Source organism: Streptomyces sp. NPDC046261, from assembly GCF_040646235.1.
Lineage (GTDB): Bacteria > Actinomycetota > Actinomycetes > Streptomycetales > Streptomycetaceae > Streptomyces.
The window spans coordinates 253,589-309,560 of record NZ_JBEYZU010000007.1; the positions used below are offsets into that span (position 1 = coordinate 253,589).

Annotated in this window: 51 protein-coding genes (2 of these 51 cut by a window edge); 23 read left to right on the plus strand and 28 right to left on the minus strand. The window is 73.5% G+C overall.

The window, feature by feature from the left end; all coding sequences use genetic code 11:
* Both ABZ956_RS16295 and ABZ956_RS16300 read right to left on the minus strand, forming a co-directional pair.
* On the minus strand, positions 1–227 hold the 5' portion of the coding sequence (locus ABZ956_RS16295; RefSeq protein WP_361893086.1) for a nuclear transport factor 2 family protein. Its footprint begins 268 nt before the window's first position; 227 of the gene's 495 nt are visible here — the first part of the coding sequence; it begins with the start codon at positions 225–227; its stop codon lies off the left edge, out of view.
* Positions 228–299: 72 nt separating this feature from the next.
* Positions 300–1,577, minus strand: a complete 1,278-nt coding sequence (locus tag ABZ956_RS16300; RefSeq protein WP_361893089.1) for an alpha/beta hydrolase — start codon at positions 1,575–1,577, stop codon at positions 300–302.
* 183 nt (positions 1,578–1,760) lie between these two features.
* Between ABZ956_RS16300 and ABZ956_RS16305 the strand changes: the two genes are divergently transcribed.
* Together ABZ956_RS16305 and ABZ956_RS16310 are read left to right on the plus strand one after the other, a co-directional pair.
* The gene (locus tag ABZ956_RS16305; RefSeq protein ID WP_361893273.1) at positions 1,761–2,774 is read left to right on the plus strand and encodes a winged helix-turn-helix domain-containing protein; all 1,014 of its coding nucleotides are present in this window, start codon (positions 1,761–1,763) and stop codon (positions 2,772–2,774) included.
* 121 nt (positions 2,775–2,895) lie between these two features.
* The gene (locus tag ABZ956_RS16310; protein ID WP_361893092.1) at positions 2,896–4,305 is read left to right on the plus strand and encodes an amino acid permease; all 1,410 of its coding nucleotides are present in this window, start codon (positions 2,896–2,898) and stop codon (positions 4,303–4,305) included.
* An 84-nt stretch (positions 4,306–4,389) separates the two neighbouring features.
* On the opposite strand, the gene ABZ956_RS16315 is transcribed toward ABZ956_RS16310, so the two are convergent.
* Both ABZ956_RS16315 and ABZ956_RS16320 read right to left on the minus strand, forming a co-directional pair.
* The gene (locus ABZ956_RS16315; RefSeq protein WP_361893095.1) at positions 4,390–4,641 is read right to left on the minus strand and encodes a hypothetical protein; all 252 of its coding nucleotides are present in this window, start codon (positions 4,639–4,641) and stop codon (positions 4,390–4,392) included.
* 230 nt (positions 4,642–4,871) lie between these two features.
* A complete protein-coding gene (locus ABZ956_RS16320) occupies positions 4,872–5,525 on the minus strand; it encodes a CatB-related O-acetyltransferase (protein WP_361893097.1) in 654 nt (217 codons plus the stop codon).
* Positions 5,526–5,831: 306 nt separating this feature from the next.
* On the opposite strand from ABZ956_RS16320, the gene ABZ956_RS16325 reads away from it, so the two are divergent.
* Positions 5,832–7,010: an abortive phage infection protein gene (locus tag ABZ956_RS16325; protein WP_361893100.1), complete on the plus strand. Its 1,179-nt coding sequence runs from the start codon at positions 5,832–5,834 to the stop codon at positions 7,008–7,010.
* Positions 7,011–7,334: 324 nt separating this feature from the next.
* Here ABZ956_RS16325 and ABZ956_RS16330 read toward each other — a convergent pair whose 3' ends face one another.
* Positions 7,335–8,258, minus strand: a complete 924-nt coding sequence (locus ABZ956_RS16330; RefSeq protein ID WP_361893103.1) for a MurR/RpiR family transcriptional regulator — start codon at positions 8,256–8,258, stop codon at positions 7,335–7,337.
* Between the two features lie 75 nt (positions 8,259–8,333).
* Positions 8,334–9,080, minus strand: a complete 747-nt coding sequence (locus ABZ956_RS16335; protein WP_361893106.1) for a helix-turn-helix transcriptional regulator — start codon at positions 9,078–9,080, stop codon at positions 8,334–8,336.
* A 54-nt stretch (positions 9,081–9,134) separates the two neighbouring features.
* On the opposite strand from ABZ956_RS16335, the gene ABZ956_RS16340 reads away from it, so the two are divergent.
* Positions 9,135–10,358: an MFS transporter gene (locus ABZ956_RS16340; RefSeq protein ID WP_361893108.1), complete on the plus strand. Its 1,224-nt coding sequence runs from the start codon at positions 9,135–9,137 to the stop codon at positions 10,356–10,358.
* A 42-nt stretch (positions 10,359–10,400) separates the two neighbouring features.
* Here the strand turns inward: ABZ956_RS16340 and ABZ956_RS16345 are convergent, their stop codons facing one another.
* A complete protein-coding gene (locus ABZ956_RS16345) occupies positions 10,401–11,396 on the minus strand; it encodes an AsnC family transcriptional regulator (protein ID WP_361893111.1) in 996 nt (331 codons plus the stop codon).
* A 121-nt stretch (positions 11,397–11,517) separates the two neighbouring features.
* Here ABZ956_RS16345 and ABZ956_RS16350 point away from each other — a divergent pair, with 121 nt between their 5' ends.
* Positions 11,518–13,071 (plus strand): MFS transporter, encoded by a 1,554-nt coding sequence (locus tag ABZ956_RS16350; RefSeq protein ID WP_361893114.1) that lies wholly within the window; start codon positions 11,518–11,520, stop codon positions 13,069–13,071.
* A 163-nt stretch (positions 13,072–13,234) separates the two neighbouring features.
* Positions 13,235–14,296 carry a methyltransferase gene (locus ABZ956_RS16355; protein WP_361893117.1) on the plus strand — a complete coding sequence of 354 codons (1,062 nt, stop codon included), beginning with the start codon at positions 13,235–13,237 and terminating at the stop codon, positions 14,294–14,296.
* A gap of 175 nt (positions 14,297–14,471) precedes the next feature.
* Here ABZ956_RS16355 and ABZ956_RS16360 read toward each other — a convergent pair whose 3' ends face one another.
* The 5 genes from ABZ956_RS16360 to ABZ956_RS16380 form a co-directional block, all read right to left on the minus strand.
* Positions 14,472–14,840, minus strand: coding sequence for a chaplin family protein (locus tag ABZ956_RS16360; protein ID WP_361893120.1), 369 nt, complete (start codon positions 14,838–14,840; stop codon positions 14,472–14,474).
* A 181-nt stretch (positions 14,841–15,021) separates the two neighbouring features.
* Positions 15,022–15,387 (minus strand): chaplin family protein, encoded by a 366-nt coding sequence (locus ABZ956_RS16365; protein ID WP_361893123.1) that lies wholly within the window; start codon positions 15,385–15,387, stop codon positions 15,022–15,024.
* Positions 15,388–15,506: 119 nt separating this feature from the next.
* Positions 15,507–16,175, minus strand: coding sequence for a dioxygenase (locus ABZ956_RS16370; RefSeq protein ID WP_361893126.1), 669 nt, complete (start codon positions 16,173–16,175; stop codon positions 15,507–15,509).
* Positions 16,176–16,212: 37 nt separating this feature from the next.
* Positions 16,213–17,199, minus strand: a complete 987-nt coding sequence (locus ABZ956_RS16375; protein ID WP_361893129.1) for a helix-turn-helix transcriptional regulator — start codon at positions 17,197–17,199, stop codon at positions 16,213–16,215.
* A gap of 90 nt (positions 17,200–17,289) precedes the next feature.
* A complete protein-coding gene (locus ABZ956_RS16380; RefSeq protein ID WP_361893132.1) occupies positions 17,290–17,976 on the minus strand; it encodes an alpha/beta fold hydrolase in 687 nt (228 codons plus the stop codon).
* 245 nt (positions 17,977–18,221) lie between these two features.
* Between ABZ956_RS16380 and ABZ956_RS16385 the strand changes: the two genes are divergently transcribed.
* A complete protein-coding gene (locus tag ABZ956_RS16385) occupies positions 18,222–19,829 on the plus strand; it encodes a helix-turn-helix transcriptional regulator (RefSeq protein ID WP_361893135.1) in 1,608 nt (535 codons plus the stop codon).
* Between the two features lie 21 nt (positions 19,830–19,850).
* The gene (locus tag ABZ956_RS16390; RefSeq protein ID WP_361893139.1) at positions 19,851–21,065 is read left to right on the plus strand and encodes a helix-turn-helix domain-containing protein; all 1,215 of its coding nucleotides are present in this window, start codon (positions 19,851–19,853) and stop codon (positions 21,063–21,065) included.
* Positions 21,066–21,108: 43 nt separating this feature from the next.
* On the opposite strand, the gene ABZ956_RS16395 is transcribed toward ABZ956_RS16390, so the two are convergent.
* Positions 21,109–21,435 carry a CU044_2847 family protein gene (locus ABZ956_RS16395; RefSeq protein WP_361893142.1) on the minus strand — a complete coding sequence of 109 codons (327 nt, stop codon included), beginning with the start codon at positions 21,433–21,435 and terminating at the stop codon, positions 21,109–21,111.
* Positions 21,436–21,465: 30 nt separating this feature from the next.
* Positions 21,466–24,303: a CHAT domain-containing protein gene (locus tag ABZ956_RS16400; RefSeq protein ID WP_361893145.1), complete on the minus strand. Its 2,838-nt coding sequence runs from the start codon at positions 24,301–24,303 to the stop codon at positions 21,466–21,468.
* A gap of 238 nt (positions 24,304–24,541) precedes the next feature.
* On the opposite strand from ABZ956_RS16400, the gene ABZ956_RS16405 reads away from it, so the two are divergent.
* Entirely contained in the window at positions 24,542–24,778 is a 237-nt protein-coding gene (locus ABZ956_RS16405; protein ID WP_361893148.1) for a DUF5133 domain-containing protein, read from the plus strand.
* Positions 24,779–24,831: 53 nt separating this feature from the next.
* On the opposite strand, the gene sigJ is transcribed toward ABZ956_RS16405, so the two are convergent.
* Together sigJ and ABZ956_RS16415 are read right to left on the minus strand one after the other, a co-directional pair.
* A complete protein-coding gene (gene sigJ / locus ABZ956_RS16410; protein WP_361893151.1) occupies positions 24,832–25,710 on the minus strand; it encodes an RNA polymerase sigma factor SigJ in 879 nt (292 codons plus the stop codon).
* A gap of 29 nt (positions 25,711–25,739) precedes the next feature.
* Positions 25,740–26,678 carry a nitroreductase/quinone reductase family protein gene (locus ABZ956_RS16415; protein WP_361893153.1) on the minus strand — a complete coding sequence of 313 codons (939 nt, stop codon included), beginning with the start codon at positions 26,676–26,678 and terminating at the stop codon, positions 25,740–25,742.
* 523 nt (positions 26,679–27,201) lie between these two features.
* Between ABZ956_RS16415 and ABZ956_RS16420 the strand changes: the two genes are divergently transcribed.
* Positions 27,202–28,530 (plus strand): diacylglycerol kinase family protein, encoded by a 1,329-nt coding sequence (locus ABZ956_RS16420; RefSeq protein ID WP_361893156.1) that lies wholly within the window; start codon positions 27,202–27,204, stop codon positions 28,528–28,530.
* 111 nt (positions 28,531–28,641) lie between these two features.
* Here ABZ956_RS16420 and ABZ956_RS16425 read toward each other — a convergent pair whose 3' ends face one another.
* Positions 28,642–29,754: an FAD-dependent monooxygenase gene (locus ABZ956_RS16425; protein ID WP_361893159.1), complete on the minus strand. Its 1,113-nt coding sequence runs from the start codon at positions 29,752–29,754 to the stop codon at positions 28,642–28,644.
* Between the two features lie 158 nt (positions 29,755–29,912).
* Between ABZ956_RS16425 and ABZ956_RS16430 the strand changes: the two genes are divergently transcribed.
* A complete protein-coding gene (locus ABZ956_RS16430) occupies positions 29,913–30,863 on the plus strand; it encodes a TetR/AcrR family transcriptional regulator C-terminal domain-containing protein (protein WP_361893161.1) in 951 nt (316 codons plus the stop codon).
* Between the two features lie 19 nt (positions 30,864–30,882).
* Here ABZ956_RS16430 and ABZ956_RS16435 read toward each other — a convergent pair whose 3' ends face one another.
* The 4 genes from ABZ956_RS16435 to ABZ956_RS16450 all read right to left on the minus strand — a co-directional run bounded on the left by ABZ956_RS16435 (position 30,883) and on the right by ABZ956_RS16450 (position 33,039).
* On the minus strand, positions 30,883–31,740 hold the full coding sequence (locus tag ABZ956_RS16435; protein WP_361893163.1) for a GNAT family N-acetyltransferase: 858 nt from the start codon (positions 31,738–31,740) through the stop codon (positions 30,883–30,885).
* A gap of 81 nt (positions 31,741–31,821) precedes the next feature.
* Positions 31,822–32,175 (minus strand): MmcQ/YjbR family DNA-binding protein, encoded by a 354-nt coding sequence (locus ABZ956_RS16440; protein ID WP_361893275.1) that lies wholly within the window; start codon positions 32,173–32,175, stop codon positions 31,822–31,824.
* A 12-nt stretch (positions 32,176–32,187) separates the two neighbouring features.
* Complete coding sequence (locus ABZ956_RS16445) at positions 32,188–32,700, minus strand: metallophosphoesterase (protein WP_361893278.1); 513 nt, start codon at positions 32,698–32,700, stop codon at positions 32,188–32,190.
* Between the two features lie 216 nt (positions 32,701–32,916).
* On the minus strand, positions 32,917–33,039 hold the full coding sequence (locus tag ABZ956_RS16450; protein WP_361893166.1) for a hypothetical protein: 123 nt from the start codon (positions 33,037–33,039) through the stop codon (positions 32,917–32,919).
* Positions 33,040–33,335: 296 nt separating this feature from the next.
* Here ABZ956_RS16450 and ABZ956_RS16455 point away from each other — a divergent pair, with 296 nt between their 5' ends.
* Together ABZ956_RS16455 and ABZ956_RS16460 are read left to right on the plus strand one after the other, a co-directional pair.
* Positions 33,336–33,809, plus strand: a complete 474-nt coding sequence (locus tag ABZ956_RS16455; RefSeq protein ID WP_361893169.1) for a hypothetical protein — start codon at positions 33,336–33,338, stop codon at positions 33,807–33,809.
* Between the two features lie 580 nt (positions 33,810–34,389).
* A complete protein-coding gene (locus ABZ956_RS16460; RefSeq protein WP_361893172.1) occupies positions 34,390–35,223 on the plus strand; it encodes a maleylpyruvate isomerase family mycothiol-dependent enzyme in 834 nt (277 codons plus the stop codon).
* Positions 35,224–35,234: 11 nt separating this feature from the next.
* On the opposite strand, the gene ABZ956_RS16465 is transcribed toward ABZ956_RS16460, so the two are convergent.
* The 3 genes from ABZ956_RS16465 to ABZ956_RS16475 form a co-directional block, all read right to left on the minus strand.
* On the minus strand, positions 35,235–37,577 hold the full coding sequence (locus ABZ956_RS16465) for an Orn/Lys/Arg decarboxylase N-terminal domain-containing protein (RefSeq protein WP_361893175.1): 2,343 nt from the start codon (positions 37,575–37,577) through the stop codon (positions 35,235–35,237).
* Positions 37,578–37,830: 253 nt separating this feature from the next.
* Positions 37,831–38,196 carry a hypothetical protein gene (locus ABZ956_RS16470; RefSeq protein ID WP_361893178.1) on the minus strand — a complete coding sequence of 122 codons (366 nt, stop codon included), beginning with the start codon at positions 38,194–38,196 and terminating at the stop codon, positions 37,831–37,833.
* 95 nt (positions 38,197–38,291) lie between these two features.
* Positions 38,292–38,990 (minus strand): hypothetical protein, encoded by a 699-nt coding sequence (locus ABZ956_RS16475; protein WP_361893181.1) that lies wholly within the window; start codon positions 38,988–38,990, stop codon positions 38,292–38,294.
* 348 nt (positions 38,991–39,338) lie between these two features.
* On the opposite strand from ABZ956_RS16475, the gene ABZ956_RS16480 reads away from it, so the two are divergent.
* Both ABZ956_RS16480 and ABZ956_RS16485 read left to right on the plus strand, forming a co-directional pair.
* Positions 39,339–40,082 carry a DUF4142 domain-containing protein gene (locus ABZ956_RS16480; protein WP_361893183.1) on the plus strand — a complete coding sequence of 248 codons (744 nt, stop codon included), beginning with the start codon at positions 39,339–39,341 and terminating at the stop codon, positions 40,080–40,082.
* Between the two features lie 4 nt (positions 40,083–40,086).
* Positions 40,087–41,481 carry a DUF1996 domain-containing protein gene (locus tag ABZ956_RS16485; protein WP_361893185.1) on the plus strand — a complete coding sequence of 465 codons (1,395 nt, stop codon included), beginning with the start codon at positions 40,087–40,089 and terminating at the stop codon, positions 41,479–41,481.
* A 132-nt stretch (positions 41,482–41,613) separates the two neighbouring features.
* On the opposite strand, the gene ABZ956_RS16490 is transcribed toward ABZ956_RS16485, so the two are convergent.
* On the minus strand, positions 41,614–42,708 hold the full coding sequence (locus ABZ956_RS16490; RefSeq protein ID WP_361893188.1) for a helix-turn-helix domain-containing protein: 1,095 nt from the start codon (positions 42,706–42,708) through the stop codon (positions 41,614–41,616).
* A 330-nt stretch (positions 42,709–43,038) separates the two neighbouring features.
* Between ABZ956_RS16490 and ABZ956_RS16495 the strand changes: the two genes are divergently transcribed.
* The 4 genes from ABZ956_RS16495 (at position 43,039) to ABZ956_RS16510 (ending at position 47,699) form a co-directional block, all read left to right on the plus strand.
* Positions 43,039–43,812: a hypothetical protein gene (locus ABZ956_RS16495; protein ID WP_361893191.1), complete on the plus strand. Its 774-nt coding sequence runs from the start codon at positions 43,039–43,041 to the stop codon at positions 43,810–43,812.
* Entirely contained in the window at positions 43,809–45,317 is a 1,509-nt protein-coding gene (locus ABZ956_RS16500) for an NADH-ubiquinone oxidoreductase-F iron-sulfur binding region domain-containing protein (protein ID WP_361893194.1), read from the plus strand. Before ABZ956_RS16495 ends, ABZ956_RS16500 begins: the two co-directional genes overlap by 4 nt.
* A gap of 117 nt (positions 45,318–45,434) precedes the next feature.
* Complete coding sequence (locus ABZ956_RS16505; RefSeq protein WP_361893196.1) at positions 45,435–46,436, plus strand: SCO0930 family lipoprotein; 1,002 nt, start codon at positions 45,435–45,437, stop codon at positions 46,434–46,436.
* 126 nt (positions 46,437–46,562) lie between these two features.
* Positions 46,563–47,699, plus strand: coding sequence for an alpha/beta hydrolase (locus ABZ956_RS16510; RefSeq protein WP_361893199.1), 1,137 nt, complete (start codon positions 46,563–46,565; stop codon positions 47,697–47,699).
* A 153-nt stretch (positions 47,700–47,852) separates the two neighbouring features.
* On the opposite strand, the gene ABZ956_RS16515 is transcribed toward ABZ956_RS16510, so the two are convergent.
* Together ABZ956_RS16515 and ABZ956_RS16520 are read right to left on the minus strand one after the other, a co-directional pair.
* Positions 47,853–48,866, minus strand: a complete 1,014-nt coding sequence (locus ABZ956_RS16515) for a cytochrome d ubiquinol oxidase subunit II (protein WP_361893202.1) — start codon at positions 48,864–48,866, stop codon at positions 47,853–47,855.
* A 53-nt stretch (positions 48,867–48,919) separates the two neighbouring features.
* Positions 48,920–50,341, minus strand: coding sequence for a cytochrome ubiquinol oxidase subunit I (locus ABZ956_RS16520; protein ID WP_361893205.1), 1,422 nt, complete (start codon positions 50,339–50,341; stop codon positions 48,920–48,922).
* 171 nt (positions 50,342–50,512) lie between these two features.
* Between ABZ956_RS16520 and ABZ956_RS16525 the strand changes: the two genes are divergently transcribed.
* The 4 genes from ABZ956_RS16525 to ABZ956_RS16540 all read left to right on the plus strand — a co-directional run bounded on the left by ABZ956_RS16525 (position 50,513) and on the right by ABZ956_RS16540 (position 54,065).
* Positions 50,513–51,097 (plus strand): hypothetical protein, encoded by a 585-nt coding sequence (locus tag ABZ956_RS16525; protein ID WP_361893208.1) that lies wholly within the window; start codon positions 50,513–50,515, stop codon positions 51,095–51,097.
* 174 nt (positions 51,098–51,271) lie between these two features.
* Entirely contained in the window at positions 51,272–51,817 is a 546-nt protein-coding gene (locus ABZ956_RS16530) for a DUF4232 domain-containing protein (protein WP_361893210.1), read from the plus strand.
* A 130-nt stretch (positions 51,818–51,947) separates the two neighbouring features.
* On the plus strand, positions 51,948–53,528 hold the full coding sequence (locus tag ABZ956_RS16535; protein ID WP_361893213.1) for a GMC oxidoreductase: 1,581 nt from the start codon (positions 51,948–51,950) through the stop codon (positions 53,526–53,528).
* A 126-nt stretch (positions 53,529–53,654) separates the two neighbouring features.
* Positions 53,655–54,065 carry an SRPBCC family protein gene (locus ABZ956_RS16540; protein WP_361893216.1) on the plus strand — a complete coding sequence of 137 codons (411 nt, stop codon included), beginning with the start codon at positions 53,655–53,657 and terminating at the stop codon, positions 54,063–54,065.
* A gap of 5 nt (positions 54,066–54,070) precedes the next feature.
* Here ABZ956_RS16540 and ABZ956_RS16545 read toward each other — a convergent pair whose 3' ends face one another.
* Positions 54,071–55,972, minus strand: partial view of a hypothetical protein gene (locus tag ABZ956_RS16545; protein WP_361893219.1) — the 3' portion only. The gene runs 1,020 nt beyond the window's last position; only the last 1,902 of its 2,922 coding nucleotides appear in the window; the start codon falls outside the window, past its right edge; the stop codon is at positions 54,071–54,073.

Genomic DNA, 55,972 nt, shown 5'->3' on the forward strand with positions numbered 1-55,972 from the left:
AGGACGTCGGTGGTGATGTGCTGGGTGCGGGCGAACCGTCCGAGGGCCTCTTCGGTGTGCTCGCGCACGGCGTCGAGGCCCTCGGACGTCCCGATGGGGGTTTCCGCGCGCACGTCGTCGGTGACGTAGGCGCGGGCCCAGTCGCCCTCGAACCCGCGCTGGTCCAGGGCGCGGAAGAAGCGGCTGATGAGCGCGGTGATCTCGGTGTGATCCGGCTGTGTGGTCATGTCCTCACCCTCCTGCCTCAACCACACTTGAGGTCAAGCGCGGACGGGGCATGACGCCCGGCCGGACGTCCGTCAGTGCGACGGCAGGTGCCGGGTGAAGAACGAGAGCAGGCAGTGCCGCACCCACGGCACCGACGTCGCCGGGGCGACCGTGCCGACCAGCTTGTCCCGGCCGGCGGCGGTCATCAGGCCGGCGGCCTGCAACTGGGGGACCGTGGCGGCGTGGTCGGTGAACACCCAGTGCCTGGCGTCGGCGAGCTGCCGCCGGCCGGTGTGCCCTTTGCCGTGCGCGAGCATGGCGGACCAGGAACGTTCCAGCTGCCGCTTCTCGCTGAAACCGTCGGTTCCCAGCAGGAGCAGCGGCCGGTCCACGCCGTAGCGGGCCACGGGGAACAGCTCTCCTTCCGTGCCGGGCGTCTGCGGCGGGTGGTCGAGGAAGCCCTCCATGGTGACCGCCGCGCGGATGCGGCGGTCCTCGTACAGTGCCTGGGCCGCGGTCGTACCGCCGGCCGAGTGGCCGTAGACGCCCACCCGGCGCATGTCCAGCGCGCGCCCGAGGCCCTCGGGCAACGCCCGTCCGCAGGCGTCGGGGTTCCCTCCGCTCGCCAGTACCGCGAGCTGGTCCAGGACGAACCGGGTGTCGGCGATCCGGGTGGCGATGACGGTGCGGAAGAGGTCCGGATCCGTGCGGGGGTCTCCTCGGAGCACGGTGTCGCGGACCTTGTTCCGGTGGTTCGCCTTGTCCGGGAAGTCGACCTCACTGGCGTCCCCGGGGTGGTCGATGGTCACCACGACATAGCCCCGGCCGGCCAGTTCCTCCGCGATGCCGGTGCCCAGGGTGCGCGGGTCGCCGCCTCCCGGGCTGTACAGGAGCACGGGCCGCCGGACGGGCCGGGCGGGAGCGTCCGCGTACGAGTGGGTCATGGTGGCCGCCCATCGCACGCCCGTCCTCGGCAGCTCGGGGTGTATCGCTGGGGCCGTCTCCTGGTACGAGGCCGCCGCGTCCGCGGTCATCCACGGTGCGAGCCGGTGGCCGCCGACGGCGCGGGCCGGGTAGAAGACGGTGACCATCACTTCCCGGACGGGGATGGCACGGTCCCACGGGTCGCGCCGGGAACGGTCGACCAGGTACAGCGTGGTGACCCCGGTCCGGTGCGGTCCGGTCGGCGCGGGCAGGCGCACGACGACATCGCCTGCGGCCGCCCGCCGGTCCTGGGCCCGCGCGATGCCGCCACCGCCGCCGGCGCTCGCCAGCAGCAGCGCACCGGCCAGTGCGGCCGACTTGGTGACGGTTCGCCGGTCCATCGCGGGCGTCGCACCGTCCCGGCCGGGAGCCTGTGTGCGGAACATGGCTCTTCCCCTTCCTGTTCCTGTCTTGGCGACGCCCTGTCTTTGTGACGTCGGTCCTTGCCCCTGCCGTCACTTCTCTGGGGAAATGACGGGGCGTGACATGAATGCTGGAGTGCGGCGGGAGCACGGGCGATCCTTCAGGCCCTGACCGAAAGGCTTGCGCGGCGTGGTGGAGGTGGTGTGGTGATACGGGTCCGCTTCACGGCCACCGACTTCGCCCGCGTCCGGTTCGCACCCCGGCCGGCCCCGTTGCAGGAGCTGAACGTCGCCCTGATGAGGATGTGCCTGCCCGGCGACGACGTCCTCGCGGGCCGCTGGAGGCGCCGGCAGTGGCGTTCCCTGCCGCTCGCCGTCGGGCCGTTGCGGGACCTGGTGCCCGCCGAGCGGGCCCCGCTCTTCATCGACGAGTTCAGCGACACGCTCGAGGACGGGCTGGACAGCGTCCGCTCCACGCCCGCGGACCTGGTCCGCTCCGAACTCGAGCGGGTGTACGCCGGTCACCCGGCGCCGGCTCCGCCGTGGATCCGCCATCTGCACCGCGGTGACGCCGATGCCTGGCGCCTCCTGCGCCGCGCGCAGCACGCGGCCTTCGACTCGGTGCTGGGCCCGGTGTGGCCCCTGGTGCAGGATCTGCACCGGTCGGAGTTCACCCGTCACGCCCTGACCGTGGCCGAGCACGGCGTCGGCGCGGCGCTCACCGCTGTCGTTCCGGGCACCCGGCTGCACGAGGGCGTCTGGGAGTGGGAGGGGCCCGGCGAGCGGGACATCGAGCCGGGCGGTCACGGGGTGGTGCTCGTGCCCACCTTCCACTGGCGCGGCCGCCCCCTCCTCGCCCACCTGCCCGGTCGCCCCCTGTACGTGACGTATCCGGCCGGTCCGGGTCTTCCGCTCCCGCCGCCGGGGCCGGCCGGCACGGACGACGCGCTGGCGGGGGTGCTCGGCCGGACCCGCCTCGCCACGCTGCTCCTGCTCGCGGAGGAGCACACCACCGGCGACGTCGCCCGGCGGCTCGGCGTCAGCAACGCCACCGCCTCCGCCCACTGCGCCGCCCTGCGCGGCGCGGGCCTGATCACGTCGGTCCGCGCGGGCCGGGCGGTCCTGCACCGGCGTACGGCTCTGGGGAGCCTGCTGGTCCAGCACGGGTCCATGACCCCGGGGCGGCCCGGGGGCCCCGATCGCGGGGTCTCCGGCGCGTAGCGATCACACCGCGGTCACGTTGCGTGAACCAACTGTCCGGATATCGGACGAGTCGGCCGCGCCGTCGCCCGAATGCCCATACTCGAGGCTTCCCAATCTCGCATGATGGACAGGTACGACCATGAGCCGGACACTCCCGTCTCCTCCCCCGCTCACCGAGGACCCGCCGCGAGGGGGGTCCCCCCTCTCGAACGGGCTCAAGCAGCGGCACCTTTCGATGATCGCCCTGGGCGGTGTCATCGGCGCGGGCCTCTTCGTGGGCTCGGGCGCCGGCATCGCCGCGGCCGGCCCGTCCATCGTGCTCGCGTACGCCGCGTCCGGCCTGCTCGTGATGTTCGTGATGCGGATGCTCGGGGAGATGTCCGCGGCCAACCCGGCCTCCGGCTCCTTCTCCGTCCACGCCGACCGCGCGATCGGCCCGTGGGCCGGCTTCACCGCCGGCTGGATGTTCTGGACCCTGCTGGTCGTGGGCGTGGCGATCGAGGCGATCGGCGCGGCCCACATCATGCAGGGCTGGTTCCCGGGCACCCCCTCCTGGCTGTGGGTGCTGGCCTTCATGGCGCTGTTCTGCGCCACCAATCTCGGGGCGGTCTCGCACTTCGGCGAGTTCGAGTTCTGGTTCGCCGCTCTGAAGATCGGCGCGATCGCGCTCTTCCTGACCCTCGGCGCGCTGGCGATCCTGGGCGTCCTGCCCGGCAGCGACTCCCCCGGCACCGCGCACCTCCTCCACGACGGCGGTTTCCTGCCCAACGGCATGGACGGGCTGCTCGTGGGCCTCCTGGCCTCGCTCGCCGCGTACGGCGGGCTGGAGACGGTGACCATCGCGGCCGCCGAGTCCGAGGACCCGGTGCGCGGGGTGGCCAAGGCGGTGCGGACGACGATGTGGCGGATCGGCATCGTCTACGTCGGCTCGATGCTGGTGATCGTCGCGCTCATCCCGTGGGACGACAAGGCCGTCACGGACAGCGGCCCGTACGCCGCCGTGCTCGACCGCCTGGGCGTGCCCGCCGGCGGCCAGATTATGAACGTGGTGGTACTGATCGCCCTGCTGTCCGCGATGAACGCCAACATCTACGGCTCCTCGCGCATGGCCTACTCGCTGGTCTCGCGCGGTCAGGGTCCCAAGTTCCTGGCCAAGGTCTCGGGCGGAGTGCCGCGCCGCGCGGTGCTCGCTTCGTCCGCGTTCGGTTTCTTCGCCGTCCTGCTGTCGTACTGGTATCCCACCACCGTCTTCGCCTGGCTGCTGAACATGGTCGGCGGGGTCGTGCTCGTGGTGTGGGGCTTCATCGCCGCCTCGCAACTGCTGCTGCGCCGCAGGCTGGAGCGCGAGGCACCCGAGCAGCTGGTGGTGCGGATGTGGGGCTTCCCGTACCTGACCTGGGTGACGCTGGCCGGGGTGGCCGGGGCGCTGGTGCTCATGACCCTCGATACGGACACCCGGGTGCAGGTGTACTTCACCGGCGGCCTCGCCCTGGCGCTGGCCGTGATCGGCTACGTACGCGGGCGGACCGCCGCCGCCACGACCGGCTGAGCGCCTGCTCCGCGCGCCATCCACAGTCCCCCGCTTCACACAGGCCGGGCCCCGTAAGGAGAGAACGGGGCCCGGCCTTCGCCGTCAGGCCTGGGGCCGCTTGACCCATCCCTTCTTCACCAGCTCGTCGCAGTGCCACTTGGCGTAGGCAGGGCTCTCGCCGTGCTGCTTGGCGGCGCTGAGGCAGTCCTTGTAGGGGAAGGGCGGCTGGTCGGCGCGCAGGCCCGCCGGGGAGTGGGCTGCGGGGGCGGTACGGACGGCCGACGCCGACGCGCTCGTTCCACTGAAGGCGATGACCGCAAGGGCCACAGCAACCACGACATTCATCCGGCGCACAGCACTTCTCCCTCTCTCCGCTCCGGAACACCCGCTCCGGATGCACGGGCCGTTCGCGGGCCCGTCGCCTACCGGCCACCGCTGTTCGCGGTGGCCCACTCGCCACCACAACAACGAGCGCGGCCGCCGGGAGAAACGACCGTTTGCGACTAATGACCACTTATGGTCAATGGCTGCTTATGGCCAATGACTGACTTATGGGCAATGGCGGCTTACGGTCGATGACCGCTCTATGGCTGTCGGCTCGTGGGGGCGGCAGCCTCGAGGGCGTCGACGCTGCCGGACATGATGGTGCGCACGTGCTCGGTGATGTGTTCCGCCGGCCAGTCCCACCACGCGATCTCCAGCAGGCGGGCGATGTCGGCGTCGTCGTAACGGGTGCGGATGAGCCGGGCGGGGTTGCCGCCGACGATGCCGTAGTCGGGGACGTCGTCGACGACGACGGAGCCGGAGGCGATGACCGCACCGTGACCGATGCGCACCCCGGGCATCACCGTGGCGCGGTAGCCGAACCAGACGTCGTTGCCGATCACGGTGTCACCGCGTCCGGGCAGGCCGGTGATCAGGTCGAAGTGCTCGGCCCAGGAGCCGCCCATGATGGGAAACGGGAACGTCGACGGGCCGTCCATGCGGTGGTTGGCGCCGTTCATGATGAAGCGCACCCCGGTGCCCAGCGCACAGAACTTGCCGATGATCAGCTTCTCCGGCCCGTAGTGGTAGAGCACATTGCGGGTCTCGAAGGCGGTCGGCTCGTCGGGGTCGTCGTAGTAGGAGTACTCCCCCACCTCGATCAACGGCGAGGTCACCAGTGGTTTGAGCAGCACCACTCGCGGCTGCTCGGGCATGGGATGGATCGCTGTGGGGTCGGCGGGGACAGCATGCATGACAGATCACTTTCGGAATGCGCCGGTGTTGTGCTTGTGGATCACATGCTCGCATCCGCCACCCGGGCCGTTCGACGCCGCTTTCGGCAGTTGAGAACGCCTGATGTCCATGCCCTTTGGACTCAGGGCGAGTTGGCGGCGAACAGTTGTACAACGAAAGTCGCGGTCCGGGGCCAAGAGCCCATACCTGCGGCGCAGATGCCATAGACCATCGGCTGACGACCCGGCATGCCGCCGCTCGCGAGACTGGGAGCCGCCTCACGGGACGGTGGGGCGAAGTGGCGAACACAGGGACGGGGAGCCGTTGTGCACAGCGAGGGAATCAACCGGGCGCGGTTTCTGGCCGGAGCGGCGGCTGCCGGGGTCGGGGTGGCGGCCGGGGCGTTACTGACGGCCGGCCGGGCCGCGGCGGCCGGGAGGACGCCGGCGGCGCGGAGCGGGACAGGGGGCGGGCGGGGTGGGCGTGGTCTGACGTACCGGGGGGTGTGTTACGAGGTCGGGGCGGGAGAGACACCGGCGACCGGGTGGAGCGCCGCGAGAATGCGCGAGGACATCCGGGTGATCAAGGACGAGTTGCACGCCAGCTCGGTCTCGGTCTTCGGTGACGGCGTCGACCGGCTGTCGGCCACCGCGTCGGAAGCGGCGGAGCGCGGCCTGCACGTCTGGCTGCAGCCGCGCCTGGGGGACCGCCCGGAGCACGAGATCCTCGACCACCTGGCGGAGGTCGGCCGGCACGCCGAGCGGCTGCGGCGGCAGGGTGCCCGCGTCCACCTCAGCGTCGGCTGCGAATTCGTGCTGTACGTACCGGGAATCGTCCCGGGCGAGAACGTCCTGGAGCGGGTCGAGAACATGCTCAAAGGGGCGTTCGATCCGGAGCAGACGGCCCGGCGGCTGCGCAGTTTCATCGCGCGGTCGGCCATGGTCGGCAGGTCCGTCTTCCGCGGCGAGCTGACCTACGGCGCGGCAGCCGACGACGACGTCGACTGGGGGCTGTTCGACATCGTGAGCGTCAACTACTACGCGTACTTCCCCCGCCGGGCCGATTACGTCCGGGAGCTGACGGCGTACCGGCGCTGGGGCAAGCCGGTGGCCATAACCGAGTTCGGCACGTGCGCGTATGTGGGCGCTCCGCAGCGGGGCGGCATGGGGTGGCACACCGTCGACTACAGCAAGGAGGAGCCCGAGATCGTGGGCGACCTCGTCCGCAGTGAGCGGACGCAGGCCGTGTACATCACCGACATGCTCGAGGTGTTCGAGTCGATGGGCCTGTACGCGGCGATGGTCTACGACTTCGTCAGCCCGGACGCTCCGCACCGCTCCGAACCACGCCATGACCTCGACATGGCGAGCTACAGCATCGTCAAGACGATCCGGCAGGAGGGGCGGGGGCGGTCGGGGCCCGGGGGCCCGGCATCCGACTGGCACTGGGAGCCGAAGGAGGCGTTCCACGCGCTGGCCCGGCACTACGGACGTGCCAGGGCCTGAGTCGGGCCGGACGATTGACCGGCGGCCCCGGCCCAGGGGTAGACCAGGGGCCGCCGGGGGGCATCCGAGGGGAGCGGACTACCCGAACGGAACGCCATGGGCTGACTGAGGAGGGTGTCGCCCTGGACGCTCGTCCACGTGGCTCCCGGGGGCTCGCCGTCGCGAGCGCTGTACCGGCCGGATTCAGCCCCGTTCGGGCCCAGGCGCCACGGCTAGTAAATATATTTACTGCCAAGTAAGCAAGCGCATGAAAAATTTCATGCCTGGGGAGGGGGTGAAAAGCCGCGAAGACCGCGAAGGCCCGGGCGGCTGGGGCCTTTGGGGTCAGCGTTCGAGGAAGAAGTCGTGCTGCTCGGCGGCCTGCTCGTACTTCTCCAGCCTCAGCTGGGTGCGCTCGGGGTCGGCGTCGGCCATGGCCTGCAGGAGGGCGGCGGACAGAACGCCCGGCGCCGCGTACGAGTCGAAGACGAGGCGCGATCCGGTGCCGGCGGTCAGCGCCACATCGGCTTCCTCCACGAGCGGCCCCATCGCCACATCGGTGATCAGTGCGACGCGCAGCCCCGTGCTGCGCGCGGCCCGCATCGCCGCCAGGGTCTCGTTGGAGTGCCTCGGCATCGCGAAGGCCAGCACCCACGTCCCGCCCGCCTCGCGGGACTGGAGCAGCGCGTCGTAGGCCACGCTGCCGCCCCGGGAGACCAGCCGCACGTCCGGATGGATCCGTTTTGCCGCGTAGGCAAAGTATTCGGCCAGGGAGACCGAGATGCGCAGACCCAGAATCGTCAGGGGAACCGAGCGGGCGAGCTCGCGGCCGATCTCCAGCACCCGGTCGGTGTCGGCGAACACCCGGCGCAGGCTCTCCAGATTCGCGATCTCGGCGTCGACGGCGGCCTGCAGCTCGTTGCGGCGGGTCTCCTCCCGGGTGTCCGGGGACCCGGCGACCGCGCTCAGGGCGAGGGGCTGCAGGGCCTCACGGAGCGCGGGGTATCCGCTGAAGCCCAGAGAGGAGGCGAAACGGGTCACCGACGGCTGACTCACGCCCACGCGCTCCGCGAGGTCCGTGATCGACAGGAACGCGGCCTCGGTGAGGTGGTCGGTGATGTACTGCGCGATGCGCCGCTGCGCGGGCGACAGCCGGTGGCCGCCGAACAGAGCACGGACCTTGTCCCCGGGTGCGGGTTCCATCCCCGGAGACCACCCGCCCGGCGTGATCGCGGACGCCTGCGCCCGTGCCTGCTGCCCTGATGGCACCGGTGTGCCTCCTTCTCGCATCTCCAGGTCAACATAGCTCACCTGCGAAGGACCGAGCGGTCTGGCCTCGTCCGGTCAGTGACGGCGGTTGTGGGTGCCGGGGGTGTAGCCGAAGGCGCGGCGGAAGACGTCGATGAAGGCGCTGGCGGAGGACCAGCCGCAGTGGTGGGCGACGGTGGTGACCGGCACGTCGTCGGCGAGCAGGCGCAGGGCGTGATAGAGGCGCAGCTGGGTGCGCCACTGGGGGAAGGTCATGCCCAGTTCGCGGCGGAAGAGGCGGCTGAGGGTGCGTTCACCGGCCCCTGCCGCTGTGGCGAGGGCGGCCAGGGGGCGCGGGTCCGCGGGGTTGTGGTGCAGGCGGTCGCAGACGGCGGTGAGGCGGGGGTCGGTGGGGGCGGGCAGGTGCACGGGTTGCTGGGGTGAGGCGCGCAGTTGGTCGAGGAGGACCTCGCGCAGGCGCAGCCGCTCGGGGGTGTCGTGATGGGGGCCGGCGGTGTAGGCGAGGAGCAGTTCGCGCAGCAGGGGGCTGACGGCGAGGACGGTGGGGGCGTCGAGGCCCAGGGGGTTGGTGTCGGGGGGCAGGCCGAGCAGGTGCAGGGCGAGGTGGCCGTGTGCGCGGTGGGCGTGGACGCATCCGGCGGGTACCCAGATGGCCCGGGTGCCGGGGGCGACCCAGGTGCCGGCGTCGGTGGTGACGGCGAGGACGCCGGAGCCCGCGTAGATGATCTGGTGGTCGTCGTGACGGTGCGCGTCGATGCTCTCCCCGGGGGCCAGCGCCCGGGTGCTGGTGGGCGCTTGAGGGGTGTGGCGGATGTCCGGCATGGATTGGCATTTTATCGAAAGCGCGTCAGATGGGGCGGTGGCGAGGATGGGGCGGTGCCGATCAAACAGACCTTACGTACCCGGCCCGTCGCGCTGCTGTCTGTGGGACATGCCTGCGTGGACGTCTACCAGGGCGCGGTGGCGGCCCTGGTGCCGTTCTTCGTCTCCGAGCGCGCCTATACCTACGCCGCCGCCTCCGGCATCGTCCTGGCCGCTTCCCTGCTGTCCTCAGTGGTGCAGCCGTTGTTCGGGGCCCTCACCGACAAGTGGGCCATGCCGTGGCTGCTGCCCGTGAGCACGCTGGTGGGGGGCGCCGGGGTGGCTCTCGCCGGTGTCGGCGGCTCCTATGCCTTCACTGTGGTGGCGGTCGCGGTGTCCGGGATCGGCGTGGCCGCCTATCACCCTGAGGCCGCACGCCTGGCGCGGAGTGCCGGTCATGGCAGCCATACCGCCATGGGCTGGTTCTCCCTCGGCGGCAACCTCGGCTTCGCCGCGGCGCCCCTGATGGTCTCCGCTGTCATCACCACCGGTGGCCTGCGTGCCTCGCCGCTGCTGTTCGTCCCCGCCCTCGCCGGCGCGGTGCTGTGCGCGGCCGCGCTGCGGGGCGCCAAGGCCCCTGCCGCGACGGGCGGGAGCGCTCGGGCGAGCCGGACCGCCGGCCGCAACGACTGGGCGTCCTTCATGACGTTGTCGGGGGCCGTCATATGCCGCTCCATCGTCTTCGTCGGTCTGGGCGCGTTCATCTCGCTGTATGTGCGCCAGCGCACCGGCGGAGGCGAAGTGGCCGGTACGGCCGCGCTGTTCGTGCTCTACCTCGGCGGGGCGGTGGGCACGGTGGTGGGCGGCAAGCTCGCCACCCGCTACGGCCGCCTCCCGGTCGCCCGGTGGTCCTCCGCGCTGACGGTCCTCGCCGTGGCCGGCGTGGTGCTCGTTCCGGGTCCGCTGCTCTACGCCTGCGTCGCCCTCGCCTCGGCCGGCCTGTATGTGCCCTTCTCCCTGCACATCACCCTCGCCCAGGACTATCTGCCCCGGCGTGTGGGCACCGCCGGCGGGGTCACCCTGGGCCTGGCCGTCGGCATCGGCGGCATCGCGAGCCCGCTCATCGGCACCGTCGCCGACGCCACGTCCCTGCAGACCGCCCTCGCACCGCTGATCGCGCTGCCCGCCCTCGGCTGGCTTCTCCTGCGCACCCTGAAGGAGCCCGAGACACTCGAAGCGACCACCCCCCGGCCGCCGGCCCCCGCACGACCGGAACCCTCCGCCGACGCCACGGCGTAGCACGCCCCGCCCGGTGACAACCCGGCGAGCCGGCCACCGCTCTCACCGCGGGGCGTCGAAGAGCCGGCTTCCGTCGCTGAGCAGGCCCGCACGCTTGACGTGGCGGAGGACCGGGAGGACCTCCAGCTGGTGGACGGCCTTCAGTGCGCCGATGCCCTCCGTCATGTAGGTGTACAAGGCGCGCTGGTCGCGGCAGAGCACGGACGCGGCGAGGTTGGCGGCGCCGGTCGTCGCCGCGACGAAGGGGACCTGGGGGTGTCCGGCGAGGGCGCGGCCGACCTCGGCCAGGTCGCTGGGGGCCACGGTCGCGGCGAGGGCGGCCTCGGTCCGGTAGCCCAGGTGGATGGGGAGGACCTCGACGTCGAAGGCGAGCGCGCCGCTTCTGCGCAGGTGGTCCACGCGGCGCCGGACGGTGGACTCCGAGCGGCCGGTGGCCTTGGCGAGTTCGGGGTAGCCGGCCCTGCCGTCCCGGGCGAGGACGGCCAGCATCGCGTGGTCCCGGTCGTCGAGGCGGACGGTTTCCCCGTCGTCGGCCACCGGCGGCGGTTCCAGGGCCGCGATCTGCTCGTCGCTCAGCTCGGCGAGTCCCAGCCGGCGGTTCGCGCCGTCGGTGTAGCGGTGCAGCATGCTCTGCGCCGAGACGCCCGTGACCTGCTGGGTGCGCGGCAGCTTGCGGAGCAGGAGCGCCTCGTGGTCCTCCCAGGTGCGCGAGCTGACCAGGCAGCCGACCTCGGTGCCACCGGAGAAGATCTTGACCCAGCCGGTGTCGGGGCGGCGGGCCAGCGCGTCGGCGATGACCGGGGCCGCGCCCGGTACGCACTGGATCCGCAGCCGGGACTCGTAGAGGCCCACGCGGTCGCCCACCGGCAGGCCGAGCACCCTGAGCAGGCCCGCGCCCCGGAGCCGACGGTAGCGGCGGATCACCGTCTGGTCCGTGGTCTCGAGGACGGTGGCCAGGCGGCTGAAGGCGGCCCGGCCGTCGATCATCAGCGCCTGGACGAGCTGCCGGTCGAGGTGGTCGAATCCCTGGTCATCCATGCTTTCCATCATTCCATGCTCTTGATGCATGGAATTCCATCACCAGAGGCGCCCTGGGTTCGGGAAACCGGCCGACGATGCGAGCTTCGTCCTGTTCAATGCGAAACCTCTGGAGGTTCGGATGCGTAAGTGGCTGCCGCTCGTAGCGGTGTGCCTGGGAACGTTCATGCTGCTGGTGGACGTCACCATCGTCGTCGTGGCCCTGCCCGACATGGCCGGGAGCCTGCGCACCTCGTTCGCGGACCTGCAGTGGGTGATGGACGTCTACGCGCTGGCGCTCGCCGCGCTGCTGCTGGGCGTCGGCGCCCTGGCCGACCGGATCGGCCACCGCCAGGTGTACGTGGCGGGTCTGGCGCTGTTCGCCGCCGCCTCCCTGGCCTGCGGGCTGGCGACGGGGCCGCTGGCGCTCATCGCCTTCCGCGGCGTGCAGGGGATCGGCGGGGCGGCGATGCTCGCGACGACCACGGCGCTGATCAGCAGCATCTATCAGGGCAGGGACCGCGGGGTGGCGTTCGGCGCCTGGGGAGCGGTCAGCGGTGCCGCCTCGGCGGCCGGTCCGATCATGGGCGGTCTCCTCACCGAGCACCTGGACTGGCGCTGGATCTTCTTCGTCAACCTCCCCATCAGCGTGCTGGCCGTCGCGATGACGCTGCGGTTCATCGTCGCCACCCCCGCCCGCGGTACCCGGTCGGTGGATCTGCCCGGCATGGCGACCTTCACCCTCGCGGCGGGCGTCGCGACCTACGCCCTGATCAAGGGCAACGACAACGGCTGGACGTCCGGCACCACCCTGGGCCTCTTCGGGCTCGCCGCGGTGGCGCTGCTCGCCTTCCTCGTGATCGAGGCCCGGCGGGAGCAACCGCTGCTGGACCTCGCGCTGTTCCGCCGGGGTTCGTTCTCCGGGCTCATGATCGCCGCGGTGCTGCTGTCCGTCGCCGCGTTCTCCTATCTGGCCTACACCTCGCTGTGGCTCCAGTCCGTACGGGGCATGGGGCCGGTGGCGGCCGGCCTGACCTGTCTGCCCATGAGCGCGGCCGCGTTCCTCGTCGCCTCCCTGTCGGGCCGTTTCCTGCACGGTGTCTCGCCCCGGTGGGCCATCGGGCTGGGCATGCTGCTGATCGGTGCGGGCGCGTTTCTCCAGGCCATGATCGAGGCCGAGTCCACCTGGACCGTGCTGGTCGCGGGTCTGGCGGTGACGGGCATCGGCGTGGGGCTCGCGATGCCCGTGCTGGCGTCGGCGGCGATGGCGTCCGTCGGACCGGAGCGCGGCGGGATGGCCAGTGGCGCCGTCAACACCGCGCGCCAGCTCGGGAACGCCCTGGGCATCGCGGTCCTGGGGGTCGTCTTCCACGCCGGGATGGCCGGCTCGCTGCGGGACCACGGCGCGGGTTCCGTGCCCGATCCGGCCGCGACGGCCGACGCCCTGGCGGGCGGCCAGGCCGGCGCCGTGATCGCGCACGCGGCCTCCCCGGACCGGGCCCTGGTCGGACGGCTGGTGCACGAGGCGTTCGCGGCCGGCCTCCAGCAGACGTTCCTCGTCTCCGGAACCCTGGGTGTGCTCGGCGGCCTGGTGGCGCTGGCACTCGTCCGCCGTCCCGCCCAGCCCGCGGCCCGGCAGCCGCACCGGCCCGCGGCCGGGACCGGGGCGGAGGCGGCGGAGCTCGTGCGTCAGTGAGGGACACCCGCCGCGCGGGGCCGAGGCATCGGCCCCGCGCGGCGGTCCGCGAGTGGAGCCATTGCCACCGGCACAATCATCAACTTAGGCTTACCTAAGCTTGCTTGACATGTCGTGCGCCGTGCCCGGCGTGCGACGGCGCCACTACGGAAGGGGCCCCGCGATGAGCGGTTCGGAGCACGACACGCAGCGGACACCGGTGGGCTGGCAGGAGCGCACCATCGTGATGCAGCTCGCCTTCGGGCAGATGGGCACGCAGCTCCTGGGGGTGGCCGTGCGCCTGGGAATCTTCGACCGGGTCGGCGACGGCGAGCTCACGGCCGCCGGCCTCGCCCACGATCTCGGCACCCACCCCCAGGCCACGCACCGCCTGCTCCGCGCGCTGGCCGGTCTGCGGCTGCTGACGGAGACCGCGCCGGGCACCTTCGCGACCACCGCGGCGGGCGATCTGCTGCGTTCCGGGGTCCCGGGCTCGCTCCTGTCGGTGGCGCGGGTCTTCACCGATCCCTCGATGACGCGCGGCTGGGAACTGCTGGAGCAGAGCGTCCGTACGGGCGAGACCGGGTTCGACGCGGCCTTCGGCACGGACTTCTTCGGCTATCTCAAGGAACACCCCGAGCTGTCCGCGGAATTCAACGCGGCGATGAGCCAGGCCACCCAGGTCGCGGCCGAAGTACTGCCCGGCCACTACGACTTCGGCCGCTTCGGCACCGTCGTGGACGTGGGCGGCGGCGACGGCACGCTCCTGTCCGCCATCCTGCGCGCGCACCCCGGGCCACGGGGCGTCGTGTACGACACCGCGGAGGGGCTCGCCCAGGCCCCCGAGCGGCTGGCCGGCGAGGGGGTCGCCGACCGCGTCACCCTCACGGTCGGCGACTTCTTCGCGTCCGCCCCGGCGGGCGGAGACCTCTATCTGCTCAAGAGCGTGATCCACGACTGGAACGACGAGCAGTGCGTCACGATCCTCCGGCACATCAGGGACGTCATCCCCGCGGACGGCACCCTCCTGATCGTCGAACCGGTCATGCCGGCCACCGTCTCCGGCGAAACCACCGAACTGACCTACCTCAGCGACCTCAACATGCTCGTGAACGTCGGCGGCCGGGAGCGCACCGCGGACGACTTCGCCGCCCTGTGCTCCAAGGCGGGCTTCACGCTCGACGCCATCACGCCGCTGCCCCAGCCGAACGTCTTCCACCTCATCGAGGCGACACCGGCCAGTTGAGCCGTGCCCTAGGCGACAGCTACGCCGGCGCCAGGCACTGTCCGATGTGAAGTGGAAGACGGTGCACGACAGGCACCTAAGATCGTCGGCGGACGGCACGTGGGAGAGGATCCTACGAGCCGTCCAGGCCGGCGCCATCGGTGTTCCCCGCCACACGCCACTGTGCCGAGCGAGATCACTTAGCTTTGAGGACTGGTTCGAAAAGGCTGATTTCCGATTCCTCCAGTTGCTCCTTGAGGTGAGCGGCTTCCTCCTCCGACATGGTGGCAAGGCAGGTGAGACCGCTGTTGCCGCAGTGGTTGCGGGGCAGCCCGACCGGCAGTTGCCCGGCATTGCCCGTCAAGCTCCCCGTGCCGGACACCGTCGACCCCGATGCTCGTGCGCCTACCGACTGGGCACAGGCGTTGCCATAGGTGGCGTTGCCGACGCCGATGACCGCAGGTGCCGGCGTTGCGGACAACACCACCACGCCCAGCCCCGTACCGACGGTACCGACCAGCGCCGCCCGCTCCCTCCACGACCTGGCCCGCGTTGCCGCACCCACACGCCGCTCCTTCGTGCTGTTCGACCGGCTACCCCGACCTACTTCTGATCGGCCCGCCGTCTATCTGCGTCCCATTTGTCCATCGCAACGAGCGAGCCGTCGGGAACGACACGCGGGGTCACAAGCACGGTGCGCTCACTCCTCACGCTTGCCAGGGGACGCGGCGCCGGCACGGCGGGCATCATTCGCCGCCAAGTCCGATGATCTTTTCGAGGGCGGACTGGGCGCTGGGGTCGACGGGGATCTTGGCCTCGGTGCCGGCCAGGACGTCGGTATCGATCGCGCAGGTGAGTCCGCTGTTGCCGCAGTGGTTGCGGGGCAGCCCGACCGGCAGTTGCCCGGCATTGCCCGCCAAACTTCCCGTGCCGGACGCCGTCGCACCGGCTGCCCGCGCGCCTCCCGCCGTGGCGCAGACGTTGCCGGACGCGGCGTTGCCGACACCGATCACCGCGTGCGCCGGTACCGCCGACAACGCCACCGCGCCCAACCCCGCACCGGCCAGCACCACCTGCCTCCGCACCGACCTGACCCGCGTCGCGGCACCCATACGCCACCCTTCGTCCATCCGGCCAAGAGGCAGCCCCGAATGACATATGCCCCATTTGTCCTGCGCAACGAGCGGCCCGCCGAGAAGGGCACGGCGACGCCGGCACGGACAACGACCCGCTAGCCGCGTGCCGTCGCCTCGTCGATGACGAAGTCGAACGTCGCCTGCTTCGCCGGGCCGGCCTGACGGACGTTCATCAGCAGGGCCGGGTGGAAGATGGGGTCGGTGTGGTTGCGGGGCTCGCCGGGGAAGTAGAGCTGGGTGGTGAGGACGGGGCCGCCCGGGGACTGGACCTTGACGTGGAGATGGCGGGTGCGGGTCGGGTAGAGGCCGGGGACGATCGTCGTCAGGGTGAAGGCGCCCCGGGAGTCGGTGTACTGGTGTCCTCTCAGCCGGAATCCGCTGTTGTCGTAGGCGCCCGCGTCGTCCGCCTGCCAGAAGTCCAGCAGGGCGTGCGCGACCGGCCGGCAGGTGAGCCCGAAGACGTAGCCGCTGACCGTCAGCCGGGTACCCCGTGTCCCCGGCTCCAGCAGGGAGGTGCGTTCGGGAGAGCGGGGCTTGAAGTACGGGCCCTCGGTCTGCGGGGGTGTCGGGTCGTCCCCGTCGTCGCAGAACGGCGTCGGGGACAGCTGGTCCGAGGTCCGGTGGTCGCGTGCGAGGGCGACGCCGCTGCCGAGCAGCGCGGGCAGGGGTACGGCGACGAGCGCCGCCTTGAGCAGGGTCTTACGGCTGACCGCCCGCCGTGCCGCCGGCTCCGGGTCGCCGGCGTGGGTGTGTTCGTCCGCCATGGTCGGGCCTCCTGGGGTGAGTGGCTCGCTGACGAACCTAGGGAGCCACGCCGGGCGGATCGATGGACTCCGTTCGGTGAACGTGGTGATTCCCGCGGGTCCCGTCCCTGCCGTGGTCCCGGCTGCCGCCGCTCGCCGCCGCGCGCCGGAAGTCTCCCGGGCTGGTCCCGGTCTCCCGCCGGAAGAAGCGGCAGAAGTAGGCGGGGTCCGCGAACCCCACGCGCCGCGCGACCTGGCCGACGCCGAGGGCGGAGCCCGTCAGCAGCCGCTTCGCCTCCAGCGTCCGTGCCGCGCGTACCAGTTCGCCGGGCGTGCGGCCGGTGGCCTGCTTCACCGCCTCGTTCAGGTAGCCGACGGAGACCCCCAGGCGCGCCGCGTACGCCCCGACCGCCCCCTCCGCCCCGGCGGTCTCGGTGAGCAGCCGGCCGAACTCCCGGGAGACCTCGGCGGCCCGGCCCGTGACGGTGCCGGGCCCGCGGGCGCCGGGCAGGCGCAGCGCCCGGACGAGGAGGATGTGCAGGTACGCCTCCAGCACGGAGGCGTAGCCGTCCGCCTTGGCGGTGTACTCCCGTCCCATCGAACGGATCAGCGAGCCGATGCCCGCGCGGTCGTCGCCCGGGCCGTCCTGGCCGGGCGGCAGGTGGAACCACGACCGTTCGCCGAGGGCGCGCAGGAGCTGCCGGTCGCCGGGGTGGCCGAGCAGGAAGTCCTCGGTGAACAGCATCAGCACGCCGCGCAGGTCCGACGCCCGCTCCCAGTAGTGCACTTGGCCGGGCAGGAGGAAGCACAGGTGCGGTGGGCGCAGCGGGCGGCGTTCGAGGTCGATGACGTGGGCTCCGGAGCCGCCGGTGATGTGGACGATTTCGTAGAAGGTGTGCCGGTGGGGGTAGCCCGCCCGGGCGTCGGGGCCGAGGGTCTCGAAGGACCCCATGGCGAACGGCGGCATGTGCGGTGGCGGTATCCGCAGCCGGTGCAGGGGGACGGGATCGGTGGACGGTGTGCCGTCGCGCGTACGGGTGTTCATGCCTCCGCCCCTGTGCTCTCCACCGTGTGCGGCAGGATCCGCCGGTCGTCCCACGCTAAGGGGTCGGCGGCGGATCCGGGAGTGCGGGCGTCAGGAGCCCTTGGTGAAGGTCGCGACGTCCGACAGCAGCGCGCTGTTCGTGAGGAAGCCCGCGTGGGTCATGCAGGGCAGCAGCGTGTTGGTGGCGCCGTCGAGCATGCTGCTGGTGAAGGGGGTGATCACCGCGTCGCACGGCGAGTACCAGGTGCGGTACCGGACGGGAGCGGGCGTCTCGTCGGCGGCGGCGAGGGTGGCGAGGAAGGGGGAGCCGGGCGTCATCTCCGCGCACGAGGCGGACAGGACCGTGCACAGCCCTGCCGTCAGCGTGCCGTGGTGGGCCCCCGCGAGCGAGGCCATGCGCGTGACGCTCGACGCGCCGCCGAGTTCCTTGAGGTACCACATCGCGACCATGCCGCCCATGGAGTGGTTCACGATGTCGACCGTGCCGGATCCGGTGGCGCGCTTGACCTTCTCGACGAAGGCGGCCAGGCCCTGGGCGCTCGTCCGGTTCGAGGCGGTGAAGTCGTAGGAGTAGGTGAACAGTTCACTGTCGTTGTATCCGGCCTGTCTGAACGCGGCGCGCGCCGGCGCCCACACCACGCCCGTGTTCAGGTAGCCGTGGACGAAGACGACCGGCGTGCGGTGGTGCGGGGCGGCCACGGCGGTGCCTGTCGAGGTGGCCGTGAGACAGGTGGCCGCGGCCGCCGTCGCGACGAGGGCGCTCAGGATTCTTCGCATGTGTGCCTCCAGGGGAACGCGGGATGGGCTGCGGGCAGCATGCGGCTCCGTCGCGGGCCGCGCATCGGCGAAATCGCCGGGGTGGGTGCGCGGTTGTCCCCTCCGACAAGCCGTGCGGCAGCGCCTTTGGCCTCCGGGACAACCGCGGCGCCGCCTCGGCGCCGTGCCTCCCCAATGGCGTTACGCGTAGGTAACGTGCTCGCGATCCCCCCGACCGCCCTCCGTCGCGACGAGGAGGAACGACCATGCGCGACCCCGCACGGCACATGCACCGCCGCTGCGCCGCGGCCCTCGCCCGGGCCGCCGACCGGGCGGACGCCCCGGCCCTGCGCGCCGCGCGGCTCCTGGCCGCCGCCGGACACGCGCGGCGCGCCGGGCCCGCCCGCCGGGCCGCGGCTTTGAGCGCGCGGGCGTCGGGACCGCACGGGGCCGCGGAGCTCACCGCGCTCCTGCGTGCCGCTGACGCCGCCTGGAACACCGGCGACCGCGCCGGCTACCTCGCGGCGGCGCGGCGGATCCGTGCGCACGGGGAGGCGGACGACCCTGTCCGGCACCATGACGAGGGCGTCGCGGCCGCGCCGCACGGCCGGCGGGGTGTGGCTACGTCGCGCACCCACCCCGGCGATCTCGCCGATGCGCGGCCCGCGACGGAGCCGCATCCGGCCGCCGCGCTGCCGCGTGCGGCCTCCTCCCCCGCGGCGGCCAAGGACGGTCCCGATGCGCTCCTGCACGCGTCCCGCGCCGCCCTGATGCTCGGCCGGACGACGCACGCACGGGACCTGGCGCACCGCGCGCTGGCCGGTGCCGGCCCGTGCGCGGACCTGAACGCGAAGGTGCTCGGGCACCTCGCGCTCGTCGAACTCGCCGCCGGCCGGTACGGGCCCGCCCGCTCCCGCGCCCACCGCGCCCTGGAGGCGGCCCTGGCGCTCGGGCAGGATCACGTGGCGGCGCAGGCGCGGGGAACGCTGGCCATGACCGCGTCGGTCGCCGGCGATGCCGAGGGCTGCCGGGCTCATGCCCGTGCCGCCCTCGCCGCGGCGCACGATCACGGCCTGGTGGTGCCGGCCGTGCTGGCCACGTGGGCGCTGGGCCTGTTCGACCTCTCCCGCGGCCGGCCGGTGGAGGCGTCCGAGCGGCTGCGTCCCCTCGTCCCCGACGCCGCTCCCTCGTCTCCCCCGTCTCCCCTGCACCACTTCGCATGGCGCCCCCGCGTCATCCCGTCCTTCGTCGAAGCCGTGGCACTGGCCGCACCGCGCCTGCCGGCATCCGACCGGCCACGGGTCCTCGGCCAGGCCCACGGGGCGTTGCGCGCCTTCGAGAGGTGGGCCCGGGCCGGCGACGACCGGCAGGCGCGGGCGGCCGCCCTGCACTGCCGCGGCCTGCTCTGCGCCCCGGGCGCCGCGGAACCGTACTTCCATCAGGCCCTGGCACTTCTGCGGGAGACAGGACCTCAGTTCACCCAGGCCCGTACCGAGCTGGCGCTCGGCATGTCCCTGCGGAGGCTTCGCCGGCCGGGTGACGCGTGGGGCCACCTGCGGGACGCCGCGCTGCGCTTCGAGTCCTGCGGGGCGGACGTCTGGGCCGAACGGGCGCGGGAGGAGCTGCGCGCGGCCGGCCGGGGCGAGGCCGGTGCCGGCCGGCGCTCGCCCGCCTCCCTCACTCCCCAGCAGCTGCGCGTGGCCCGGCACGTCGCCGAAGGGCTCACCAACCGGGAGGTCGCCGCCCGCCTCACCCTCAGCCACCGGACCGTCGACCACCACCTGCGCAACGTCTTCTCCGCGCTCGGCATCCGCTCCCGCGTCCAGTTGGTGCGCGCCCTGGCGGCGGCCGACGGCGGTGCGCCGGCCGGGTGACGCCGGTTGTACCCTGCGGGGATGCATGGTCCGGCGCCGCACGAAGCGATCGTTCCGGTGGCCCGCGCGGTGCTGCGGCGCATCCGCGAGATAGGGGACCGGCTCGCCCTCCGGCTCCGCGCGGAGGTGGAGCCCTATGGCGACGAGGCGCTCGTCCCCCTCGACTCGCTGCGTCGGTCGTGCGTGGACAACCTGAAGTTCCCGCTGCTGCACCTGGCGGGCCGGCAGGTGCCGGCGGACCTGACCCCCGCCCGGCGGACCGGGCGCGAGCGCGCGCTGCAGGACGTATCGCTGGCGGGCACCCAGCGTGCCTTCCGCATCGGTTTCGAGGTTCTGTGGGCCGAGGTCGCGGCCGAGGCGCGTGGGGCGCACGACGTCAGCGGCGACATGCTGGTCACGTTGTCGTCGGAGATCTGGCGGCTGGCCGGCGAGTACGCGGACGCGATGGCCTCGGCCTATCGCGAGACGGCGGCCGAACTGATGACACAACGCGAGCACGAGCGGTCCGCGCTGGTGGAAGCACTGCTCACCGGCGCGATCAACGACCGGAGCACCGTGTGGGAGGCCGCCCGCACCCTCGGGCTGCCGACGAGCGGGCCGTTCATCGTGGCGGCCGCGGACGCCCCCGCGCCGGGGCGCTCGGCACTCCCCCGCATCGAGGCGGCGCTGCGGGCGGGACACGTACCGTCCGCCTGGCGGCTGTTGCCCGGCCAGCGGGTCGGGGTGATGTCCGCGCTGCCCGCGGACATCCGGGCGACGGCCCTGGGAATTCTCGACAAGAGCGCGGCACGGGTGGGCATCAGTCCGCCATACGACGCGCTGCGCGACACGCCCCAGGCCCTGCGGTACGCGCGTCTGGCGCTCGCGGCGCTGCCGAAGGGCAAGGCGGGCGTCGCCTATTTCGACGACGACCCCGTCGCCATGCTGGCCGTGGCGGCCCCGGCCGAGGCCGGCCACATGGCCCGGTCCGTCTTCGGCGAGGTCTTCGCGACGCCACCGGACGAACGCGAGAGACTGCTCGAAACGCTCGAGCACTGGTTCTCCGCCGGCGGTTCCGCCGTCGAGGCCGGGCGGCGCCTGTACTGCCATCCCAATACGGTGCGCTACCGGCTGCGCAGGCTGGAGAAGCTCACCGGCCGCTCGCTGCGGGACCCGCGGGCGGTACGGGATTTCGGCGCCGCCCTGCGGGCGCTGCGGGTCCTGCCCGAGGAGGCCCTGCCGCGCGGCGCGTCCTGACGGCCCCTCCTTCCGGTCTTCCGGTCTTCCGGTCGGCGCGCCGCTACTGCTCCTCCCTGTGCCAGGTCAGGGCCACCGTGAAGTTGGCGGTGGTGCTGGCCTTGGCGATGTACGCGCCGGCTTCGGCGTGCAGGTCGATGCCGAATTCGACGCGGATCTCGTCGGGTGACTGGGCGGCCGACCGCAGGTGGGCGACGACGGCTTGTACGGCGGGCTCCACACGGTGCACGGCGTCCTCGAAGGTGTGCTGCGCCCGTTGGACGACCGTGCTCTCGCGCAGGCCGCGGGTTACCGTGCCACCGGCCCGTTCGCTGACTTCGACCAGGATCGTGCCGCTGCCCCCGCTGGGGAATTCGACGAGTTGGCCCATCGGTTTCTCCTTCGCTTCTCCGGTGGCCGGTCAGAGGTCGCCCACGGGCCAGATCCTGACGGTGTGGTCGTGGCTGCCGGTGGCGAGCCGGGTGCCGTCCGGGCTGAACGCCACGGCGAGCACCATGTCGTCATGGCGCACGTCGAGGCACGTGCGTCCGGTGGCCAGGTCCCAGACCCGCGCCGTGCGGTCGTCGCCGGCGGTGGCGAGGCGGGAGCCGTCGGGGCTGAACGCCACATCGAACACCGTATGGCCGTGGGCGACTTCCCAGATCTCCTCGCCGGTGGCGATGTCCCACACCCGCGCGGTCCCGTCGTGACTGCCGGTGGCCAGCCGGGTGCCGTCGGGACTGAACGCCACCGCGAACACCGTATGGTCATGACCCACTTCCAGCACCCGCTCCCCCGTGGCCGCGTCCCACACCCGCGCCGTCTGATCCACGCTGCCGGTCGCCAGCCGCGACCCGTCGGGGCCGAACGCCACCGCGAACACCGTGTGACCGTGCCGCACTTCGAGGCCCTTCTCCCCGGTGGCCACGTCCCACACCCGCGCCGTCCGGTCCAGGCTGCCCGTGGCCAGCCGCGCGCCGTCCGGGCTGAAGGCGGCCGCCAGTACGGCCTTGTCGTGCCGCACCTCGAGCAGTCGCCGGCCGGTGGCCGTGTCCCAGACGCGGGCGGTGTGGTTGTCGGCGCCGGTCGCCAGGCGGCTGCCGTCCGGGCCGAACGCCACCGCGTACACCCAGTGCAGCTCGGGCACCCCGGCCTCGACGCGCAGCCGCTCGTCGCCGCTGTCGCTGTCGTGGACGCGGGCCCACGCGGCGGAGCCCCCGGCGGCGATGCTCCGGCCGTCGGGGTGCCAGGCGAGGGCGTAGACCTCGGCCGTGAAGTCGATGCGGCTCAGCTCGTCCGGGTGCGCGGCCAGCTCGCGCCGGGCGTGGTCGGCCAGTTCGGCGAGCTCGTCGGCGGTGCCGGGGTCCACGGTCGTCAGCTCGGCGATCGTCTCGCGCACCCGCGCCCAGTCGCCGGCGGCCGCCTGCTTGTCCAGCGTCGTGCGCAGGGCGGCGATGCGGTGGCGGCGCAGACAGCTCTCGTGCCGCCGGGCGGCGTCGCGGTAGCCGCCGTCGGCGGCGGCGAGTTCGCGGTAGGAGTCGGCGGCGGCGCCCCAGTGACCGGCGTCCTCGGCCGCGCGGGCCTCGGCGTACCGGTGCTCCAGGGCGGCCGTCCGCTCGGCCTCGCGCTCGGCCTCTTCCAGTGCCTGGCGGGCGCGGGTGGCCAGCCCGTCGGGGTCGCCGGCGGCCGGGTCGAGGCGGTGGAGTTCGCCGACGACGTCGAGGACGGCCTGCCAGTGTCCGTTGTCCGCGTGGTAGCGCAGTTCGGCCTGGAGGTCCGCGGTGCGCTGGCGGGTCCGGCAGACCTCCTGCCGCCCGGCGGCGTCGCGGTAGTCGGGCTGCGTCTCGAGGACCTCGGTGTACGCGTCGATCGCGGTCGCCCAGTCGCCGGCGGACTCGGCGTTCCTGGCCCGCTCGTACGCCCCGACGAGCCGGCACTGGCGGGCGGCCGTCTCGCGCAGCTCCGCCGCGCCGCGGTTGCCGGGGTCGAGGGTGAGCAGGTCGTCGAGGAGGGCGAGGGCCTCGTCGGCGTGGCCGACGCGCAGTTCGGCGGTGGCCATCACCTGCAGCGCGCGCAGTTGTGCCTCGCGCCGCTTGTCGTCGGGCGGGGGCGAGGGTCCGGCGCCGGGCGCGGCCGCGGGTCGCGGGGCCGGCGGCGGCGAGGTGAAGGTGAACAGGCGGGTGGTGTCGCCGCGTACGTACAGCACCGGGGTGATCCATTCCAGGGCGGTGCGGCCGCAGCCGAGCATGGCGATGCGTGCGCTCCTGGCGGCCTCGTCGATGCGCCGGCCGGCGGCGAGCGAGGTGTACAGGCCCTGGGCGAAGCGGACCGCGGCCCGGTCGCTGACCGTGAACTGCATCGCGGCGACCGCGCTGACGCCGCTGCGGACCAGTGCCGCGCCGGTGCTGGAGAAGACGTCCAGGGTGCCGCCCTGGGCGGAGGCGCAGGAGTTGAGGACGACCAGCCGCGGGGTGGGGTCGGCCGCGCTGAGCAGGTCCACCAGCCGGGACGCCTCGACCATGTCCGCCCCGCCGCGGTCGTCCACCAGGGCGATCAGGCCCTCGTCGGCGTCGGCGTCGTAGTCGCCGTGCCCGATGAAGTGCAGGACGTGCCACTCCCCCTCCTGCAGCCGCGCCTGCACGCTGTCCCAGCTCGCGTCCGGCAGCCAGGCCACCTCCACGCGGCCCGCCGCCAGCTGCCCGGCCAGTGCCTTCTCGAGCCGGCCGCGCTCGGCGTCGGTGTCCAGCGGGGGCAGGCCGCGCGGCGAGGCGATCAGCACCAGGATCCGCAGGGGCGGCTCCACCTGCGGCGGCTCGGGGGTGTAGAGGGCGGGGACGTGCCGGACCAGCGGTTCGTGCCGGCACAGGTAGGCGCCGGCCTCCGGGTCGTAGAGGGCCTCCCACGGCAGCAGCGCCAGCTCGGGCGAGCCGAGCCGCAGCACGATACGCAGCCGCTCCTGCCGTTCCTGCGCCACGCCCAGGCTCGCCCGGTAGGTGCCGTAGACGGGGCCGGTGAACAGCGCCGTGAACAGCTGCCGTCCCACTTGCTGCACCGGTTCCTCGGTGAGCGGCACCACGCGCCGCGCCGACACGGAGGAGGCCAGCACGGTGGCCTCCAGCTCGGGGCGGCGGGCCAGCAGTTCGTCGACGTCCAGCCGCAGCGGGGCCTCCGGCTCGCCGCCTGCCGCGGCGCGCACCACCCGCACCTCGTATGCGCCCGGGCGTGTTCCTGAGATCTCCAATTCGAGGTCAGTGGCCATGGCCACCCCTTCCGAGCAGATAACCGCGCACGGCTACCGCGGCCGAGCGCATCGCTACCTTCCGGTGGGAAGCGGCCGAAACCACCTACGCCCCCATGGTGCGGCCGCGACGGTGCCCGGACCAGGGCGGTTAGCCCAACCGGGGCCGCGGGATGTGAGGAAACAGGGAGGCATGAGGCGGTGCTGACCGGGCAGGCGCACAGCCAACGTCGTGTGTGTGTCCTCAGAGGAGAGATTCATGCTGCTTGCCCACCCTGCCGTGCTCGACGATCTCGTCCGGCGCTACACCGCCCTCGAGCGCGCGCTGGAGTCCGGGAAGGCGGGACCCGCCACTCGGCAGCGGCTGGCGGACGTCGCCTACACCCTGTGCGTGTCGACCGGAACCCGTGACATCGACGCCGCCCTCGTCGCCGCACGGCACCGGCTGCCCGGTTCCCGTCCGGGGGACGACAGCGCGCTGACCTCCACGGTCTAGCGCGCGTGCCGTCCCGCCGGGTGCGCTCAACGCCTCGCCGGGGCCGGCCCCCGTCAGCCGCCGAGGACCGTCAGGTCCAGCCGGCTCAGGCGCTCGGGGTCGGTGAGGATGTCGATCTCCACGATCCTGCCGTCCGTGACCGTGAACGCCATGACCGACACCGGGGTCCCGGCCGTGACCGCGACGACTCCCGCGGCTCCGTTGACGGTCGCGGGGTGCGCGAACTCCGCGAAGCGCGCGAAGGTGAGCGCCTGCCCGGCCACGGTCGCCGCACCGCGCAGCACGGCCCCCGGGCGCAGGGTGCCACCGTCGGAGCGGGCCACGACCTCCGGGTCGAGGACGGCGACGAGCGCCTCGAGGTCCCCGCCGCGGGCGGCGGCGAGGAAGGCGTCGACGACCTCGCGCTGCCGGGTCAGGTCGGTGTCGGGCGCCGGGGCCGCCCCCTGGACGCGGCGGCGCGCCCGGCTGGCGAGCTGCCGGGTCGCGGCCGGCGTGCGGTCGACGACGGCGGCGATCTCGTCGAAGGGCACGGCGAACATGTCGTGCAGGACGAAGGCGAGCCGCTCGGCGGGGGCCAGGGTTTCGAGGACGACGAGCAGGGCGATGCCGACCGAGTCGGCCAGCAGCACTTCGTGTTCGGGGTCGATGCCCTGCGCCCCGCTGACGACCGGGTCGGGCAGCCGCACGCCGAGCGGCTCCTCACGTCGCGAGGAGCGCGACCGCAAGAGGTCCAGGCACACCCGCCCGACGACGGTCGTCAGCCAGCCGCCCAGGTTCTCGACGCCGCTGGTGTCGGAGCGGCTGAGCCTGAGCCATGCCTCCTGCACGGCGTCGTCGGCCTCGCTGAGCGAGCCGAGCATCCGGTAGGCCACCGCCCGCAGGTGGGGGCGGTGCTCCTCGAACCGCCCCGCCAGGAAATCTTGTTCGTTCATTTGGCCGCGCACTCTCCCGTCGTGTTCCGTCACCGCGATGACGGACCGGAGGCGGCCGATGTGACACGCGCGGGCGCCGGGGGGAAGGGGACCTGGGACAGGGCGGGGAGCAGCCACTCCTCCTCGTAGTCGAGGTGGGCCAGCAACTCCTGTGACATGCGCTCCAGTTCGGCGCTGAAGCGCCGGGGGTCGGCGGTGGTGATGTCGGACAGCAGGGCGAGGAGTTCGTCCTTGATGCGGGCGACGGTCCGGTGTTCTTCGCTGAGCCGCTCGAGAGGCTCCCGCAGGTGGGGGTGGTGCTGGGCGAGGGCGGGGAAGGCGTGGGCGTCCTCGCTGGTGTGATGGAACGTCAGGGTGTCGCAGAAGGCGAGGCAGTGCTGCCGGATCTGCAGGCCGAGCCCCGGCGACGGAGGTTCTCCGGGGCCGTTGTGGTCCGCCCGCGCCGCGAGGTGGGCGTCGGCCTCGGCCCGTACGTGGCGCAGCTGTGCGCGCAGCCACGTGTGGATCTCCAGGAGCTTGTCGGCGAGGCTATGGATCTCGCGGGGTTCTTCCGCGCCGGGTCCGGGCCGTTCCAGCACCACGACCGGCAGGGGCCGGGTGGTGCGGGTCTGGTAGTCGCCGTATCCGGGTTCGGCGCGCACCACGTGTGCGAACAGCCGCTCCCGCCGCTCGCCCTCGGCGGGGACGGCGATGGCCTCGAACTGCTCGGTGCCGATTTCGACGCCGACGGTGGGGTGGGCGAGGAGGTTGTGGTACCAGGCGGGATGGCTGGGCGCGCCGAGGTTGGAGCCGACGACGAGGAGCAGGTCGCCGTCCCGGACGTAGCCGAGGGGGACGGTGTGCCGCAGGCCGGACTTGGCGCCGGTGGTGGTCAGCAGGAGGATGTCGCCGCCTTCGAAGGGGCCGCCGACCTTTCCGCCGCTTGCTCGGAACTCCTCGATGACCTGCTGGTTGAAGGACGTGGGCATGCTGCGTGGATCTCCAGGAAGAGTGCGTGGGTCCGCGACGGTGCGCGGTGATGGTGGGGGGCGCGGATACGCGCCGGGCGCGGGTGAGCACGCGACCCTGCTCCGGGTGAGGAACGCCGACCGGTCACACCGGGCCGTGGACGACGGGCGGCGCCGGCATGAGGCGGCCGTCGGGCAGGCGTGGTGTACGGAGGTCGGGCGGCGGTGCCGGGCACCGCGCGGGACCAGGGACGACGTGCGCGGGCGCGAACGTCAGGCGCGGAATGCGGAGTATGAACTCATGGCATGGTCCCTCGGTGAAAGGTGCTCGCTCGGCCACCGGCCGGCCCACTGCTTTCTGGCCGGCGCCACGCTGCACGCGCACCATGAGAACATCTGTGTCACTGCCTGTCAACGTCGCAGCTCACAGGGGGACATGGCCGCTGCCAGCCGGGGTGGGCGTCGCTCGCCTCGCGGTGCCCGGCGGGGAACGGACGGTGGTGGTTGACGCGTCTTTCCTGTGTTCGCGGCGATGGGGGGAACCATGGACGACGGTCGTCCGGGGGTGTACGGGGGCTTGGCGCAGCGCCGGGCCGCGCGGCTGGCGGTCGCGGCCGCCACGGCAGGGGTGCTGCTTCTGCTGCTGGTCGCGGGTGGCAGGAGCGTCGGCCTGGTGGGGATCGGCGGGTCGGCCGCCTCGGCGGCGGGGCTGTGGTGGGCGCTGACCCGGCGGGGCCTGGCGCGGGTGTGCGCCGCCGGCCTGGCGGTGGCGGCGCCGGCCATGGTGATCGCGTTCTATGTCGCGGCCGGGCTGCTCTGGCTCGTCGTGGTTGTCCTCGGGCTGTGGGCCCTGGCGGTGTCCGCGGGCTGGGCCGCGCTCGCCGCGGACGCCACCGCGCCGACGGCGACCGCGCGCGGGCTTCCCGTCCCGCCGCCCAAGCGCCCCTTCCTCATCATGAATCCCCGCTCGGGAGGCGGGAAGGTGGGGCGGTTCGGCTTGCGGGAGAAGGCGGAGGCGCTGGGCGCCGACGTCGTGCTCCTCGACCCCGAGCGTCCTCAGGACGTCGTCGCGCTCGCGCGCGACGCGGTCGCGGAGGGCGCGGACCTGCTGGGCGTGGCCGGCGGGGACGGCACGCAGGCGCTGGTCGCGGGCGTCGCGGCGGCGTACGGGGTGCCGTTCGTGGTCATATCGGCCGGGACGCGCAACCACTTCGCCCTGGACCTCGGGCTCGACCGCGACGAGCCGTCGAGGTGCCTGGACGCGCTGACGGACGGCGTCGAGTTCCGGGTGGATCTGGGGCGTGTCGGGGAGCGCGTCTTCGTCAACAACGCCTCGTTCGGTGCCTACGCGGTCGTGGTGCAGAGCCCCGCCTACCGTGACGACAAGGTGCGCACCACGCTGCAGTTGCTGCCCGACGTCCTGACCCGGCATCACGGGCCGCGGCTGACCGTCGCCGCCGGGGGCGTGGTCCTCGACGGTCCTCAGGCGGTGCTGGTCAGCAACAATCCGTACCGGGTCGGGGACCTGGCCGGGCTCGGCCGGCGGGAGCGGCTGGACGGCGGCGTGCTGGGGCTGCTGGGCGTCAGGGTCGACAGCGCGGCGCAGGCGGCGGCCCTGCTCCGCGGCCGTCGCGCGCCCGGCCTGACCGTGCTGACGGCACGCGAGGTCCTCGTCGACGCCGACGAACCGGTGGTACAGGTCGGCGTCGACGGCGAGCCGCTGACCCTCCCGACACCCGTACGCTGCCGGATCGAGCCCCAGGCGCTGCGCGTACGGGTTCCGCGCGACCGCCCGGGCGTCCCCCGGATGCGGCCGCGGCTGAACTGGCGGCGACTGTGGGCCCTGGCCCTCACGAGGGAGCGAGCCAGGTGAGCCGGACCGGGCGGTCGGGCGGGGCGGTCGGGCCGGGCAGGAGGGTCGGGACGGGCAGCCGGGCCAGGCGGCCGGGCCAGGCGGCCGGGCGGGGCGGCCGGGGCGGGGCGGTCAGTCGTCGAGCGTCATGCCGTTCTTGGCCTTCTCGAGCGACTCGTCGGCGGGCATTCCGCCCGGGTTCTCCGTCGCGAGCGCCTGGTTGAGCTCGGCGAACGGCCGCACGCGGGCCTCGTAGCGGGCGAAGGCGGCGGCGTGGTCGTCGCCCTGCCTGCCGAGCTCGTCGGCCAGGACGTAGGCGCCGACGAGGGCCAGGCTCGTGCCCTGGCCGGAGAGCGGCGAGGCGCAGTAGCCCGCGTCGCCGACCAGCGTCACCCTGCCGGTGGACCACCGCTCCAGGTGGATCTGGGCCATCGCGTCGAAGTAGAAGTCGGGCGCCTGACGCATGGCGCGCAGCAACCGCGGCGTCTCCCAGCCGATATGGGCCAGCCGCTCCTCCATTATCGACTTCTGCTGCTCGACGTCGCGGTAGTCGTAGTCGATCGGCTCCGAGTTGAAGCCGAGCGTGGCCCTCATCTCGCTGTTGTCGCGGACGGGGTAGAGGCAGTAGCCCACGGAGTCGTCCTTGAGCCAGAGTTCCCAGTGGTCGAGGTCCAGGAAGTTGTCGGTGCTGAACACCGTCAGGTAGGCGCCGAGGTGGCGGACGAACCGCTCCTCCGGGCCGAGGGCCAGCCGGCGCACCTTCGAATGCAGGCCATCGGCACCCACCACCAGGTCGAACGTCCGTGCGTGGCCCTGTTCGAAGCCGACACGGACGCCGTACGGCTGCTCGTCGAGCGTGGCGATGGAGTCGCCGAAGAGGAATTCCACGTCCTCGGCGAGCGTCTTGCGGTGCAGCATGCGGGTCAGGTCCTCGCGCAGCACCTCGATGTCCGGGCTGTCCAGCCGGCCGCCGCTGTACGTCATCTCCGTGGAGCGCCACAGCTCGTTGCCGTCGCTGTCGAGCATCGCCATGCCGCGCAGCCGGGTGCGGGCCTGCCGGGCCTCGTCCAGGATCCCGGTCCGCTCGAGGACGTCGAGCGCGACGCCGCGGACGTCGATGGCCTGGCCGCCCGGGCGGATGGCGGGAGCGCGCTCGACGACGGTCGGCGCGAAGCCGTTGCGGCGCAGCCAGTAGGCGAGCGTGAGGCCGGCGACGCCGGCGCCGGAGATGAGGACGGTCTTCATGGGGATCCCCCTTCAATACGGTGTACGCCCTGAATGTACGCCGTACGCACAGCCCTGCCAAGTGCCCGTTCAGCGCTCCTGAACTAGTACAGGAGCTGTCCTGAGCACCGAATTTGCTGCTAGCCTCTGTACTAGTACAGGGGTGAAGGGATCCGATCGTGGCCGAAAAATATGTTCCGCCGTACCTGCGCATCGCCGCCGAGCTCCGCGGGCGCATCGCGGACGGCGAGCTCGCGCCCGGCGACCGGGTGCCGTCCACGCGGCAGATCGCCAAGGAGTGGAACGTCGCGCTCGCCACAGCCACCAAGGTGCTGACCACCCTGCGCCAGGAGGGGCTCGTACGGGCCCAGCCGCGCGTCGGCACGGTGGTGGCGGCCCCGGACCGGCGCCCCCGCGCGGCGGCGCAAGCGCCCGCCACGGCCACGACCGCCCCCGCGACCGACCACGAGCTGACGCGGGAACGCATCATTCGTGCCGCCGTCGACATCGCCGACGCGGAGGGGCTGGCCGCGCTGTCCATGCGCGGGGTCGCCGCGCGGCTCGGCGTCGCCGCCATGTCGCCCTATCGCCATGTGACCAGCAAGGACGACCTGATCTTCCTCATGGCCGACGCGGTCCACGCCGAGATGTCCTATCCCCGCGACGCACCGGCCGACTGGCGCCACCGTCTGGAGGTGGGCGCCCGCTCGCTGTGGGCGCTGCACCGCGCGCACCCCTGGCTCGCGCACATCGGGCCGCTGACCCGCCCGCTGGCGCTGCCGCACCTGATCGCCTACTCCGACTGGATGCTCGGCGCCCTCGACGGCCACGGCCTCGCCCCCGCCACCATGCTCAACGTGAACGCGCTGCTCTACAGCTACGTCCAGGGCACCGCCGTCCATCTCGAGCGGGAGGCGCAGGCCGCGAGCGCCACCGGGCTGTCCGAGGACCAGTGGATGGAGGCGCAGGCCGCGGCTTTCGACGCTCTGGTCGCCTCCGGGCAGTACCCGACGTTCGCCAAGGTGGTCGGGTCCTTCCGCGACGACGGCTATGACCTGCACCTCGACGAGGTGTTCGAGCTCGGTCTCACGTCGATGCTCGACGGGCTGGCGGCCCTGATCGAGGGCTGACCGCGGCCGCGCGGGTCGGTCAGTAGAGGATGGAGGGGAGATAGGCGCCGGCGGGCTCGTTGTAGAGCCCGATGGTCATCAGGCTCATCAGCTCCGTCACTTTGAGGCCGTTCCGCAGACACCACTGCAACAGGGCGCTGTCGCGGGCGGGAACGAGGATGCCGGGGCCGCCGAAGGCGGGGGCGGCGGCGATGAGCGCTTTGATGTCCTCGGTGCTCTCGCCGACGGCGTGCGCGAAGAACGACAGGTCGGTGGCGTAGCCGGTGATCCGCCCGTCGTGCTCGCTCACGCGGGCCGTTCCCGCCTTGAGCGCGTCGGCGAGCTCACCGCCGCGGTCGACGCCGTGGACCGTGCGGCACACCTCGTTGCACGCCGCCAGGTCCGCGTCCGTCGCCGGCCGCACCGCGTACCCCGGCACGGTTCCGCCGATCGGCGGCCCTTGCAGGCAGGCCATCGTTTCGCGGAACGCGAACCCGAGGCCGCTGTAGAGGGCGAACGACCGGCAGTGGTAGCCGCTCTGCAGCAGCCGGATGCCGGGCACGCCCCGCTCGTCCGCCCGCCGCATGACGTCGTGCATGAGACGGCGCCCGATGCCGCCGTTCTGGACGGCCGGGTCCACGGTGATCGGCCCGACGCCGACGACGGCCGACCGCTCGTCCAGAAGGTTGCTGCCCACGACGCGGCCGTCGAGCTCGGCGACGACGCTGTAGAAACCGGGGTGGTTCAGCGCCATCTCGAACATCCCCGTCGAGGCGCCCGCGTCGGGGATGTCGGAAGGGAATCCGTGCTCGCGGGCGATTCCGGAGAACGCCTCGTAGCAGATCCTGCCGCAGTCCACCGCGTCGTCCGCCCGTCCGGGGCGCAGTACGAGATCCACGGTCGTCTCCCTCCCCGCCGGGCGTCCGCCCAGGGGCTCGCTTCCATCAAACGCGCCGGTGGGACCCGCCGCAATTCCGGCTCAGTGCGCGCCGGGCCCCTCGGGCAGGGCGTCGGCGAGACGCTCGGGCGCCGCCTGCCTCCACGAGTCCACGAGGATGTCACGCAGTTCGTCCAAGTCCTCCAGAGCGGCGAGCCGTACGCGCACCCACGCCGAGCTCGCCTCGTGCGGGGGCACCCAGAACTTCTGCGGTTCCGCCGCGATGAGCTCCGCCCGTTCGTGGCGGGGACAGCGCACCGCGAAGGACGTCTCGTCGTCGGGGATCGTGATGTACATCTTCCCGGCGACGCGGAACGTCGGCATGCTCCACGCCTCCTTCTCCACGGTCTCCGGGAGGGACAGAGCGATGCGGCGGACGTCGTCGGCAGTAATGATCATGGTCACAGACTAGCCAGGGCGCGGCGCGGGGGTGATGCGGTGCAGGGTCAGCCGGGAGAGCCGGCCGGCGTGCGCCTCCGCGGTCATGTAGGTGTGGTGCGGCTGGCGGCGCCGGTCGGTCGGTGAACCGGGGTTCAGCAGCCTGAGACCACCGGGGGCCGTGGTGTCCCAGGGGATGTGGCTGTGGCCGAAGACCAGCACGTCCGCATCGGGGAAGCGCTCGGCGCACCGCTTCTCACGGCCTGCGGCGGGCCCGGTCTCGTGGACGACCGCGAACCGCAGCCCGCCGAGCTCGGCACGGGCGATCTCGGGTAGCCGGGCCCGCAGTTCGGGGCCGTCGTTGTTGCCGTACACGCCGATGAGCCGCCGGGCCCGCGAGGCGAAGAGGTCGAGGGCGGCGAGGTCCACCCAGTCCCCGGCATGGATCACCACATCGGCCTCCGGGAGCGCGGCCAGGAGCTCCTCCGGCAGCGACTTGGCGCGCTTGGGCAGGTGGGTGTCGGAGGTCAGCAGCAGCCGCACGACCGGCTCCCCCGGCCGCGGGCCCGCGTCGGCGGCCGTCCGTCCACTCGTCATGACCGCACTCCCGCCGGATGCCCGAGACCCGTCCCCGTCCCTGTCCCCGTCCGACAGTGCCGCACCCGGGGTACGGGGGTGGCGCCTGCGGCGGCCCGGGCGTCCTCCTTTCATCTGTTCGGACGAGTTGGGGGGCGGTGGTACGTGGCGGGCCCAGGCCGGTCAGCGGCTCCGCCTGCCGCCCCCGGAGCGCGGGCGCAGCAGCGCGGCGGCCAGGACCGCGGGGGTGGAGAGCAGCAGGGTGAGGGTGACAAGCGACGTGCCGTGATCCTGTTGCTTGTGCACGGACTTGACGGTGGCGCGGTAGTACGGACGCGAGGGCGATCGGGGCCCGGCGGGCGGTGCCGGGGCCCTGGTGGACGGTGCCGGGGAGGGCCGCGGTGCCGGGCGCGACGGCTCGTCGCCGACGGGGGTGGTGCGTGCCGGGGGCGGCACGGTACCCGGCCCGGGCCGTCCGGCCGCGGGCGGCCTCGACGGGCCGGGCCCCGGCGGCGTGGGAGCACCGGGCGTTGGGGGTACGGGGGCGGGAGGTGCGGGCGGCGGGGGGACCGGGGCTGGTGGCGCGGGAGGAGCAGGGGCTGGTGGGGACGGAGTTGGAGGGGCGGGAGCGGGAGGCGCAGGCGCAGGGGGCGCGGGAGCCGGAGGCGCGGGCGCAGGGGGTGCCGGAATCGGCGGCGGGGCGGGCGTGGGCGGGGCTGGGGCCGGCGGTGCGGGGGCGGGTGGCGCTGGGGCTGGTGGTGCGGGAGCCGGAGGAGCCGGCGCGGGAGGCGCAGGGGCCGGAGGAGCCGGGGCCGGTGGCGCGGGAGCCGGAGGGGCCGGCGCAGGGGGTGCGGGAGCGGGAGGCGCAGGAGCAGGAGGAGCCGGGGCCGGTGGCGCGGGCGCAGGGGGTGCCGGCGCAGGGGGTGCGGGCGCAGGGGGCGCCGGGGCTGGCGGCGCCGGCGGCGCGGGAGCAGGAGGCGCGGGCGGCGCAGGAGCCGGCGGCGCCGGCGCCGGAGGCTTCGGTTTGCGGCAGGTCAGCCATACTTCCGCGTCGGCCACGGGGAGATGCGCGGTGACGTTCACGCATCCCTTGCCGTCGTCGATCACCTCCGCGCTCACGGAGCCGCCGAGTGCGTCGGCGCTGACGTGCGACGGCGGGTGCGGGGGAAGCAGGTCGGGTAGGTCGGTGACCACAGCGGTCACGGGCAGACCCACGATCGCGGCATCCGCACCGGCCTCGCCCGCGGCCGCCTCCCCCGCCAGCCCGAGCACCGCAGCCACGGCCACGGCCGCCGCCAGCGTCACCACATGCCCTGTTCCGCGCCGTCCCCTCACGGCGAACAGCCTGCACATCCGCACACGAGTGCAGCCGCTGTTCCCACCAGGATTACTCCGATGGGCGGAAAATGAGCTGTTCACGCCCTCGGCGGGTTTACCGGACCGGCGCGCCGCGGCTGGGCGGCGCGCCGGTCCGGCGCGTGGCCGTGGGGCCCCGCTGGTCTGCTCACCCCCGTCGGGCAGACCAGCGATCCCCTCCTCCGTCAGAATGCCGTCCTCCGGCGGCGGTCACTACGGGGGAAACCCTGGAGGTACGGCCCCGCATTCCCGCGGGGGCCGCGGCACATACGGGATCGGGCGCGAGGGCAGATTGAGGCCATGGATTATGTCTGTCATTTCCGCCGCGAGGTCCTGGCGTTCGAGGCCGCCGTCCGCCGGGCGGCCGCCGCCGACGCGGCGCCTCTGGTCCCCTCCTGCCCCGCCTGGTCGGTGTCCGACCTGGTCACCCACCTGGGCGGAGTGCAGAGATTCGTGACCCACCTCATCAGGGAACGGATCCAGGAACCGCCGGACACCATCGGCAATCTCATCGCCCGGACCCCGTCGGCCACGATGGACCTCGGCTTCCTCCAGCTTCCCGAGGACATCGAGGGCTGGCCCATGCCGGAGGACGCCCCCAACCGCGGACCGGTGCCGGCGAGTCTGGTCGACTGGTTCACCGACGGTTCCTCCGCGCTGGAATCGCTGTTCCGCAGCCGGGGCCCGGCCGAACCGGTGTGGACGTGGTCGCGGGAGCGGACCACCGGGTTCTGGCTGCGGATGCAGACCATCGAGGCGGCCGTGCACCGCTGGGACGCCGAGAACGCGATCGGCACGGCACAGCCGGTCGAGGCGGAGCTCGCCGCGGCTGCCGTCGGCCAGAACTTCGAGGTCCTGGCGCCGGCCCGGCGGGCCTGGACGCAGGCCCCGCCCGGGTCGGGCGAGTGCCTGCGGTTCCGGCAGACCGACGGCGCCGGCGACTGGAGGGTGCGCTTCGACGGTGCCGACGTGCTGCTCGACAGGGGATCGGGCCCGTGCGACGTCGAGCTGGCCGGCACGGCGTCGGACCTGCTGCTGTTCCTCTGGCAGCGCCTCCCCGCGGACCGGCTCGACGAGGTGAAGGGCGACCGGGACCTCCTTGAGCGGTACTTCGTGCTCGTCCCGCCCGTGTGACGGTGCGGCGGTCAGGAGCGGGGAGCGGGCCGGCGGTCGGAACGTACGCACTCGATCATGTAGTCCCCGGTGTCGGGGTCCACGGTGACGCCGTGGGTCTCGCTGCGGAAGCCGGGGAACTCGCGGTCGAAGGACTCCAGCGCGCCGAGGTAGCGCAGCAGCGGCCCGTCCGGGTCGCCGGTGGACTCGCCGGGCATCAGCACGGGGATCCCGGGCGGCGTGACGGTGACCATGGCGGCGGCCACGCGTCCGGCGGCGTCGGAGAGCCGTACGCGCTCGGTGCCCTGACGGATCAGCTGTTGGTAGCACCACTGGGGCGGGGCCACCGGCTCGGGCAGTTCCTGGAAGGCGGTGTCCAGCAGGGTGACCAGGTCGGCGCGGCGCAGGTGGTCGTGCATGGAGCGGCACAGGTCCCGCAGGGTCGCGCCGGCGTAGCGCCGCGGGTACCGGGCGAGGAGCTGGGGCAGGACCTGCTCGAGCGGGGCCCCGGTGTCGTGGAGCGCCTTGAAGTCCATGAGGGCGTCGAGCAGGGTGCCCCATTTGCCCTTGGTGATGCCCATGGAGAAGAGGATGAGGGTGGTGTAGCTGTCGGTTTTCTCGACCACGATGTTCCGGGTGGCCAGGTAGGCCGTCAGGACGCGGGCGGGGATGCCCCAGTCGTCCCATCGGCCGGTGGCGTCGATCCCCGGGCAGGTGAGCGTCACCTTGACCGGGTCCAGGAGGCAGTAGCCCTCGTCGAGGCCGGGGAAGCCGTGCCAGTCGGCGCCCGGTTCCAGGTGCCAGCAGGACGGCTCGGTCCGCAGGAGTTCGGTGGGGGCGTCGGCGAAGGCGTGCCGTTCCTTGGTGGCCGGGTCGGTGACGGTGGTGGGCTGCCAGGCGCCGAAGAACCAGGCGGGCCGGTCCGCGGAGGACGCGATGCGCCTGCCGGTGCGGGCCACCGCCTGGCGGAAGCGGACGGCTTCGGTGACCGCTTCGTCGATGAGCCAGTGTCCTTGCGGGCCGTCCATCATCCCGGCGGCGACGTCGAGGGAGGCGATGGCGGGATACAGCGGCGAGGTGGTGCCGTGCATCATGAAGGCCTCGTTGAAGCGCTCGTGCTCCACCGGTGCCCGCGGCGAGGGTTTGACGTGGACCATCGCTCCCTGCGACAGCGCGGCAAGGAGTTTGTGCGTGGACTGGGTGGAGAAGACGGTGGGGCGGTCGGGGTCGGCGAGGGTGTCGGGGCCCACCGCCATTCCGTAGCGCCCGGCGTAGAGGGGGTGGAAGCGGGCGTAGGCGAACCACGCCTCGTCGAAGTGGAGCCGCGGTGTGCTGGGGGCGAGCTCCCGGGCGACGTGCACGGCGTCGTAACAGAGCCCGTCGTAGGTGGAGTTGGTGAGCACGGCGTACTCGGCGCCGGGCGAGAGGGCGCCCTGGGCCAGCGGGTTGGCCGCGATGCGGTCCGCCACCGAGGCAGCGCGGACCTCGGCCGGCGGCAGCGGCCCCGCCAGTCCGTAGCCGTTGCGGGTGGGGACGAGGTAGACGGGACGGGCGCCGGAGAGGACCAGGCCGTGCAGGACCGACTTGTGGCAGTTGCGGTCCACCAGCGCGATCTCGTCCCGCGCGACGCAGAAGTGCCCGACCATGCGGTCCGCGGTGGAGTTGCCGTGCAGGACGAAGTAGGTGCGGTCGGCGCCGAAGATCCGGGCGGCGTTGCGCTCCGCGTCGCCGATGGGGCCGGTGTGCTCGAACAGGGAGCCGAGTTCCTCGACGGAGATCGACAGGTCGCTGCGCAGCAGCCGCTCGCCGTAGTAGTCGAAGAAGGCGCGGCCGGCCGGGGACTTCAGGAAGGCGACGCCGCCGGCGTGGGCGGGGGTGTGCCAGGAGTACTCGTGGGCGTCGTCGAAGCGCCGCAGTGCCTTGAAGAACGGCGGGAGCACGGCCTCGCGGTAGGCGCGGGCCGCGCTGACGATGCGGCCGGCGATGAACGCCGGGGTGTCCTCCAGGGGCCAGACGTAGCCGACTACCGTCTCCGACACCCACAGCGGCAGGTGGTCGAGTTCGTCGTCGGCTCCGTCGGCCATGACGAGCAGGACGGGCAGGTTCTTGAAGCGCCGGCCGATCTGGCGCAGCACCGCCGCGCCGCCCGGTTCGCCGTCGGTGTGCCCGTCGCGGGAGAGGTCCCATGCCACCACGGCGGCCGCGATGCCGGCTTCCGTGCGTAGCACCGCGCGCGCGTCGGGCTCGGTCCGGGCCCAGCGCACCTCCAGCCCGTGGTTCTCCACCGCTGTGCGGATCCTGCGCAGTTGTTCGCCCTCGGATCCCTTTCCGAGCGGGTCGTCCCGCAACGCGAACAAAACTGTGCCGCCGACCATTTCGGCCCCCTGGTAGTGCGATCATCCGGCTGTCCTTCGTGCAGTCTCGCCAGAGGGGGTTCGGTCGGTGATCCGTACGGGGTCAAACCACTCGTCGGAGGGGAGTTCGAGGGTGTGGGCCGCCAACTGCCGCCGCGTACGGGGCCGGTGCCCGGGAGGGCGTGCGAACGCCCCGCAACCGCCGGGGTTCGCGTCGTAGGCGGGGAGGGGCCTGCGACGGTCACCGGGGCGGTTGCGGGGCGGGGTGGTCCGGTCAGAGGGCGAGCAGTCGTGCGGTGAGGTCGCGGTAGGCGAGGAGGGTCATCCGCAGTTCCTCCGTGCCGGCGCGGGCGGCGTCGTCGTGCCAGGCCCTGCGCAGGGCCTGGCGGCGCTCGTCGAGGAGTTCGCCCACGCGCGTGGCGAGGGCGTCGACGAGGGAGTCCGCTTCCTCGACCGAGCCGCGCGGCGCGTCGATGAAGCCGTTCATGGCCTCCTGGAGGCGGGCGTCGATCTGTTCGCGCTCAGGGGGCGACAGCAGGGGGCCGTCGCCGTGCGGGGGGTGTGCGGCCGCCGTGTTCCCGTCCGTGGGCGTACCGGGCCCCGGTTCGGGCAGGGGCGTGCGCCGGTCCGTGGGGGTCATGGGCGGTACGTCGCGGTGGTGTTCGGGTCCCTGGTGGCGGGCCGGGGCTCCGCCGTGGTTGTGCCGTGTGTGGTGTTGTCCGGTGTGCCGGTCCATTACAGGCCGTCCTTCCTGGCGTGCCCGCCTTCCCGGGCGTGCTGAGGGGTCGCGTTCGCGCTCCTCCCCGTCGCCTGCGTCCTTGTCGTCGTCGGTTCGGGCCGTGGGTCGCCACGCCGGGCGTGCCGCTGGGGTCGCCGGTCCTGCGGGTGTGCCCTGACCAGGTCCTCGAAGAGGCCGCGGGCGTGCACGAGTGCCTCGCGCAGCTGCTCCGTCGGGGCCTGTTCCGTCCGGGCCCGGGCGGCCGCGAGGTGGATCTCGCGGAAGCCGTGGGCGGTGTGCGGGTAGTGGACGGAGAGGGAGTCGAGGAGGTCGTCCCACGCGTCGGCCGGGAAGCCGCGTTCGCGGGCGAGCCGTCCCAGCAGTGCCTCGGCGTCGGCCACGGCCTGCGCCGGGGCGTCGACGAACTGTTCCTGCAGGCCCGTCCAGCGGGCGACGTACATCTCCCGTGACTGCGCGGTCAGCGGCATGACGCGCACGTCACCGTGGCGTCGCAGCCGCTCCTTGAGGTCCTTTCCCGCCGCCTTCTCGTCTCCGTCGTGCCGGGCGACCGCGGCCTCGTACTCCGGGCCGAAGCGCCGGCGCAGACCGCGGCCGCCGGTGACCGGGCCGCGGCCGACGAGGCGCACGGCCACGACGACCCCGGCGAAGATGACGGCGAGGACGACAAGGATGGTGAGAGTGGCACCAGTTGGCATAGGAGTCGCCTCCCGTCGGTGCCCCTGCCTGTCAGGGGCCGTATACGGCGGGTAGCCCGGTCCGGCGGGGCCAAACGCGGCGGTGGGCGCACAGCGCCGCAGGCGGCGCGGAAGCGGCCGGGGCAGCCGCCGTCCGGCCGTTCGGGCATGGCGGGCGCGCGGTGCGTCCGGCCGCACGGTAACAGCCTTCCGGGGCGGCGGCCCGGGCTTTGTCAGATACCGACGAAGCCCGTGGCGCGGGGCGCCGGGGCGGCTAGCGTCACTGGCCATTCGACGGACGACCCAGGAAGACGAGGAGGCGGCGCCATGCGTCCCGTGCGCCCGACACACGCCATGAGAGCGGGCCTGATGAGGTCCCTTGCCCGGCGGCGGACCGGGCCCGAGGGCGGGCGGCCGGGCGCGGGGCGGGCCTCTTTGGGCACCTGGCTGGTGATCGGCGCACTGACCGCGACGCTGGTGGCGCTGCTGGTCCCGGTGTCCTTGTTCGGCGTCGCCCGTCAGGCGGCGGCCGGCGGTCCCGCCTGGACCGACGACGGCGAGGGCGTGCGGGAGACGGAGTTCGGCCCGTTGTCCTCCCTGGACCGGGACTTCGTGCGCAAGGTGCGGCTGGCGGGTCTGTGGGAGAAGCCCGCGGGGCGCATGGCCGTCGAGCGCGGGACCACCGCGAGCGTACGGACGGCCGGCGAGCATCTGGTGGGCGGCCACACCGAGTTGGACCGCCGGTCCATCGACGCCGGCCGGACGCTGGGCATCTCGCTGCCCATCCGGCCGGGCGAGCAGCAGCAGGGGTGGCTGGACCGCATGGACGCGGCCTCCGGCTCCGGCTTCGACCGGACCTTCGCCGAGCTGGTGCGCATCGCCCACGGCAAGGTGTTCGGGCTGGTCGCGCTCGTGCGGGACAAGACCGGCAACTCCCTGGTGCGGGAGCTGGCGACGCGCGCCAACACGGTCGTCCTCGACCACATCACCGTTCTGGAGAACACCGGGCTGGCCGGCGTCCCCCACACCCGGGACCAGCCCTCCCCGAGCCAGGCCCCGGATCCGGCTTCGTCCCAGGCCCCGGCGCAGCACAGCAACGAGGAAATGAAGTGATCGTATGACCTCCACGCAACGACAGGGCCACAAGCGCCGGCTGTCGCGGAAGACACGGGCGCTCGTCGCGGTGGCGGCGCTGCTGCTGGGCGGTGGCGGCACGGCTGTCATCGCCGCCAACGCCTCCGCCGGCGGCACCGGCCGGTCCGTCCCGCGGCCCGCGGACGGCGCGGCGGCGACGGCGATGACGATCGTCTGTCCCGACGTCGGCGACCGGCTGCGGGACGTGCCCGACCCGGCGCGGCAGCAGGTCTCCACGGGACTCGCCGAGCTCGACGCTCAGGTGGCGCGGGCCTACGAGCGGGCGGCGACGTCCGGCGGCGACGGCGCGGGCGTGCTCGACGAGCTCAAGCAGCAGCGCGCGGCCACGATAGGGCGGATGGCGGACGCCATAGGCGAGCGGTCCACGCGTCCGTCGGGCCTGACGGAGCTGAGCGGCTGCACCGCCCGGCAGGTCCGCACGGAGGCCGCGGGCGGTGCGGGTGGCGCGGGTGGTGCGGGTGCCCTCAAGCGCGCCATGCCCGGCGGCCCCTCCCCCGCCGACTTCGCCGACATCCGCACCGCGCCCGCCGCGCCCCGGCCCGCCGCCCGCTCCGGCGGATCGACGGGCACCTTCGCCTCGGCCTGCGGACGTAACGAGAACGGGCACTTCAACTCGGACAACGTGATCGTCACCCCGGGTGTCAGCAACGGCGCCCACCACACGCACGACTACGTCGGCAATCTCTCGACGAACGCCTTCTCCACGAACGCCTCTCTCGCGGCCGCCGGCACCAGCTGCTCCAATGGCGATCTGTCCACGCATTACTGGCCCGTTCTGCGGCTGCTGGACGGCAAGGCCGCTCCGGACGCCGACAAGCCCGGGGGCGGGCACGACGGGAACATGGGCAAGGTGCTGCGGCCGAAGTCGGTGACGCTCCAGTTCCGCGGCAGTCCGGTGGCGAAGGTGTCCGCGATGCCGCGGTTCCTGCGGGTGATCACCGGTGACGCGAAGGCGTTCACCAGCGGCACGGGCAACGCCAACGCCTCCTGGAGCTGCGTCGGTTTCGAGGAGCGGCAGCTGAAGGACAAGTACCCGATCTGCCCGGACGGCGCGGACGTGGTGCGTACCCTCGCCTTCCAGAGCTGCTGGGACGGGAAGAACACCGACAGCGCCAACCACCGCACGCATGTGGCGTTCGCCCGGCAGGACGGCTCCTGCCCGCGCGGTTTCCGGGCCGTGCCGCAGCTCGTGCAGCGCATCACCTACGACGTGCCGGCCGGCACCGCGTTCGCCGTGGACAGCTTCCCCGAGCAGCTGCACAAGCCGGTCACCGACCACGGGGACTTCATCAACGTCATGCCGGAGTCCTTGATGGCGAAGGCGGTGGCCTGCGTCAACGGCGGGCGGCGCTGCTGAGCGCCTCCCGCCCTCCCGGCCCCCGGTGCCGGGTGCTCCCCACCGACGCCCTGCCATCCGGCACCGGGAACACGGCGGCCCCGGACCTCACGGTCCGGGGCCGTCATCCCATGAGGGCCAGGGGCACACGGTTCACAGGCCGTTGACGCGGGCCTGGCGGGCGAGTCCCAGCGGGTGGACGGTGGCACCGACGACGCGCGCGCGGCCCTGGGCGCGGGAGCGCAGGCGGCGGGACTGGGCCAGCAGGCGGCGGCTGCGCAGCGCGAGTTCCAGCTCGAAGCGCATGCGCGGTTCGCGCAGCGCCGGCCCGAACAGCTTCTCTATCTGGCGCAGGCGGTAGCGCACGGTCTGCGGGTGCACCTGAAGGACGCGGGCCGCCTCGGGGGCGCCGCCGCTCTCCAGCCAGGCCAGCAGTGTCACTTCGAGCCGTTCGCTCTGTCGCGGGGTGAGCCCTTCGAGGGGCCGCAGCCAGCGCGCGGACAGGGCGCGGGCGAGGGACTCGTCCTGGAGCAGCAGCAGGTCGGAGAGGTGGTCGTCGACGAAGACGGGCCGCTCCCTGGGGGCGGCGCCGAGCGGGGCGAGGGTCAGCAGCCGCCGGGCCCAGCGCAGTGAGGAGGCGGCGTCGGCCAGCGGCACCGCGTGCCCGACGGCCGCGGGCTTGCCGCCGAGTACGGCCGTGAGCGCGGGCCGTGTCTCGGGGCCGGGGTCGGGGACCAGCAGGCAGACGTCGGTGTCGACGGTGCCCAGCAGTCCCTGGCCGAGTGCCGCGGCCAGGTGGAGGCTGACGTGCGTGGCCTCGGTGGAGGAGCCGGCGAGGACGACGGCGCGCACGCGCTCGGGCAGCGGGAAGCCGGCCTGGCGGGCCAGTTCGGCCAGCGCCTTCTCCGGCAGGCAGCGGTCCTCCGCGAGCGCGGCGAACAGCGCCTGGCGGGCGCGGGCGCCCGGCATCGTGGTCACCACCTGGCCGGCGCCGCGCTGCCGGGGCACCGTGGCCGTCACGGCCGTCCGGCCGGCCCCCGCCCTGCGGCCGCTGAGTCCCAGGGCGAGCAACAGGGCCTGCTCGACGGCCGCCTGGGCCCTGTCCTTACCGATCCGCTCCGTGACCTCCGCGAATGCGGGCGTATCGCGCAGCAGTTCCTCGACCATCCTGGCCGCGACGGCGGGAAGTTCCTTTCTGAGGACGCGGGTCCATTCCCCGCGTGGCCGTGACCAGATGCGGTTCAGCATTTCGCACATCGTCTACCTCCGGACATCTGCACCGGACAAGGGGATCGGGACGGATGGTCGGACCCTCTCGCCTGAGTGGGCATCATCAGCAGCCACCCACCGCCGTGGGGACAGCCATGCGCGAATTTGTCACAGCGCGATAAAGCTTATGAAGGGGTTGCGGAATTCGAGGATGCTGCTGTTCATTCGACCGCCCGGCGAATTACGCCGATGCGCGGGATTTCCGGATTTCTCAGGAACACGGGCGACCTGCTACGCCATCGCGGGCCGCCCGTCGGAGGCCCCATGCCTGCGTCACGTACGTCCCCGTCAGCAGCGCCAGTACCGTCCATGCCCCCTGCGCCACCGTTCATGCCCCCGCCGGACGCCTTCGCCCCACCGCCGCCGGCGGAGCCGTGCGCGTCGCCACCCTCCGCCTTCGGCGCCCCCGCGTCCCGTTCACCCTTCCCACGGTCCCGGCCCCGGGCCCGCTCCCGGCCGGCGGGCGGCTTCTCCGCCCGGCCCGCCCTGCCCGCGGCGATCCTGCTGCTGCTCGCCGTCGCGGCCCGGTCGGGGGTGGCGGAACGGATCCAGCAGTTCCTGGACTTCGGCGCCGGAGTGCTCGCGCTCGTCTCGCTGACCGCGACGGTGCTGTGGGGGCTGGCCGCCACCGACCGGATGCTGCTGGGCCCGGCCCACCGGCTGCTCGCCCAGGGCGTGCATCGCGGCCTGGCGGTGGCCGGCCTCGGCTTCCTCGCCCTGCACATCTGGGTGAAGGTGGCCGAGGGACATACGACGGGGACGGCGGTGGCCGTCCCGTTCGCCGACGCGTCCCGGCCCGTCCTCATCGGCCTCGGCACGCTCTCCGGCTATCTCTTCCTCGCCGTCGCCGTGACCGGCGCGGTGCGCAGCGCCTTCGCCTCGGTCGGCCGGTCCCTGGGCTGGCGGGCGCTGCACATGAGCGCCTATCCGGCCTGGGGCGCGGCGCTGGTGCACGGGCTGTACGCGGGGCGCCCGGCCAGTGGCTGGGTGACGGCGGCGTACGCGCTGTGCGTGGCCGCGGCGGGGGCGGCGCTGGCGCTGCGGCTGCGCGGCGGCCGGGACACGCGCGGAGGGGGCTCATGACCGGGCCCGTACCGACCCTGTCGGCCGTCGGTACCCCGCGGTTGCTGGCCGGGCTCGACCGGCGGCCGTGGCTGGACCGGGCGGCGCATCTGGCCCTGCACGGGCCGCCGCCCACGCCGTCCCTCGGTGAACTGGCCGGGCTGGCGGAGGAGATCGGGCTGCGCGGCCGGGGCGGGGCGGGGTTCCCCTTCGCCCGCAAGCTGCGCGCGGTCGCCGCCTCCCTGCGGCGTACGGGCGGGGCGGCGGCGGTCGTGGTCAACGGCAGCGAGGGAGAGCCGGGATGTCTGAAGGACACCGCGCTGCTGCTGCACGTTCCGCACCTGGTCCTGGACGGGGCTCTGCTGGCGGCCGGGGCGCTCGGCGCGGACCAGGTGGCCGTCGGGGTGACCCGGGGGGACGTGGAGCGGTCGGTGCGCCGTGCGGTGGCCGAGCGCGGCACGTCCGGGCCGCGGGTGCGGGTGGTGCGGCTGCCCGAACGGTTCGTCACGGGTGAGGGGACGGCGCTGGTGCGCGGGGCGGGCGGTGGGCCCGCGCTGCCGTCCGGGCGCAAGGTCCGTTCCAGCGAGAGCGGCCTGGGCGGGGTGCCGACCCTGGTGTCCAACACCGAGACGTGCGCGCAGCTGGCCGTCGCCGCCCGGCTCGGCGCCGCCGGCTTCCGCGAGCTGGGGCTGGCCGGGGAGCCGGGCACGGTGCTGCTGACGGTCGCCGGCACGCACGTCGTGGAGACGCCGACGGGGCTGCCTCTGCCGTACGCGCTGAGCCTGTGCGGCACCGGCCCGGGACAGGGCGTGCTGGTGGGCGGCTACCACGGCACCTGGCTGGCCGCGGCCGACGCCGGTGCGGCGACGGTCTCACGGGACTCCCTGGCCGCGGCCGGTGCCGTGTTCGGGGCGGGCGCCCTGCTGCCGCTGCCCGAGGCCACCTGTCCGGTCGGGGAGACGGCGCGGGTGGCCCGGTGGCTGGCGGCGGAGTCGGCGGGGCAGTGCGGCCCGTGCTTCCAGGGGCTTCCCTCGCTCGCCGAGAGCCTCGTCGAGGCCGCGCACGGCGGCGGGCGGCCCGCCCTGGAGGCCGTACGGGCGCGGATGCGGGCGGTGGAGCGGCGCGGGGCCTGCGCCCATCCGGACGGCACCGCCCGCTTCGTGGCCTCCTCGCTCGCCGTCTTCGCCGCCGACTTCGAGGCGCACGCGGCGGGTACCGGCTGCGGTCGTCCGGTCCTCGGGGCGCTGCCGTTGCCGGACGGCGTGCGGGGCGGCGGCGGCGTGGCCCCGGGCACCCGGGCCTTGCGGCCGGCGCCCCAGGAGCGGCTCCTGGTGGACTGGACGCTGTGCCGGGGGCACGGGCTGTGCGCGGACCTGCTGCCGGGCCTGCTGCGGCTGGGGCCGGACGGCTATCCGGAGCGGGCCGCCCTCGCCGTGCCGGCGCGGATGCGGCAGCGGGCCCTGCGCGCGGTGCGGCGCTGCCCCGCCCTGGCCCTTCGTATCGAGGCCACGGGCGCCGCCAACTGAGCGCTTTTTAGCGCCTTGTGACAACTTCCCGGCTCCGCTGAGCGTTCGCGGAGCCCCTCCCGTACCACCACACACCGGCGGCCCCGCCGGCTCCACCCACCAGGAAGGAACACAAAAATGATCAAGCGGCGACAGGTCTCCCTCGCGGGAGCGGCGCTCACGCTCATGGTGCTGACGGCGGCCTGCGGCGGCAGCCCGTCGGCCAAGGAGCGCGACGGCGACGACGCCCGTCCGGCGGCGAACGCCTCGGACGCGGGCAAGGACTACGGCTCGGGGTACGGGTCGGGCTACGGCTCGGGGGCGGGGGCCGGGAAGGGGGATGCCGCCAAGGGCGAGGCAGGGGGCAAGCTGGCGGTCCGTGAGGCGGGGGACCTCGGGCAGGTCGTCACCGACGACAAGGGCTTCACGCTCTACCGCTTCGACAAGGACACCGCCAAGCCGCCGGCCTCCAACTGCGACGGCGACTGCGCCAAGGCGTGGCCCCCCGTGCCCGCCGACGGCGCCTCGGCCACCGCCGGTATCGACGCCTCCGCCCTGGGGGAGGTCCGGCGGGCCGACGGCACCAAGCAGCTGACGCTGGCCGGCTGGCCCGTCTACCGCTACGCGAAGGACACCGCGCCCGGTGAGACCAAGGGCCAGGGCGTGGGCGGCACCTGGAACGCCCTGGCGCCCGACGGGAAGAAGGCGGGCGGGAAGAAGGCGGAGGAGCCCAAGGAGCAGCCCAAGGAGGGACCGAAGGAGCAGCCCGCGTCCGAGGGGGTGTCCGTCTCCGACAACCCCAGGCTCGGCAAAATCGTCGTGGACGGCAAGGGCAGGACGCTGTACCGCTTCGACAAGGACAGCGCCTGGCCCATGAAGTTCTCCTGCACTGGCACGTGTCTGGAGACGTGGAAGCCGGCCAAACCCGTGGACAAGGACAGGATAAAGGGCATCGACGCGAAGCTGGTCACCACGGTGACCCGCCCGGACGGCACCGAGCAGCTGGCCGTGGACTGCTGGCCCATGTACTGGTTCACCGGTGACGACAAGCCCGGGGACGTCAACGGGCAGGGAAAGCAGGGGACGTGGTTCGTCGTCGACGACAAGGGCGCCAAGAACACGGCGGCACCGACGGGCTGAGGGTAATTCCGGTCGCGCCGCACAGAAATGGGGCAGCACCCGGTGCGGGGAAAGGAGCGAAATCCCGGCGCTTCTCCGACCTTAGGTGGATGCCACGGCGGCTCCGGACTGCCTAGCGTGATGATCATGCTCAACAAGACGAGAAAGACCTCACGGCGGTCGTTCGTGGCGGCCGCGCTGCTCCTGGCCGTCGCCGCTCCCCAGCTCCCGGCCGCGGCGGCGGCCACGGCACCCGTGCCCGCGTCGTCCACGGCCCGGGTGCCCGCGCCGGCGACCGGAGTGCCGCTCGGCACGAAGACCCTGCACCTGGTCGACACCGCGCGGCAGGACCCCTGGAAACCCGCCGCCGGCCACCGCGAGTTGATGGTCACGCTCTGGTATCCCGCCCTGCCCTCGCCGGGCCGGCCGGCGCCCTACACGTCCGCGGCGCTCTCCCGGGAGGTGCTCGGCACCGAGGCCCTGGCCGGTGTGCGGACCCACGCCGTCGACGGTGCGCGGCGCGCCCCCGGGACCCGGCCGCTGGTCGTGCTCTCCCCGGGATTCGGGATGAGCCGCCTGACGCTCACCGCGCTGGGCGAGGATCTGGCCTCCCGCGGCTACGCGGTCGCCGCGGTCGACCACACCTATGAGGCGCCGGTGGAATTCCCCGGCGGCCGTGTGGAGAAGTGCCTGATGTGCGGCACGAAGGAGCCCGGGGCCGTCGTCCGCAACCGCGCCAAGGACCTCGCGTTCGTGCTCGACCGGCTGACCGGCCCCGGCAGCGAGCTGCGCGTCGACCCACGGCGGATCGGTGTCGCCGGGCACTCGATCGGCGGCGCGAGCGCGGTGGAGGTCATGCGCGAGGACCGCCGTGTGGCCGCCGCGGTCAACCTCGACGGCAACTTCTTCACCGAACCGCCCGCCGGGGGCCTGAACCGGCCCGTCCTGCTGCTCGGCGCCCGCCGGAGCGCAACGGTCGACCCCTGGGAGAACTGGGAGGGGACCTGGAAGCACCTGACGGGCTGGAAGCGCTGGCTCAACGTGCCCGACGGCGGGCACATGACCTTCACCGACGTCCCCTGGATCGTGGACCGCTTCGGCATGCCGGGCCAGATCCCGCCGGAGCAGGTCGAGGGCCAGCTCGGCAGCCTGCGCCCGGCCCGCGCCACCGCCCTGACCCGGGATTATGTGGCCGCCTTCTTCGACCAGCACCTGCGCGGCAGGCCCAGCCCGCTCCTGGACCGGCCGTCCGCGGCCTATCCCGAGGTCACGTTCCTGAAGTAGCGCCCTGAAGTAGCGCAAGGGCCGCGGGGGCCGTCCCGCCTACCGCGCGCAGTGGTAGCGGAAGACCCCCGCGGCCGGGAACGTACGGGTGAAGGACTGGCCGGACAGTCCCTCCTCGGACCTGAGGGGCGCCGGTGGGTGACGGCGCCGCGGTCAGGCGTCCGGCGCTCCGGAACGGCGCGGCTCGTGCTGGAAGAGGTGGTAGAGCCACCACAGTGACGGGATCAGCAGCAGCGCCCCCACCCCGAGGCTGCCCAGGCAGGCGGTGAGCACGGCGCTGTGGGAGGCCGTCGACCGCACGGTGGTGTCGGGCACGAGCATCAGCGGGTACTGGGCGGCGCCCCAGGACCACAGGACGGCGGCGACCGCGAGCGCCGCCGCGAGGCGGGCCGCGACGAAGCGGCGCCGCGCCACCAGGACCATTCCGGCGAGTCCGCCGAGGGCGCTGAGCACCACCAGGGGCAGCGCGCGGTGGGTGAGCCCGTCGAAGAGCCGCGGGGCGTCCGCGCGCAGCACGGCGACGCCGGCGAGGGCGACGGCACCGGTGACCGCGCCGCTGATCAGGGCCCGTCGGCGGAACGCGGCGACGAGGGTCTCGCTCCGCTCGCGGGCGGCGTCCGCGCACAGGTACACGGCGGCCAGATGGGCGCAGGTGAGGACGGCGAGGACGCCACCGAGGGCGGAGGTCGGGTTGAGCCAGCTGGTGAAGGTGTCGCCCTCGGCGAGGCCCGGCGGGACCCGGCCGGAGGCGACGGCTCCCGCGACCGTGCCCAGGAAGAAGGGGGTGAGGACGGAGGACAGCGCGAAGCAGGCGCCGAAGAGCCGGCGCAGGGCGGGTGCGGTGCTGGCCTTGCGGAAGGCGAAGGCGGCACCGCGGGCGATGATCCCCAGGGCGGCGAGGGTGAGCGGCACGTAGAGCGTGGAGAGCACGGCGGCGAAGACGGGTGAGAAGCCGCCCCACAGCAGCACGATGACGAAGATGAGCCAGACGTGGTTGGCCTCCCACACGGGGCCGATGGTGTGTTCGATGAGCGTGCGCTGGGCGTGGCCGCGCCGGGTGCCGCCGGCCAGCAGGTCCCACAGGCCGGCCCCGAAGTCCGCTCCGCCGAACAGGGCGTAGCAGGTCAGGCCCAGCCACATCACGGCCAGTGTCAGGTCGGCGAGCATCGGCTTGAAGAACCTCTCGGGGGTCGGTCGGCACCGTCGGAAGCGCCGTGGCCTCAGACCACGGGGTAGTCCTCGATGTCGCGCTCCTGGGGGGCGATGGGAACGGGCCGCTCGCTGACCATCCGGCGCAGGACGTAGACGGTCGCCACCGTCATGGCCGTGTAGACGATCAGGACGAGCCACAGGCCGGCCATCACTCCGGGCGCGGGGTTCACCGCTTCGTGGACGGTCATCAGTCCCTGGACGACCCAGGGCTGGCGGCCGAGTTCGGTCACGCACCAGCCGCATTCGAGGGCGATCACCGCGGCCGGCCCGGTGAGCGCGCCGAGAGCGAGGAAGGCCCGGGTGCCGCGCCGGGCCAGCGGGTCGCGGTCGCCCGCGCGGCGCGAGCGCCACCAGGACAGCAGCAGCCATGCCGCCATCAGGAGCAGGAAGAAGCCGGCGCCGACCATCAGGTCGAAGGCCCAGTGCACCCCCGTCACGGCGGGCCAGCGCCCCCGCGGAACGCGGTCCAGGCCCTGGACGACCGTGCCGGGACTGTCCCCGATCAGCAGGGACAGCCCGCTGGGGATCTCGATCCCGTACCGCAGGCCGTCGTCGCCGGCCACTCCCCCGAGGGTGAGCGGTACGTGGCTGCCGGTGCGGTAGACGCCCTCCATGGCGGCGAGTTTGACCGGCTGGCTGGCGGCGACGAAGCGGGCGGCCCAGTCGCCGGCCGCGATCTGCAGCGGGGTGACGGCCGCGCCGAGCGTGCAGGGGATGAGGAAGCCCGCCCGGTGGTAGGGGTCGCGCCGGCCGCGCAGCAGCGCGACGGCGTAGACGCTCGCGGTCAGGAAGGAGGCGACCATCAGCGCGGCGAAGATCATGTGGACGGTCTGGGGCCAGCTCGCGGGGTTGAGCATCGCCGCCCACGGGTCGACGGCGGTGACGCGGCCCTCGCGCTGGGTGAAGCCGGTCGGCTGGTTCATCCACGCGTTGGCGCAGACGACGAAGAACGCCGACGCCACGCCCGCGACGACGACGGGCACTCCGGTCCACAGGTGGACCCGGGGCGGCAGCCGGTCCCAGGCGTAGAGGTAGATGCCGAGGAAGATCGCCTCGATGAAGAAGGCGATGCCCTCCAGCGCGAAGGGCAGGCCGATCACCTGTCCGTAACGCCCCATCAGTCCCGGCCACAGCAGGCCGAGCTCGAAGCTGAGGATGGTCCCGGACACCGCGCCGACCGCGAACAGCACCCCCATGGCCCGGGCCCAGCGCCGCGCCAGCAGCCGGCAGGCGCGGTCGCCGGTGCGCAGGCCCCGCCATTCGGTGATCAGGGTCAGCAGGGGCAGCCCCACGCCCAGGCACGCCACGACGATGTGCCAGGCCAGGGAGAAGCCCATCTGGGCACGGGCCGCCGACAGGTCGCCGGGAGTGGCGGGCAGGGCCGCGCACAGGGCGTCGGCCACGCGGAACGACCCGCAGCTGAGAGGCATGGCGGCTGGGATACCCCTGACACAGCGGCCGAAAACATGACATCACACGGCAAACGATGATGTCTTCGCTCTCTCACCTGTCCGGCCCCCTCCCCCGGAGCCCGGCCGTCACCACCCGGCGGGCCCGGGCCCCGGCCGCGGGTGTGCGCGGCGGCGGGAGATGATCAGGTCGTGAAAGCGACAGCGATACGTGAGCCGGTGTGGACCCCGTCCGCGGTCTCCGTGGCGACCGCGGGGCTGACGGTCGAGGCGGCGCTCGCGGTGACGGCCCTGTGGACCTGGGGCCTCTTCCATCCCCACCCCGACGACGACGGCGGCGCCCTGGCGGTCTTCGTCCTGCCCCTCGTCCTGCCCGTCGTGGCGGGCGTGGCGCTGGCGCTCACGGTCACGCTCATCATGCCCACGCTCTCCCTGGCCCGGCGGGCGGGCGCGCGCTGGGGGCACGACGGGGCCTGGTGGTGGGTGCCGGCCATGGCCGCGACCGTCTCGGCGGCCTGGGTCGGCGCCGGCGGGCTGGGGTTCGCGCTCCTGGGGGACGCGGTGGCGAGCCCCGCCGGCTACGCCTGGTGGTGGCTCGCCGTGGCGGTCTCCGTCGTCCCGGCCGCCCTGCTGGCCCGGGAGACGAACCGCCGGACCGCCCGGGGACGGCCGCGGCTGCGGACGCGGAAGGTGCTGCTCGGGGGCTGCGGGGGTCTGGCGGCCGCGGTCGCGCTGCTGCTGACGACGGCGGTCGTGGTGGAGTCCGTGGCCGGCTGAGACGGCCGGGGCGCGCCATGTCCGCCCCGGCGCGTGGCCGATACCCGTCCGTGCGGTGTTCACCGGGGCGTGGGTGGGGTAGGCGGCCTGTCGTTCCCGACGGGTCCGGGGTGCCGCGCGGGTACGAGCCGTGCCGCGCGGCCCGGGCCGGTCGATCGCCGAAAGGAAGTTCTCGTGATACGCCGCACGACAACGAAGTTCACCGCCCTGGCCGTCGCCGCCGGCACGGGGCTCGTCCTCACCGCCGCGGCGCCGGCCCTCGCCGCGTTCCCGGTGGGTGAGGGGACCGCCCGCGCCGTCGCGACCTGCGGCACCTCCGGCCTGCGGATCGCCTTCGCCGAACGGCTGGGCGGCGGGATGAACCACGCCGGGGGCACGCTGGAGCTGAAGAACACCTCCGGCCGCACCTGTGCCCTGCGCGGCTACCCCGGGCTCGGCCTGGAGGACGCGCGCCACGCGCCGCTGCCCACGCGCACCGTGCGCGGAACCACCTGGTACGCCGACGACCCCGGCAACACGCTCGTCGTCCTGCGGCCGGGCCAGGCGGCCCAGGCCAACGTCTCCTGGACGCACACGGGCACCGAGGCACGCGAGGCCGCCTACCTCCAGGTGACGCCGCCCGCGGCCACCACCCACCGGACCATCGCACTGGGCGACATGGTCGACTTCGGTGAGCTGCGCGTCACCGCCGTGGCGCACAAGGTCCCGCTGCGCGGCTGATACCGGGCACCGCCGGCGGTATGCCAGGCGGGAGGCTCGCCCGATCGGGGTAGCGGTGGATGCGGTCGGACGCCGCCCTGTGCGACGATCCGGACCACCCGGACGCCCGCATGCCCTTGACGGGGGGAAAATGCCTCTTCCGCGCCGCCGGTTCGCCGGCCTCTGTTCGGGTGGGGCGCTCGCCGCCCTCACCGCCTCGGCCCTGGGGGCCTCCTCCAGCCGCGCCGTCGCCGGGGCCGTGGCGCGGACCCACTTCAAGGCCATCGTCATCGGTTCGGGCTTCGGCGGGTCGGTGGCGGCGCTGCGGCTGGGCCGGGCCGGCGTCGACACCCTCGTCCTCGAACGCGGCAGGCAGTGGCCGACGAGCCCCACCGAGGCCGTCTTCGGCTCCCAGGAGCGCATCGACGGCCGCATGTTCTGGTTCCGCTCCGTGGCGTACTGGCCGGGCGTCGCGCCCGTACCGGTCAGGCCCCAGCCCGGTGTGGCGGAGGTCTCCAACGAGGCCCACCTCGACATCCTGTGCGGTGCCGCCGTCGGCGGCGGCTCCGTCGTCTACACCGGCGCCACCGTGCCCCCGCCGCGCCCCTACTTCACGTCGCTGTATCCGCCCGGCCTGTCCTACGACGAGTTCGCCGGCCGCTGGTTCCCCCTGGCCACCCGGGAGCTGGGGGCCACGACGATGCCCAAGGACATCTACGACGCGGCCCCCTTCACCCACTCGCGCCTGTGGGACCGGCACATGAGACGTGCCGGGTACGCCCCGGAGCCGATCGGCTCGACCTTCGACTGGGACGTCCTGCGCGCCGAACTGCGCGGCACGGTCCGCGCCTCGGCCACCGCCGGGGAGAGCGACTTCGGCTGCTCCAACGGCGCCAAGAAGTCCCTCGACCGCACCTATCTGCCCCGCGCGCTGGCCACCGGCAACGTCCAGCTGCGCCCCCTGCACGAGGTCCGCTCCGTGCGGCGGGGCCGGCGCGGCGGGTATGCCCTGGAGGTGCGGCGGATGGACGCCTCGGGCACGGTCCTGGACGTCGAGGAGTACACCTGCGACCTCCTCTTCGTCTGCGCGGGCACGCTCAACACCAACCGGCTCCTGGTCGCCGCGCGCGAGCGCGGCGACCTGCCCGATCTGCCGGCCGCGCTCGGCAGCGGCTTCGGCGGCAACGGCGACCAGATCAGCCTGCGCACGACCCTGACGGAGAGGACCGGCCCCGCGCAGGGGGCGCCGTGCGCCTCCGCCCGCTTCTTCCACCGCGACTTCGCCCAGCCGATGCGGGCCGAGAGCTGGCAGTGGCTGAGCGCCCACAGCCTGCCGGTGCTCGTCACGTTCGCCGTCACCGTCGACCGCGAGAACCGGGGGACCTTCGTCTACGACCGCCGCACCCGGCGGGTCGTCCTCACGGGCTGGGGCCCCGAGGCGCAGCGGGCCTCCGCGCGGGCGATGGGGCAGTACGACGCGGCCGTCCTGGCGGCCAACCCGGGCCTGGTGTCCGTGGCGCTGGACTACCCCGTCCCCTTCACCGGCCACCCGCTGGGCGGCTGTGCGATCGGCCGGTGCACCGACCTCGAGGGCCGGGTGGCCGGGCACCGGGGCCTGTACGTCCTGGACGGCTCGCTCGTCCCCGGCAACGCCGGGGGCGCCAATCCCTCACTGACCATCACCGCCCTCGCCGAGCGCGCCCTCGCGCGCATCGTCGCCACCGGCGGCTGAACCGGGAGCGGGGCGGCGGGCCGAACGGCGGACTTGGGCCGGGGCGAACGGGTGGCTTCGCGTCGGCGGTGGGCCGCGGGCGGGCAGGCGGATGTGGGGGGCTTCCGCACCGAGGATTGGCATGGCATGAGCGAATACGAGCGTTCCCGTACGATGCCCGCGCTGCCCGAGCACGTTTTCGACCAGGTGAACAACGTGAACCGGCTGAGCAGCTGGCTGCCGGCGGACCTGCACGTGCGGGCCGAGGAGCTGCCGGCCGTGACCGTGCACGAGGACCGTACCGGTGAGGACGAGCGTGCGCTGTTCCGGGCGGATCCGCGGCAGATGCGGGTGGAGTGGGGAACCCGGGACAGCGGCAACTACGCGGGCTGGCTCCAGGTGGCCGGCATCGGCAGCGGTGCCAGCGAGGTGACGATCCATCTGTCGTTCTTCGAGGAGGGCGACGACCCGGGCGAGGGCGTCGTCGTTGACGCCCTCGCCGGCAGCCTGGAGCGGCTGGAGGAGCAGGTGCGGCTGCGCGTGGACGACGGCGGTTGAAGCGGTTAGTGGTCCCGGCGGGGAAGGAGGCGGAGCACGGCAGCGGCCTGCTCGCCGATGTAGTGGCCGAGCTCCTTGTACGCGTCGAACTGCTGGTGGTCGAACCACTGGTCGCTGGTGCTGTCGTGCGGGAAGACGGGGTGGGACGAGGCGTAGGCGAGGAGCTTGTAGGGCATGCCGCGGGTCAGCGTCGCGCGGGCCACGACGAGCTGTCCGCGTCTGCCGAGGTTGCGGCCGTCGGCCCCGATCAGGTCCCGCGGATAGACGATGTCGCCGGTGATGACCGCCTGGGCCGCGAGGCGGGCGTTGATCGTGGCCAGGGGGCTCTCGGGCTGGAGGGGCCGGGCGCTGCCGGGGACGAGTTTCTCGGTGTCGTGGAGGGTGATCTCGATGCCGAGTTCCTCGTGCGCCAGGGTGATGGCCTGGGCGAGGGTGGCGGCGAAGGGTGGGGTGTAGCCGCTGGCGTCGACGCAGACGGCGGTGGTGACTCCGTGGCGGAGCAGCTCGACCAGGCCGAGGTTCTCGTAGTGGCCCCCGTCGGTGGTGAGCAGGAGCCGGTCGTCCATGGGATAGCGGCCGGTGATCTCCCGCAGGAGGTAGGACAGCCGCCGGATGGCGGGCTGCGGAGGGAGCCGCCAGTCGCTGCCGGCCTCCCACAGGGGGCCCAGGGCGGCCGGGTTGGGCAGCCAGGTGCCGAGCCGGGCGTTGGAGAGGGCGAACAGGGTCTGGAACGTGCGTGACTGGGTTCCCATGGCGGAGGCGAAGGCGGCGCCGGACACGGCCATGGCGGACTGGACGGTGAGGTCCCGCCGGATGAGGCGTCCGGTGCGTTGCTCGAGGCTGTCCACGCGGGCGTAGCCGACGTCCGGGCCGCCGACGTAGTCGTGCGAGAGGGTGAAGGAGACCGCGTGCCGGCCGGGCGGGGTGCGGTCGCTGCCGGAGAGGTTGGCGGCCGCGGCGAAGATGACCTGGGGGAAGCCGGGGTGCCTGCGGCCGTAGCGGTGCAGGGGGGTCGGCTCGGTGGCGAAGTCGTAGGGCCGTGCGACGACTTCCCCGTCCGGTTCGGTGCACCGGCGGACGGCGAAGGCGGACGCCAGCCGGAGGCGGTAGAACGGGTGGAGGCTCATCCAGGTCTGGTCCAGGCACAGGACGATCAGGGCGAGGGCGGCGGGCAGGCCGATCTGCCAGACCAGGCCCCATCGGCGTCCGGTGGCGGTCGCCCAGCCCAGGACCAGCAGCGAGACGACCGTCAGCAGCAGCAGGACCAGCCACACGATCACGTACTGGGTGAAGCCGTTGGGTACGGCCCGCGTCAGCTTCCCGGTCCTGCGTGTGGTGCCCAGGGCCCTGCCGAAGCCCTGGCGGACGGTCTGGCGGCGGCGCCACAGGGTGGCGATCAGGACGGCCCCGTAGGTGAACAGCGCGGTGAAGCCGACGCCCGCTCCAGCCTGCGGGGCGCTCAGTTCCAGGCCGGCGCGCAGTCGGACGGTCCCCCAGGCCACGCCGGGCAGGACGACCGCGGCGACGGTCAGGAGCAGGGCCAGCACCACGCAGGCGCGGAAGACGGTGAGGGCCCACTTCGGCGCGCGGACCAGGGCGCCGCACCAGGTGAAGAGGACCAGCCAGACGATCCAGCACGCGGCCGCCACACCGAGCAGGCCCAGGACGGTCCAGAGCACCGGCTCCCGGAAGACCGGTGCCGGCGGTGGCGGGCAGTCGGAGGGAAAGAGGACCCCCGACGCGGACAGGTGGTCGACGTCCGTCAGTGGCACCAGGTGATAGGCCCAGCTCAGGGCGAGGCCCAGGACGAGCAGCATGGCGATGAGCAGGCCCAGGGACGCCAGCAGCCCCCGCAGCAGGACGCCGAGGGCGGCCAGCCACTGGCCGGTGCCTTCGGCGATGTACTT

Bases quoted from the DNA above. Each gene is read 5' to 3' on its own strand.
- ABZ956_RS16300 (WP_361893089.1), bottom strand. From the start codon at position 1,577: ATGTTCCGCACACAGGCTCCCGGCCGGGACGGTGCGACGCCCGCGATG.
- ABZ956_RS16310 (WP_361893092.1), top strand. From the start codon at position 2,896: ATGAGCCGGACACTCCCGTCTCCTCCCCCGCTCACCGAGGACCCGCCG.
- ABZ956_RS16320 (WP_361893097.1), bottom strand. From the start codon at position 5,525: ATGCATGCTGTCCCCGCCGACCCCACAGCGATCCATCCCATGCCCGAG.
- ABZ956_RS16335 (WP_361893106.1), bottom strand. From the start codon at position 9,080: ATGCCGGACATCCGCCACACCCCTCAAGCGCCCACCAGCACCCGGGCG.
- ABZ956_RS16345 (WP_361893111.1), bottom strand. From the start codon at position 11,396: ATGGATGACCAGGGATTCGACCACCTCGACCGGCAGCTCGTCCAGGCG.
- ABZ956_RS16350 (WP_361893114.1), top strand. From the start codon at position 11,518: ATGCGTAAGTGGCTGCCGCTCGTAGCGGTGTGCCTGGGAACGTTCATG.
- ABZ956_RS16355 (WP_361893117.1), top strand. From the start codon at position 13,235: ATGAGCGGTTCGGAGCACGACACGCAGCGGACACCGGTGGGCTGGCAG.
- ABZ956_RS16365 (WP_361893123.1), bottom strand. From the start codon at position 15,387: ATGGGTGCCGCGACGCGGGTCAGGTCGGTGCGGAGGCAGGTGGTGCTG.
- ABZ956_RS16370 (WP_361893126.1), bottom strand. From the start codon at position 16,175: ATGGCGGACGAACACACCCACGCCGGCGACCCGGAGCCGGCGGCACGG.
- ABZ956_RS16375 (WP_361893129.1), bottom strand. From the start codon at position 17,199: ATGAACACCCGTACGCGCGACGGCACACCGTCCACCGATCCCGTCCCC.
- ABZ956_RS16380 (WP_361893132.1), bottom strand. From the start codon at position 17,976: ATGCGAAGAATCCTGAGCGCCCTCGTCGCGACGGCGGCCGCGGCCACC.
- ABZ956_RS16385 (WP_361893135.1), top strand. From the start codon at position 18,222: ATGCGCGACCCCGCACGGCACATGCACCGCCGCTGCGCCGCGGCCCTC.
- ABZ956_RS16390 (WP_361893139.1), top strand. From the start codon at position 19,851: ATGCATGGTCCGGCGCCGCACGAAGCGATCGTTCCGGTGGCCCGCGCG.
- ABZ956_RS16395 (WP_361893142.1), bottom strand. From the start codon at position 21,435: ATGGGCCAACTCGTCGAATTCCCCAGCGGGGGCAGCGGCACGATCCTG.
- ABZ956_RS16400 (WP_361893145.1), bottom strand. From the start codon at position 24,303: ATGGCCACTGACCTCGAATTGGAGATCTCAGGAACACGCCCGGGCGCA.
- ABZ956_RS16405 (WP_361893148.1), top strand. From the start codon at position 24,542: ATGCTGCTTGCCCACCCTGCCGTGCTCGACGATCTCGTCCGGCGCTAC.
- sigJ (WP_361893151.1), bottom strand. From the start codon at position 25,710: ATGAACGAACAAGATTTCCTGGCGGGGCGGTTCGAGGAGCACCGCCCC.
- ABZ956_RS16415 (WP_361893153.1), bottom strand. From the start codon at position 26,678: ATGCCCACGTCCTTCAACCAGCAGGTCATCGAGGAGTTCCGAGCAAGC.
- ABZ956_RS16420 (WP_361893156.1), top strand. From the start codon at position 27,202: ATGGACGACGGTCGTCCGGGGGTGTACGGGGGCTTGGCGCAGCGCCGG.
- ABZ956_RS16425 (WP_361893159.1), bottom strand. From the start codon at position 29,754: ATGAAGACCGTCCTCATCTCCGGCGCCGGCGTCGCCGGCCTCACGCTC.
- ABZ956_RS16460 (WP_361893172.1), top strand. From the start codon at position 34,390: ATGGATTATGTCTGTCATTTCCGCCGCGAGGTCCTGGCGTTCGAGGCC.
- ABZ956_RS16465 (WP_361893175.1), bottom strand. From the start codon at position 37,577: ATGGTCGGCGGCACAGTTTTGTTCGCGTTGCGGGACGACCCGCTCGGA.
- ABZ956_RS16470 (WP_361893178.1), bottom strand. From the start codon at position 38,196: ATGACCCCCACGGACCGGCGCACGCCCCTGCCCGAACCGGGGCCCGGT.
- ABZ956_RS16475 (WP_361893181.1), bottom strand. From the start codon at position 38,990: ATGCCAACTGGTGCCACTCTCACCATCCTTGTCGTCCTCGCCGTCATC.
- ABZ956_RS16480 (WP_361893183.1), top strand. From the start codon at position 39,339: ATGAGGTCCCTTGCCCGGCGGCGGACCGGGCCCGAGGGCGGGCGGCCG.
- ABZ956_RS16485 (WP_361893185.1), top strand. From the start codon at position 40,087: ATGACCTCCACGCAACGACAGGGCCACAAGCGCCGGCTGTCGCGGAAG.
- ABZ956_RS16490 (WP_361893188.1), bottom strand. From the start codon at position 42,708: ATGCTGAACCGCATCTGGTCACGGCCACGCGGGGAATGGACCCGCGTC.
- ABZ956_RS16495 (WP_361893191.1), top strand. From the start codon at position 43,039: ATGCCCCCTGCGCCACCGTTCATGCCCCCGCCGGACGCCTTCGCCCCA.
- ABZ956_RS16500 (WP_361893194.1), top strand. From the start codon at position 43,809: ATGACCGGGCCCGTACCGACCCTGTCGGCCGTCGGTACCCCGCGGTTG.
- ABZ956_RS16505 (WP_361893196.1), top strand. From the start codon at position 45,435: ATGATCAAGCGGCGACAGGTCTCCCTCGCGGGAGCGGCGCTCACGCTC.
- ABZ956_RS16510 (WP_361893199.1), top strand. From the start codon at position 46,563: ATGCTCAACAAGACGAGAAAGACCTCACGGCGGTCGTTCGTGGCGGCC.
- ABZ956_RS16515 (WP_361893202.1), bottom strand. From the start codon at position 48,866: ATGCTCGCCGACCTGACACTGGCCGTGATGTGGCTGGGCCTGACCTGC.
- ABZ956_RS16520 (WP_361893205.1), bottom strand. From the start codon at position 50,341: ATGCCTCTCAGCTGCGGGTCGTTCCGCGTGGCCGACGCCCTGTGCGCG.
- ABZ956_RS16535 (WP_361893213.1), top strand. From the start codon at position 51,948: ATGCCTCTTCCGCGCCGCCGGTTCGCCGGCCTCTGTTCGGGTGGGGCG.
- ABZ956_RS16540 (WP_361893216.1), top strand. From the start codon at position 53,655: ATGAGCGAATACGAGCGTTCCCGTACGATGCCCGCGCTGCCCGAGCAC.